We start from the raw sequence: 56,748 nt of genomic DNA on the forward strand, positions 1-56,748 counted from the left end.
AGCCGCATACATCGAGAGGAGGTGCAGCGAAGCAAACCGGAGGCGATGCCCCCGGATGGACACCGTAGCGAGGGAACACTGAGCCTCAGCGAAGTGCCGTACGCCGGGGCAAAGCCTTTTGGGTTACCTTTTCGGCGTTTGGAAAAGGTGACTCGCTGTAAGAGCGAAACCGCCAGCGGCAGCACCCGAAGCAACGGATATGCCCACAAACGCCCAAAAGCCAGTCGGCCCACAGGCCGCTGCGACCAGACAAACAAAAACGGCCTCTATATAAGAGGCCGTTCCCGATACAACTCAAAGACGTTATCGCAAGACAAGCCTTATTTGCGGTCTTCCAGCTTGGTGATATCACGCGACTCGTAGCCAGTGTACAACTGGCGCGGACGGCCAATCTTGTACGGGCTGGAGAGCATTTCTTTCCAGTGCGAGATCCAGCCCACAGTACGCGCCAGAGCGAAGATCACGGTGAACATGCTGGTCGGAATGCCGATCGCCTTGAGGATGATCCCCGAGTAGAAGTCGACGTTCGGATACAGCGAGCGCTCGATGAAGTACGGGTCGGTCAGCGCGATCTCTTCCAGGCGCATGGCCAGTTCGAGTTGCGGATCGTTGTTGATGCCCAGTTCCTTCAGTACTTCGTCGCAGGTCTGCTTCATGACAGTCGCGCGCGGATCGCGGTTCTTGTAAACGCGGTGACCGAAGCCCATCAGTTTGAACGGATCGTTCTTGTCCTTGGCCTTGGCGATGAACTTGTCGATGTTGGACACATCGCCAATCTCGTCAAGCATGGTCAGAACGGCTTCGTTCGCACCGCCGTGGGCAGGGCCCCACAGTGCGGCGATACCGGCGGCGATACAGGCGAACGGGTTGGCACCCGAGGAACCTGCCAGGCGCACGGTGGACGTCGATGCGTTCTGCTCGTGGTCGGCGTGGAGGATGAAGATCCGGTCCATGGCCTTGGCGAGTACCGGGCTGATCGGTTTGATCTCGCACGGGGTGTTGAACATCATGTGCAGGAAGTTTTCCGCGTACGTCAGGTCGTTGCGCGGGTACATCATGGGTTGGCCCATGGAGTACTTGTAAACCATCGCTGCCAGGGTTGGCATCTTGGCGACCAGACGGATCGCGGAGATTTCGCGATGCTGCGGGTTATTGATGTCCAGGGAGTCGTGGTAGAAGGCCGAGAGGGCGCCGACTACGCCGCACATGACGGCCATCGGGTGGGCGTCGCGACGGAAGCCGTTGAAGAAGGTTTTCAGCTGCTCGTGAACCATGGTGTGGTTTTTCACGGTGCTGACGAACTGGGCCTTCTGTTCTGCAGTCGGCAATTCGCCGTTGAGCAGCAGGTAGCAGGTTTCCAGGTAGTCCGACTTTTCAGCCAGCTGTTCGATCGGGTAGCCGCGGTGCAACAGAATGCCGTTGTCGCCGTCGATATAGGTGATCTTCGATTCGCACGAGGCGGTCGACATGAAACCCGGGTCGAAAGTGAAGCGGCCCGTGGCCGTCAGGCCCCGAACATCGATTACATCGGGACCAACGGTGCCGGTTAAAATGGGCAGCTCGACGGGGGCTGCGCCCTCGATGATCAACTGCGCTTTTTTGTCAGCCATGTGGCCTCCTATTTATGCTTGAACCATCAGACAGACCCCCCACGCAGGGCCCGCACCACTATAGTGAGATAAATTCGAATGTCAATTTGCCTAAAGTCTTGCTCCAGAAGGCTTTAAGCGCACTTTTTCCTCGAAATTGACTGCCATTTACGCCTTTTATGCGACTTGTGCAATCAGCTATTGGGGGTAGGTGATTGCGTTGTCATTAGTAGCCTAACTGTCTATACTCGGCCACCGACCGCCAAGGGCTTTTGGGCTTGCTTTCATTGGGGGTCGCATCCCTGGGTGGTGGTTACCTGACCAGTGCACTCCCCAACAACTTTGCCCTGATTGTTAGGGGCTCTTCAGTGTGAAAAAAAAGCCGTGAAAAGCCAACGACCTGTAAACCTAGACCTAAGGACCATCAAACTCCCAGTCACTGCTTACACGTCCATTCTTCACCGTATCTCCGGTGTCATCCTCTTCGTGTGCCTTGCCATCATGCTTTACGCATTGGACAAGTCGCTGAGCTCCGAGGAAGGCTTCGGTCAGGTGAAAGCGTGTCTGACCAGTCCGCTAGCCAAGCTAGTGATTTGGGGCATCCTGTCCGCTCTGCTGTATCACCTGGTTGCCGGTGTGCGCCATTTGATCATGGACATGGGCATCGGTGAGACGCTGGAAGGCGGCAAGCTGGGCTCGAAAATCGTTATCGCCGTTTCCGTGGTGGTAATCGTTCTGGCAGGAGTCTGGATATGGTAACTAACGTCACGAACCTCTCGCGTTCGGGCCTCTATGACTGGATGGCGCAACGTGTGTCGGCGGTCGTTCTCGCGGCTTACTTCATTTTTCTGATCGGATACGTCGTGGCCCACCCAGGCCTCGAGTACGCCCAGTGGCATGAACTGTTCGCCCACAACGGGATGCGTATTTTCAGCCTCCTGGCCCTTGTTGCTCTCGGCGCTCACGCCTGGGTCGGCATGTGGACCATCGCGACTGACTACCTGACGCCAATGGCGTTCGGCAAGTCCGCGACGGCTATACGTTTCCTTTTCCAGGCAGTATGCGGCGTTGCGATGTTCGCTTACTTCGTCTGGGGTGTGCAGATTCTCTGGGGTATCTGAGTCATGGCTAACATTCCAACGATTTCTTTCGACGCCATCATTATTGGTGGTGGCGGTGCCGGCATGCGCGCTGCGCTGCAGCTGGCGCAGGGCGGTCACAAGACTGCGGTGATCACCAAGGTTTTCCCGACCCGTTCGCACACTGTATCCGCCCAGGGCGGCATCACCTGCGCGATCGCGTCCGCTGACCCGAACGATGACTGGCGCTGGCACATGTACGATACCGTCAAGGGTTCCGACTACATCGGTGACCAGGACGCTATCGAATACATGTGTCAGGAAGGCCCAGCGGCCGTTTTCGAGCTGGACCACATGGGTCTGCCGTTCTCGCGTACCGAGCAAGGCCGTATCTACCAGCGTCCGTTCGGTGGTCAGTCCAAGGACTACGGTAAAGGTGGTCAGGCTGCCCGTACCTGCGCAGCGTCCGACCGTACCGGTCACGCACTGCTGCACACCCTTTATCAGGGCAACCTGAAAGCCGGCACCACGTTCCTGAACGAGTACTACGCTGTCGACCTGGTGAAAAACCAGGAAGGCGAGTTTGTCGGTGTGATCGCGATCTGCATCGAAACCGGCGAAACTTCGTACATTCGCGCCAAGGCCACCGTACTGGCTACTGGCGGTGCTGGCCGTATCTACGCCTCCACCACCAACGCCCTGATCAACACCGGTGACGGCGTTGGCATGGCGCTGCGTGCTGGCGTGCCGGTACAAGACATCGAAATGTGGCAGTTCCACCCGACCGGCATCGCCGGCGCCGGCGTACTGGTGACCGAAGGTTGCCGTGGTGAAGGTGGTTACCTGATCAACAAGCACGGCGAGCGTTTCATGGAGCGTTATGCTCCGAACGCGAAAGACCTCGCGGGTCGTGACGTGGTTGCCCGCTCGATGGTTAAAGAAATCATCGCCGGCAACGGTTGCGGTCCGAATGGCGACCACGTAATGCTCAAACTCGACCACTTGGGCGAGGAAGTGCTGCACAGCCGTCTGCCAGGTATCTGCGAACTGTCGAAGACTTTCGCACACGTTGACCCGGTGGTTGCTCCGGTTCCGGTTGTTCCGACCTGCCACTACATGATGGGCGGCGTTGCCACCAACATTCATGGTCAGGCGATCACCCAGAACGCCGAAGGCGTGGATCAGATCATTCCTGGTCTGTTCGCGGTAGGTGAAGTGGCTTGCGTATCGGTACACGGTGCCAACCGTCTGGGCGGCAACTCGCTGCTCGACCTGGTGGTATTCGGCCGCGCTGCCGGCCTGCACCTGGAAAAGGCGCTGACCGACGGCATCGAATACGACGACGCTACCGAAGCCGACATCGAAGCTGCCCTGTCGCGTTTGAACGCGCTGAACGGCCGTACCGATGGCGAAGACGTGGCTACCCTGCGTCGCGAGCTGCAAAGCTGCATGCAGAACTACTTCGGTGTATTCCGCACTGGCGAATACATGCAGAAGGGTATCGCTCAGCTGGCCGATCTGCGCAAGCGCATCGCCAACGTGAAGATCAACGATAAGTCGCAAGCGTTCAACACAGCGCGTATCGAAGCTCTGGAACTGCAAAACCTGCTGGAAGTGGCTGAAGCTACCGCCATCGCGGCCGAAGTACGTAAAGAGTCCCGCGGCGCTCACGCCCGTGAAGACTTCGAAGACCGTGACGACGAAAACTGGCTGTGCCACACCCTGTACTTCCCGGGTGAGAAACGCGTCGCCAAGCGTGCCGTAAACTTCTCGCCGAAGACTGTTCCGACTTTCGAACCTAAAGTCCGGACTTATTAAGGGTGATCGCCATGTTGCAAGTCAGTGTTTATCGCTACAACCCTGATCAGGACGCTGCGCCGTTCATGCAGGAATTCCAGGTCGATACCGGTGGTAAAGACCTGATGGTGCTGGACGTGCTGGCCCTGATCAAAGAGCAGGACGAGGGTTTCTCCTATCGTCGCTCTTGCCGTGAAGGCGTCTGCGGCTCCGACGGCATGAACATCAACGGCAAGAACGGCCTGGCGTGCATCACGCCGCTGTCCGCTGTCGTAAAAGGCAACAAGTTGATCGTTCGTCCGCTGCCAGGTTTGCCGGTCATCCGTGACCTGGTTGTCGATATGAGCATCTTCTACAAGCAATACGAGAAGGTTAAGCCTTACCTGCAGAACGACACGCCGGCTCCGGCCATCGAGCGTCTGCAGTCCCCTGAAGAGCGTGAAAAGCTCGACGGTCTGTACGAGTGCATCCTGTGCGCCTGCTGCTCGACCTCGTGCCCGTCCTTCTGGTGGAACCCGGACAAGTTCCTGGGCCCGGCTGCCCTGCTGCAAGCGTACCGCTTCCTGGCAGACAGCCGTGACACCAAGACGTCCGAGCGTCTGGCTTCGCTCGATGACCCGTTCAGCGTCTTCCGCTGCCGGGGCATCATGAACTGCGTCAACGTATGTCCGAAAGGCCTGAACCCGACTAAGGCCATCGGTCACATCCGTAACATGCTGCTTTCAAGCGGCGTGTGATTCAGCTGCTGTAACCGTAGAACCGCTGTAACGAAGAGGCTGTGGCGCGGGCTTCAACCCGCGTCATGGCTATAACCAGAGCAGTAGCCACAAGCTGCAGCTCTTATTTTGAAGAAATGAGACAAGCAGGGGCATCCGGGCTGGTACCCGGACTGTCAGCGTGATCCTAAGTGGCTTGTTTTGGTCGCTGCATTCGGACTTCTGCAAGTTTGCTCGGTATTGACGCCGATGGTGTTCCCCTAACCGAGGGTGACCAAGCATGCAAGAAAGCGTGATGCAGCGCATGTGGAACAGCGCCTACCTTTCAGGTGGAAACGCTGCCTATGTGGAAGAGCTTTATGAGCTCTACCTGCACGACCCTAACGCTGTGCCAGAAGAGTGGCGCACCTACTTTCAGAAGCTGCCTGCCGACGGCAGCTCTGCCACTGATGTTTCGCACTCCACAATTCGCGATCATTTCGTGCTGCTGGCAAAGAACCAGCGCCGCGCCCAACCGGTTTCCGCCGGGAGCGTGAGCAGTGAGCACGAGAAGAAGCAAGTTGAAGTGCTGCGATTGATCCAGGCCTACCGTATGCGTGGCCACCAAGCAGCCCAGCTTGACCCGCTGGGGCTGTGGCAGCGTCCTGCACCTGCAGACCTGTCGATCAATCATTACGGCTTGACCAATGCCGATCTTGATACGACCTTCCGTGCCGGCGACCTGTTCATCGGCAAAGAGGAAGCGAGCCTACGCGAAATTCATGAAGCGTTGCAGCAGACATATTGCCGCACCATCGGCGCTGAATTTACGCACATCACCGATTCCGAGCAGCGCCAGTGGTTCCAGCAGCGTCTGGAAAGCGTGCGTGGTCGTCCGACGTACTCCGCCGACATCAAGAGCCACCTGCTTGAGCGCGTGACTGCCGGTGAAGGCCTGGAAAAATACCTGGGCACCAAATACCCGGGCACCAAGCGTTTCGGTCTGGAAGGCGGCGAAAGCCTGATTCCGATGCTCGATGAGCTGATCCAGCGTTCCGGTTCCTACGGCACCAAGGAAGTCGTCATCGGCATGGCCCACCGTGGCCGTCTGAACGTGCTGGTCAACACCTTCGGCAAGAACCCGCGCGAGCTGTTCGACGAGTTCGAAGGCAAGAAGAAGGTCGAGCTGGGTTCCGGTGACGTCAAATACCACCAGGGCTTCTCGTCCAACGTGATGACCACCGGCGGTGAAGTTCACCTGGCCATGGCGTTCAACCCGTCCCACCTGGAAATCGTTTCCCCGGTGGTAGAAGGTTCGGTTCGCGCCCGTCAGGATCGTCGTAACGACCCGACCGGTGAGAAGGTGCTGCCGATCTCCATCCACGGTGACGCTGCATTCGCAGGTCAGGGCGTGGTCATGGAAACCTTCCAGATGTCGCAGACCCGCGGTTTCAAGACCGGCGGTACCGTGCACATCGTGATCAACAACCAGGTGGGTTTCACCATCAGCAATCCGTTGGACTCGCGTTCCACCGAGTACGCCACCGACGTTGCGAAGATGATCCAGGCGCCGATCCTCCATGTGAATGGTGATGATCCGGAAGCCGTGCTGTTCGTGACCCAGCTGGCCATCGATTACCGCATGCAGTTCAAGCGTGACGTGGTGATCGACCTGGTCTGCTACCGTCGTCGCGGCCACAACGAGGCCGACGAGCCAAGCGGCACCCAGCCGCTGATGTATCAGCAGATCACCAAGCAGCGCACCACCCGTGAGCTGTACGCTGATCGCCTGACTCAGGCCGGTGTACTGGACGCTGAACGTGTTCAGGCCAAGGTCGACGAGTACCGCAACGCGCTGGACAACGGTCTGCACGTAGTGAAATCGCTGGTCAAAGAGCCGAACAAAGAGTTGTTCGTGGACTGGCGTCCGTATCTGGGCCACGCCTGGACTGCGCGTCACGACACCCGTTTCGATCTGAAGACCCTGCAGGAACTGTCCGCCAAGCTGCTGGAAATTCCGGAAGGCTTCGTGGTTCAGCGTCAAGTCGCGAAGATCTACGAAGACCGTCAGAAGATGCAAGCCGGCGGCCTGCCGATCAACTGGGGTTACGCCGAAACCATGGCGTACGCGACCCTGGCGTTCGAAGGTCACCCGATCCGCATGACCGGTCAGGACATCGGCCGCGGTACGTTCTCGCACCGTCACGCTGTGCTGCACAACCAGAAAGACGCGGGCACCTACATTCCGCTGCAGAACCTGTACGACGGTCAGCCACGCTTTGACCTGTACGACTCGTTCCTCTCGGAAGAAGCGGTATTGGCCTTCGAATATGGTTACTCGACCACCACGCCAAACGCGCTGGTGATCTGGGAAGCCCAGTTCGGCGACTTCGCCAACGGTGCACAGGTTGTTATCGACCAGTTCATCACCAGCGGCGAACACAAGTGGGGCCGTCTCTGCGGTCTGACCATGCTGTTGCCACACGGCTACGAAGGTCAGGGCCCTGAGCACAGCTCGGCTCGTCTTGAGCGTTACCTGCAGCTGTGCGCCGAGCACAACATTCAGGTGTGCATGCCGACCACCCCGGCCCAGATCTACCACTTGCTGCGTCGTCAGGTGATTCGCCCGCTGCGCAAACCTCTGGTAGTGCTGACGCCGAAGTCGCTGCTGCGCCACAAGCTGGCCGTCTCGACCCTGGAAGATCTGGCTGAAGGTTCGTTCCAGACCGTGATCCCGGAAATCGATGCCCTGGACCCGAAAAAGGTCGAGCGCGTTGTTCTGTGTAGCGGCAAGGTCTACTACGACCTGCTGGAAAAACGTCGTGCCGAAGGCCGTGACGATATCGCCATCGTGCGTATCGAGCAGCTGTATCCATTCCCTGAGGACGACTTGAAAGAAGTCCTGGCGCCTTACACCAACGTCAAGCATGCCGTCTGGTGTCAGGAAGAGCCGATGAACCAGGGCGCCTGGTACTGCAGCCAGCACCACCTGCGTCGCAGCATCGGTAACCTCGACAAGTCTCTCGTACTCGAGTACGCGGGCCGTGAGGCTTCTGCTGCCCCAGCTTGTGGTTACGCATCGATGCACGCCGAGCAGCAGGAAAAACTGCTGCAAGACGCGTTTACCGTTTAACGCCTTCGCGCACCTGAAACCGAATTTAAGGAACCACAGATAATGGCTATCGAGATCAAAGCCCCCACTTTCCCGGAATCGGTTGCCGATGGCACCGTTGCCACCTGGCACAAAAAACCGGGCGACGCCGTCAAGCGTGACGACCTGATCGTCGACATCGAAACCGACAAAGTCGTACTGGAAGTGCTGGCGACCGCCGACGGCGTGCTGGGCGCAATCGTCAAGAACGAAGGCGACACCGTTCTGTCCGACGAAGTCCTGGGCTCCATCGAAGCGGGTGGCGCTGCTGCCGCTGCTCCAGCCGCCGCTGCTGCTCCGGCCGCTGCTGCCGCTGCCCCGGCTGCTGCCGAAGGCGAAGACGATCCTGTTGCTGCTCCGGCTGCGCGCAAGCTGGCTGAAGAGAACGGCATCAACATCGCTTCCGTTGCCGGTACCGGCAAAGGCGGTCGTGTGACCAAGGAAGACGTGGTGGCTGCTGTTGCCGCGAAGAAAGCCGCTCCGGCTGCTGCTCCTGCAAAAGCCGCTGCTCCAGCCGCTGCTGCTCCGGTATTCGCTGCCGGTGATCGCGTTGAGAAGCGCGTACCGATGACCCGTCTGCGTGCCAAGGTTGCCGAGCGTCTGGTTGAAGCCCAGTCGAACATGGCAATGCTGACCACGTTCAACGAAGTCGACATGACCGAAGTCATGGCGCTGCGTTCGAAGTACAAGGACCTGTTCGAGAAGTCCCACAACGGCGTACGCCTGGGCTTCATGTCGTTCTTCGTCAAGGCTGCCACCGAAGCGCTGAAACGCTTCCCGGCGGTCAACGCTTCGATCGACGGTGCAGACATCGTTTACCACGGCTACGCCGACATCGGTGTTGCCGTTTCCAGCGACCGTGGTCTGGTCGTTCCGGTTCTGCGTAACGCCGAGCTGATGAGCCTGGCTGAAATCGAAGGCGGCATCGCCACGTTCGGCAAGAAAGCCCGTGACGGCAAACTGTCGATGGAAGAGATGACCGGCGGTACCTTCACCATCACCAACGGTGGTACCTTCGGTTCGATGATGTCGACTCCGATCGTCAACCCGCCGCAGGCAGCGATTCTGGGCATGCACAACATCATCCAGCGTCCTATGGCCATCAACGGTCAGGTCGTGATCCGTCCGATGATGTACCTGGCACTGTCCTACGATCACCGTCTGATCGATGGCAAAGAAGCTGTAACCTTCCTGGTGACCATCAAGAACCTGCTGGAAGATCCGGCTCGTCTGTTGCTGGATATCTGATAGAAGCAGCCATGCGCTGCGGGTGGCGTACCGTCGGCAACGGCGGTACGGCCCGCAGCGCGCGGCTTGAAGCTTTTCGCTAAAGAGGATTTTTTGAATGTCGCAGAAATTTGACGTAGTAGTGATCGGTGCCGGCCCTGGCGGCTATGTAGCTGCCATCAAGGCCGCGCAGCTGGGTCTCACCACTGCCTGCATCGAGAAGTACACCGACGCTGAAGGCAAACAGGCCCTCGGCGGTACTTGCCTGAACGTCGGCTGCATTCCGTCCAAGGCGCTGCTGGACAGCTCCTGGAAGTACAAGGAAGCCAAAGAGAGCTTCAACGTTCACGGTATCTCGACCGGCGAAGTCAAAATGGACGTCGCTGCGATGGTTGGCCGCAAGGCTGGCATCGTCAAGAACCTGACTGGCGGCGTTGCCACCCTGTTCAAGGCTAACGGCGTTACCTCGATCCAGGGCCACGGCAAGCTGCTGGCTGGCAAGAAAGTCGAAGTCACCAAGCCGGACGGTTCGGTTGAAATCATCGAAGCCGAAAACGTCATCCTGGCACCAGGTTCGCGTCCGATCGACATTCCACCGGCTCCGGTCGATCAGAAAGTCATCGTCGATTCGACTGGTGCTCTGGAATTCCAATCCGTACCTAAGCGTCTGGGCGTGATCGGCGCTGGCGTGATCGGTCTGGAACTGGGTTCGGTGTGGTCGCGTCTGGGTTCCGAAGTGGTTGTCCTCGAAGCACTGGACACCTTCCTGATGGCAGCGGACACCGCTGTTTCCAAGGAAGCGCTGAAAACCCTGACCAAACAAGGTCTGGACATCAAACTGGGCGCTCGCGTAACCGGTTCGAAAGTGAACGGCGACGAAGTCGTTGTTAACTACACCGATGCCAACGGCGAACAGTCCATCACTTTCGACAAGCTGATCGTAGCCGTTGGTCGCCGTCCGGTGACCACTGATCTGCTGGCTGCCGACAGCGGCGTGACCCTGGACGAGCGCGGTTTCGTGCACGTTGACGATCACTGCGCCACCACCGTACCGGGCGTTTACGCCATCGGTGACGTGGTTCGCGGCATGATGCTGGCGCACAAGGCCTCGGAAGAGGGCATCATGGTTGTCGAGCGCATCAAGGGCCACAAAGCCCAGATGAACTATGACCTGATCCCTTCGGTTATTTATACTCACCCGGAAATCGCGTGGGTTGGCAAAACCGAGCAGGCCTTGAAAGCCGAAGGCGTTGAAGTTAACGTCGGCACCTTCCCGTTCGCCGCTTCCGGCCGTGCCATGGCCGCCAACGATACCGGTGGTTTCGTCAAGGTCATCGCTGATGCCAAGACTGACCGCGTATTGGGCGTGCACGTGATTGGCCCGAGCGCTGCAGAACTGGTTCAGCAGGGCGCGATCGGTATGGAATTCGGCACCAGCGCTGAAGACCTGGGCATGATGGTTTTCTCCCATCCGACCCTGTCTGAAGCCTTGCACGAAGCTGCTCTGGCTGTGAATGGCGGCGCCATCCACATTGCCAACCGCAAGAAGCGTTAAGACACACAATAAGAAACCACGGCGGTTGCGGCCCGTCGTGAGCCTTGCGAGCAAGTCTCACCGCGGAATGTCCGCTGGACGCAGTCTTGCGTAGCTGCACCGGGTATCCGGAAAGGCTACGCAAGCAGCAGTCACAGGTGGCGCGGCACTCATCAAGAGCGCAGCGCCGAATGCGCAGTACCTAACGAAGACGGTAAAAAGCATGAATCTTCACGAGTATCAGGGTAAGCAGCTGTTCGCTGAATACGGCCTGCCAGTTTCCACTGGTTACGCAGTAGACACCCCGGAAGCAGCAGCAGAAGCTTGCGACAAAATCGGCGGCAGCGAGTGGGTTGTCAAAGCCCAGGTCCACGCCGGTGGTCGCGGTAAAGCGGGCGGCGTCAAGCTGGTTCGCAACAAAGAAGACGCCAAGGCCTTCGCACAGCAGTGGCTGGGCAAGCGTCTGGTGACTTACCAGACTGACGCCAATGGTCAGCCAGTCACCAAGATCCTGGTTGAATCGTGCACTGATATCGCTAAAGAGCTGTACCTGGGCGCTGTCGTTGACCGTTCGAGCCGTCGCATCGTGTTCATGGCTTCCACCGAAGGTGGCGTGGACATCGAGAAAATCGCTCACGACACTCCAGAAAAAATTCTCAAAGCCACTATCGATCCACTGGTTGGCGCTCAGCCATTCCAGGGTCGCGAGCTGGCGTTCCAACTGGGTCTGGAAGGCAAGCAAGTTGCCCAGTTCGCCAAGATCTTCGTTGGTCTGGCCAAACTGTTCCAGGATCACGATCTGGCCCTGCTGGAAGTGAACCCGCTGGTGATCAAGGCTGACGGCGATCTGCACTGCCTGGACGCCAAGATCAACATCGACGCCAACGCCATGTACCGTCAGCCTAAGCTGAAGACTTTCCACGATCCGTCGCAAGACGATCCGCGCGAAGCGCACGCTGCCAAGTTCGAACTGAACTACGTAGCCCTGGAAGGCAACATCGGCTGCATGGTCAACGGTGCCGGCCTGGCCATGGGTACCATGGACATCGTCAACCTGCACGGCGGCAAGCCAGCCAACTTCCTCGACGTAGGTGGTGGTGCTACCAAAGAGCGCGTGACCGAAGCATTCAAAATCATTCTGTCCGACACCAACGTCGCTGCAGTACTGGTTAACATCTTCGGCGGCATCGTTCGTTGCGACATGATTGCCGAAGGCATCATCGGTGCAGTGAAAGAAGTCGGCGTGAAAATCCCGGTTGTTGTTCGCCTTGAAGGCAACAACGCTGAGCTGGGCGCTAAAGTACTGGCAGAAAGCGGTTTGAACATCATCGCTGCTACCAGCCTGACCGACGCTGCTCAACAAGTTGTCAAAGCTGCGGAGGGCAAATAATGAGCGTCCTGATCAATAAAGACACCAAAGTTATCTGCCAGGGTATTACCGGTTCGCAAGGTAGTTTCCACACCCAGCAAGCCATCGAATACGGCACCAAGATGGTTGGTGGCGTAACTCCGGGCAAAGGCGGCACCGAGCACCTGGGTCTGCCAGTGTTCAACACCGTTAAAGACGCAGTAGCTGCCACTGGCGCTACCGCCAGCGTGATCTACGTTCCGGCTCCTTTCTGCAAGGACTCGATCCTGGAAGCTGCTTTCGGCGGCATCAAGCTGATCGTCTGCATCACCGAAGGCATTCCTACCCTGGACATGCTGGACGCCAAAGTTAAGTGCGACGAGCTGGGTGTTACCCTGATCGGCCCTAACTGCCCAGGCGTGATCACCCCAGGCGAATGCAAGATCGGCATCATGCCAGGTCACATTCACTTGCCAGGCAAGGTCGGTATCGTTTCGCGTTCCGGCACCCTGACCTACGAAGCTGTGAAGCAGACCACTGACGCCGGTTTCGGTCAGTCGACTTGCGTCGGCATCGGTGGTGACCCGATCCCGGGTTCGAACTTCATCGACATCCTGAAGCTGTTCCAGGAAGACCCGAAGACCGAAGCGATCGTGATGATCGGCGAGATCGGCGGTTCGGCTGAAGAAGAAGCGGCTGCCTACATCAAGGCACACGTGACCAAGCCGGTTGTTTCCTACATCGCTGGTGTGACTGCTCCTCCGGGCAAGCGCATGGGCCATGCTGGCGCAATCATCTCTGGCGGCAAAGGCACTGCAGACGAGAAATTCGCTGCGCTGCAAGACGCAGGCGTAAAAACCGTGCGTTCGCTGGCAGACATCGGCAAGGCCCTGGCCGAGCTGACCGGTTGGGCTGTCAAGTAAGCCTCGTGCTTGACTGACGCTTCACCAGACAAAGGCCACCTTCGGGTGGCCTTTGTTGTTTCTGGCATCTGCGTTTTAGCGGGTATATGTGGTGAGGGGATTTAGCGAAACGTCGCACCGCCCCGATGGGCTGCGAAGCGGCCCCCTAAGCCGGTGAGTGCGCTCAGTCTGAAAAAACCATACGGTCTCAATCGGGGCCGCTGCGCGCCCCATCGGGGATAAATCCCCTCGCTACATGTCCTGGGTCTTCCTGCAGAGTGCTCCGCAGGAAAAATAGATGCGTAAACGCGACACAGACACGTCGTGTATCGGATAGTTCGCCCTCAAACAGTGCGTTTGTCAGACAAATTCGTTAGGCTAGCAGCCATTTTTGCGTCTGCCGCCCACAAGGTATGCAACGCGCTAAACGGGTCAGTCTTATACGGACTGACAGCATTTCCCTAACCCCACAGGGAAATCCCCCTCTAAATTCCGATTCAGTAGTGTGGTATTTCCTTAATGAAAGTTTTGAAAGGTCAGGACATCCTGGCACTGGGCTTTATGACATTTGCCCTGTTCGTCGGGGCCGGCAACATCATTTTCCCGCCTATCGTCGGCCTGCAGTCCGGACCTAATGTCTGGATGGCGGCGCTGGGCTTCCTGATCACGGCCGTCGGTCTGCCGGTGGTCACCGTCGTCGCCCTGGCCAAGGTCGGTGGTGCGATGGATGCGCTGAGCAGCCCGATCGGCAAGATCGCCGGTGGTGTGCTCGCCGCGGCATGCTACCTGGCGGTCGGCCCGCTGTTCGCCACCCCGCGGACCGCGACCGTGTCGTTCGAAGTGGGTCTGGCGCCGCTGACCGGCGAAAGCCCGCTGGCGCTGTTCCTCTACAGCTCGGTGTACTTCCTGCTGGTGTTCTTCATCTCGCTGTATCCGGGCCGTCTGCTCGATACCGTGGGGCGTTTCCTCGCGCCGCTGAAAATCATCGCCCTGGCGGTACTCGGCATCGCCGCGTTCGCCCTGCCGGCCGGGGATATCGGTCAGGCCACGCCGGAATACGTCGCGGCACCGTTCTCCCAGGGCTTCATCAACGGTTACCTGACCATGGATACCCTCGGCGCGCTGGTGTTCGGCATCGTCATCGTCAACGCGATCCGCTCCCGTGGCGTCGAGTCGCCTGCGCTGATCACTCGTTACGCGATCATTGCCGGCCTTATCGCCGGTGTCGGTCTGGCGCTGGTGTACATCAGCTTGTTCCGCCTCGGTTCCGGCAGCCATGAAGTCGCGGTTGGTGCCACCAACGGTGCGGCGGTGCTGCATGCTTACGTGCAACACACCTTCGGTTCGCTGGGCAGCGGTTTCCTCGCGGTGCTGATCTCGCTGGCGTGCCTGGTGACGGCGGTCGGTCTGACCTGCGCCTGCGCCGAATACTTCAGCCGCGTGCTGCCACTGTCCTACAAGACCCTGGTGATCATCCTGGCCGCGTTTTCGCTGCTGGTGTCCAACCTGGGCCTGACCAAGCTGATCGCGTTCTCGATCCCGGTGCTGACCGCGATCTACCCGCCATGCATCGTTCTGGTAGCTCTGAGCTTCTGCAAGGACTTCTGGCATGAACACGGGCGGATCCTCGGCCCGGTCATGCTGGTATCGTTCCTGTTCGGCACCATCGACGCGCTCAAGGGCGCCGGTCTGGCTGACTGGATGCCGTCGCAGCTGTCGCACCTGCCGCTGAGCGAGCAGGGTCTGGCGTGGCTGGTGCCATGCGTGATGACCCTGGTGGTCGCCGTGGTCTGCGATCGCCTGCTGGGCAAGCGCAGCGAAGCCGTTGCCTGACGTTGTCTGACCCGCCACAAGCGGGTCTTCAGCGCTTAAACAGAAATGCCCCGTATCAATCGATACGGGGCATTTTTTATGGGCGTCTGGCAGTGTCTTTTTCCGCGAGCTAACGTCGAAGCACTGCCGAGGTCTTAATGTGGGAGCGAGCCTGCTCGCGAAAGCGTTGTGTCAGCCGTCATCAATGTTGTGTGATACGCCGCTTTCGCGAGCAGGCTCGCTCCTACAGGTAGCATCCATACTCCACAGGGAATTGCATGTCGTTCATCCAAGCCAATCTGATCCACCTGCTGGCCGCGCTCTGGTTTGTCATTTGCTGGGGCGGCTACACCCGTTATGCGTCGTGGAAGGCCCGCGATACCGCGTGTCTGGCCAGTGTGCTGCACCTGTACCGCGAAGACTGGATGCGCCGCATGCTCCTGCGTGACAACCGTATCGCCGACGCCAGCGTGATCGGCAATCTTGAGCGCAACGCCTCGTTCTTCGCCTCCAGCACCCTGATCATCCTCGCCGGCATTCTCACCGTGCTCGGTGCATCCGAGCGCGCCGTGTCGTTGCTGGCGGATATCCCGATGGTGCAGCAGGCATCGCAGGGCATGTCGGAGATCAAGTTGCTCTGTCTGGCGCTGGTGTTCGTCTATGCGTTCTTCACGTTCAGCTGGTGCATGCGTCAGTACAACTTTGCTGCGGTGCTGGTCGGTTCCGCGCCGATGATCGGTGAGCGTCAGGTCTCGGAGCAGGAGCGCAAGGCGTTCGCACTGCGGGCGGCGCGAGTGATTTCGATGGCGGCGAACCAGTTCAACTTCGGTCTGCGTTCTTATTACTTCGGCATGAGCATGCTGGCGTGGTTTGTCAGCCCGTGGCTGTTCATGTTGATGAGTGCCGGGGTGGTCATCGTGTTGTACCGCCGCGAGTTTCATTCCGACGTGCTCGATGTGATGGTCTATACCCCTACAGAGGCGCCATTGCCCGAAACCAATAAAGAGGCCGCTTGATGAATATTCCGTTCTGGTGTGTGTTTATCAGTGCATTGTTGATCTACATCGCGCGCATGCCGGTGGGTAAAGCCATGAAAGAGCAGGGTGGTTACAACAACTATCTACCGCGCCAACAGCAGGCGCAACTCACTGGCTATGGCGCGCGGGCGCTGGCGGCACACCAGAACTGCATCGAAGCGTTCATCCTGTTCGCCGTGGGTGTGCTGATGGCGCACACCACGCAAACCCAAGGCTGGTTGATCGATGCGCTGGCGATCATCTTTGTGATCGCGCGAATTCTTTACGTGTGGTTATACCTGGCGGATAAGCCATCCCTGCGCAGCCTGGTGTGGCTGGTCGGCCTGATCTGCAGTTTGTTGCTGATGATTAGTCCGACTTTTAGAACCGTATTGCTCTAAGAAAGCTTCTAAGCCAAGACTGACAAAAAATCACAGGCAAAAGAAAACCCGCACTTGGCGGGTTTCCTTTTTTCTGCATCAAGTCGCAATTATTGCTTCTTGGCAGCTTCTTCCTGAGCAGCTTGATTCGATTCAGCCTGAGCTTTGGCAGCTTCGGCGTTTTCTTTTGCTGCGTCGTTCACTTTATCCTGAGCTTTGTTCATGTCTTGCTGAGCTTGCTCAGCATGTTGGTTTGCATCTTGAGCTTTGTCCTCGGATTTTTTATCGCAGGCAGCGAGACCGAGGGAAGCGGTCAACATCAAGGCAATAGCTAAAGTCTTACGCATGGGGTGTTTCTCCTTATGGAAAATAACTACTGGCCTTAAGAGCGCAGCGCCAAAGGTTAAGTTCCTCATTTCGTTCAGATATATAAGTTTGTTTTTTAGTGGAACTTTTGCGGCATTTCCTACTACTGGCAAAAGGCTCTAACGAGAGTAATTATCAAATGGCTGAAAACCCCGTTTTTGAGCGCGCGACACGATTTCTTTCGGCTCTGCGCCATTGTCAGGTGCTCGGTTTGACGGTACACAGCGCCAGCAGCGAAGGGCTGACGGTGAGGTTGCCGTACAACGCGCAAATCGTCGGCAATCCACAGACCGGGGTCATCCACGGCGGCGCCATTACCTCGCTGATGGACACCGCGTGCGGCATGTCCACGTTGTGCGTGCTGGCGGAGTTCGAAGTCTGCCCGACCCTGGACCTGCGTATCGACTACATGCACGCCGCCGAGCCGAACAAGGACGTCTATGGCTTTGCCCAGTGTTACCGGGTCACCACCGATGTGATCTTCGCTCGCGGCTTTGCTTATCAGGATGACCCGAATCAGCCGATCGCCCATGTCGTCGGCACTTTCATGCGCATGGGCAAAAACCTGAAAGGCACCCAGGGATTTGGCGGCAAGGTCAAAGGAGAGAATCGATGAGCGATGACTGGAAGCAACAGCTGCTGCAGGCTCACGCTCAGGGCGATTACGCGCCGTTGTTGCGGATAATTCCTTACGCCGGGCTGATCGGCGTCGAATGTTCCCGGGTCGGCGATGAATTGCTGTTCAAGCTGCCAGCGAACAAGGACAACATTGGTAACCCTTTATTGCCGGCGATCCATGGCGGGGTGATTGCCGGGTTTATGGAGCTGGCGGCCGCGTTACATTTGCTGATCTTCACCGGTTCGCCCGGGGTGCCGAAGATCATCGACTTTTCTCTGGATTATCTGCGCGCCGGGCAGTTTCGCGACACTTGGGCCAAATGTCAGGTCTGTCGCCAGGGGCGGCGCGTGGCCAACGTCGCCATCACGGCCTGGCAAAGCACCGAGAGCGAACCGATTGCCACCGCACGTGCACATTTCAAAATTGATGAGCCCTTGAAATCCTGAACGCTGCCCCCAACTCAGTGAACAACCCGCCGCCGACCCTCAAGGTCGCGGCCACTGCCATCTGATTGGAGTTTGATGACCATGAGTGTGGAAACTCAAAAGGAAACCCTGGGCTTCCAGACCGAGGTAAAGCAGCTGCTGCACCTCATGATCCATTCGCTGTATTCCAACAAGGAAATCTTCCTTCGCGAATTGATCTCGAACGCCTCTGACGCTGTCGACAAGCTGCGCTTCGAAGCCCTGGCCAAGCCTGAGTTGCTCGAAGGTGGCGCTGAACTGAAAATCCGTGTGAGCTTCGACAAGGACGCCAAGACCGTCACCCTCGAAGACAACGGTATCGGCATGAACCGTGACGATGTGATCACCCACCTGGGGACCATCGCCAAGTCGGGCACCGCCGATTTCATGAAGAATCTCTCGGGCGATCAGAAGAAAGATTCGCACCTGATCGGCCAGTTCGGTGTCGGCTTCTACTCGGCGTTCATCGTTGCCGACCAGGTTGATGTGTATTCCCGTCGCGCCGGCACTCCTGCCAGCGAAGGCGTGCACTGGTCGTCGAAAGGCGAGGGCGAGTTCGAAGTCGCCACCATCGACAAGCCAGAGCGCGGCACCCGTATCGTCCTGCACCTGAAGTCCGCTGAAGACGAGTTCGCCGACGGCTGGCGTCTGCGCAACATCATCAAGAAATACTCCGACCATATCGCGCTGCCGATCGAGCTGCCGAAAGAAGTCACTGCCGCTGAAGGCGAAGAGCAGCCTGCCGTTGAATGGGAAACCGTCAACCGCGCCAGCGCCCTGTGGACCCGTCCGCGCACTGAAGTGAAGGACGAGGAATATCAGGAGTTCTACAAGCACATCGCTCACGACTTCGAAAACCCGCTGGCCTGGAGCCACAACAAGGTCGAAGGCAAGCTCGAATACAGCTCGCTGCTGTACGTGCCGGCCCGCGCGCCGTTCGACCTGTACCAGCGTGAAGCGCCGAAAGGCTTGAAGCTGTACGTGCAGCGCGTGTTCGTGATGGATCAGGCCGAGTCGTTCCTGCCGCTGTACCTGCGCTTCATCAAGGGCGTGGTCGATTCCAACGACCTGTCGCTGAACGTGTCGCGGGAAATCCTGCAGAAAGATCCGATCATCGACTCGATGAAGTCGGCGCTGACCAAGCGCGTGCTGGACATGCTGGAAAAACTGGCGAAGAACGAGCCTGAGCAATACAAGGGCTTCTGGAAAAACTTCGGTCAGGTCATGAAAGAAGGCCCGGCAGAAGATTTCGCCAACAAGGAAAAAATTGCCGGTCTGCTGCGTTTCGCATCGACCCAAGGCGACGACGGCGAGCAAGTTGTCGGTCTGGCTGACTACCTGGCGCGCGCCAAGGAAGGTCAGGACAAGATCTACTACCTCACCGGCGAAACCTACGCGCAGGTCAAGAACAGCCCGCACCTGGAAGTCTTCCGCAAGAAAGGCATCGAAGTGCTGCTGCTGACCGATCGCATCGACGAGTGGCTGATGAGCTACCTCAGCGAATTCGACGGCAAGACCTTTGTCGACGTGGCACGCGGTGATCTTGATCTGGGCAACCTGGACTCGGAAGAGGACAAGAAAGCTGCAGAAGAAGTCGCCAAGTCCAAAGAAGGTCTGGTCGAGCGCCTGAAAACCGCGCTGGGCGACTCCGTTGCCGAGGTTCGCGTCTCTCACCGTCTGACCGATTCGCCAGCCATTCTGGCCATCGGCGAACAGGACCTGGGCCTGCAAATGCGCCAGATCCTCGAAGCCAGCGGGCAGAAAGTGCCGGAGTCGAAGCCGATTTTCGAATTCAACCCGAGCCACCCGCTGATCGAGAAACTCGACGGCGAGCAGAACGAAGGGCGTTTTGGCGACCTGTCGCACATCCTCTTCGATCAGGCCGCTCTGGCGGCTGGCGAAAGCTTGAAAGACCCGGCCGCGTACGTGACCCGTCTGAACAAGCTGCTGGTTGAGCTGTCAGCCTAATCACGATGTAGAAAAACCCGCTTCGGCGGGTTTTTTCATTCTGGTGTTTAACTAATCAGGAGTCAGAAATGAGCCAAGTTACTGTACGTTCCGTGGTCTATCAGCTGGATGGCCAGCCCTATGAAGGTCGTCTGGCGTTCGACGCCGAGCACAAGGGCGCGCGCCCGGGCCTGCTGATGGCGCCGAACTGGATGGGCGTCAGCGCCGGGGCGGAAGAGATCGCCAAATCGGTCGCGGCCAAGGGCTACGTGGTGTTGATTGCTGACGTGTATGGCCAGGCAGTACGTCCGCAGAACGCTGACGAGGCCGGCGCGGCGATGATGCCGCTGAAGAACGACCGCGCACTGCTGCGCAAGCGCATGCAGGCAGCGTTCGAGCAGTTGCAGCAGCAGGGTGAGGCGGCAGTCGATACATCGAAGCTTGCGGTGTTCGGTTTCTGCTTTGGTGGTTGCTGTGCGCTGGATCTGGCCCGTACCGGTGCGCCAGTGAAGGCTGCGGTGTCGTTCCATGGCACGCTGGATTCGCCGAACCCGGCGGATGCCAAGAACATCAAGGGTTCAGTGTTGGTGTTGCACGGTGCTTCCGATCCATTGGTGCCGAAAGAGCAATTGCCGGCGTTCGAAGAAGAAATGAACGCGGCGAAGGTCGATTGGCAGTTGCTCAGCTATGGCGGTGCGGTGCATTCGTTCACCGATCCACATGCCAATGTGCCGGGCAAGATGATGTACGACGCGAAGACTGCCAAGCGCGCGTTCAAGTCGATGCATGATTTGCTGGAAGAAGTGTTCAAAGACTGATTGTGCAGTCAGGTATTGACTCGGTCGGTGCCTGATCTGGCTTCATCGCTGGCAAGCCAGCTCCCACAGTGTTCGATTCGTTTTCTGGATATTTGTCCGGCACTAAACCTGTGGGAGCTGGCTTGCCAGCGATGGCTGACTAACAGGCGACACAGAGCTAAGGCAGTTCGATCCGCTCGACTTCCCCCGGCACCGTCGGCCAATCCCCGGCCGCCCACTTACGCCGCGCCTCATCGATCGCCGCCGGATCGCTCGCGACGAAGTTCCAGTTGATCCGCCGTGGCCCGTCCAGCGCTGCGCCGCCAAACACCACCGCGTGTACATCGCTTTCGGCAAACAGGCTCATCTGTTCCCCGGCCGGCAACACCGCCAGCGCATGGGGTTCGAGGGGCTCGCCATTCAACTGCGCATCGCCACTCAGCACATAAATCGCGCGCTCTGCGTGCTCGGTCGGGATCAGCAAAGTGGTCGCGGTCTGCATCTTTACTTCGGCGTACAGCGTAGGAGAAAGCACCGGCACCGGCGATTCCAGGCAAAAGCCTGACCCGGCGATCATCCGGATCTGCACACCAAGGTTATCGCTGACCGGCAAGGTTGCCGCCGGGTGATGGCTGTAATGTCCCGGACCTTGCTCGTGATCCTTGGGCGAAGCCAGCCAGATCTGCAAACCGTGCATCGTGAAGCTTTGCGCCCACAACGGCTCGGGCGTGCGCTCGACATGGGCAATCGCACTGCCGGCGGTCATCCAGCTGACATCGCCGGCGCTGACCACTTGATCGGAGCCAAGGCTGTCCTTGTGCTGGATCTGCCCTTCGAAGAGGTAGGTCAGGGTCGACAGACCAATGTGCGGATGCTGTCGGATGTTCATGCCTTTGCCCGTCGGATAAACCGTTTCGAGCATGTGGTCGAAAAACACGAAAGGCCCGACGCTACGGCATTTGGCTGACGGCAGCGGGCGCAGGATCGGCTGGCCTTCGACGTCTTCGGCGCGCGGGCGGATGATCAGTGGTTGCGTATCCATGGTGCATTCCAGGCTGAGCGGGTGATGCCAGAAGCATAACCCGCCGCTGGCAAGAGGGTGATTACTGGCTGTCGAAGCCTTGTGGGGCGTGGGTTTCGATGCTGACGTCGGTGGTGGTCATCAGTTTGTGGATCGGGCAGCGATCGGCGACGCGCAGCAGTTCTTCACGCTGGGCATCGGTGAGGACGCCCTTGAGGGTAAGCGTCACGTGCAGGGCGTATTTGCCTTTTTGCTCTTCGCTGTTGTCGCGTTTGACCTCGACACCCACGCCGGTCAGCGGGATGTCTTTCTTCTTTGCGTACATCTTCAGGGTCAGTGCCTTGCAGGCACCGAGCGCGGCGTCGAAGTAGTCGTGTGGCTCGGGGGCCGAGCCCTCGCCGCCGGCAGACTTCGGCACGTCGGCAAACAATTCGTGGTCATCGATCTGTACGGTGTGACGAAAACCTTCGGCGGAGACGGTATTGACGGTAACAGTCATGGCAACCTCACTGGCAGTAGGAAAAAGTCGTGCGATCAAAAAAGGACCTTGCAGTTATAGAGCATTCCTACAGAGCCGCGTTCCACTTTCCTGCAGGATGAACCCTTGTCATCGGCTCAGGGTCTAGGCTATGCCTACCTGCCGGAGATTACTTGTGTCCTTGTTTCGTTTGAGTCTTGCCTGCCTGCTGGCATTTGCCGGTAGCGCCAGCGCCCGCGATTACACCTACAGCGATGCGCACTTGCACTACGTGGATTTTTTCCAGGAAACCGCCGGCATGGCGAAATTGCTCACGGCCATGCAGGACAATTCCATCGACCATGTGATGATTTCCGGTATTCCCGTGGCGAAGAAATGGCATGAGGACGAACCCAAGCGTCCGCGTTATTACGCCGGCGATGATGCCGATGCCTACTGGTACAGCGCCACGGACGTGATCGTTGCCGATGCCGTGCAAAAGCTGACTCCGGAGCAGCGTCAGCACTTTCATCCGTTCCTGTCGGGCTTCAACCCCAATGACAAGAACTCCGCCGCGCACATCCAGCGCATGCTCGATCTGTATCCGGGGCTGTGGCAGGGCATTGGTGAAGTGTTCACCCGCCATGATGACTTGACGGCGTTGACCGCCGGCGACACGCCACGGGCCAATAACGAGGCGATGAAGCGGATTTATCACCTGGCTGCCGAAAACGATCTGCCAGTGATGCTGCATTCCAACATCACCTCCAAGCGTGAGAAAAATCCGCTGTACTTGAAGGAAATCGAAGAACCCCTGCGTAATCACCCGCACACCCGGTTCATCTGGGCGCACGCCGGCACCAGCGCGGAAATTCATCGGCACCAGACGCAACTGAAATTCCTCCTGCCGACGGTGAGTCGGATGCTTGAGGCTTATCCGAATCTGTTCATTGATCTGTCGTGGAGCATGCTCACGCCGTATCTGTTGGACGAGCAGGGCAAGCCGCGTGCGGAATGGCTGTCCTTGGTCGAGAAATACCCTGATCGGTTCATGATCGGCTCGGATGTTGTAGGCCGTTTCACCAAGCTCGGTCAGGAAATGCGCAGCTTCACGCCGTTCCTTGATGCCTTGCCTGAAGAAATTGCGCGTAAGGTCGCCCGGGATAACTTCTTGGCGATATTGCCGCGAACAGCGGCAAAGTCCGGGAAACCGCGCTGAATCGTTAATGCCGAGGGTTCGAAGTATCAAGGCCTTTTGATATCACCTTTTGGTCTTACGCAAATTTTCGCCGGGCCGATACCTTCTAAAGCAACCAGCTGCAGGGTTGATGCAGCGCTTTTGGAAGGAACCAGAGTCATGAGCATCCGTAGTCTCAATATCGCGCCGCGAGCCGGCCTGGGTTTTGGTGTGTTGGCGCTGATGGTGTTTGCCCTGGGGGCGTTCGCCCTGCTGCAAATGTCGAACATGCGCGCCCAGTCTGATGAGGTCGACAACAACTGGCTGCCGAGCGTGATGGCGGTCGGCGAGATGAGTCAGGACATGTTGCGCCTGCGTGCGCTGACCATGCGCCTGCTGCTCAATCGCGACCCGCAGGCGCTGGCGCAGAATGTCGCCAAGCTCAATGACCTGCGCGGTGTCTTGAGCGAAGCGCAACAACGCTATGACGTGTTGATCGTGCTGCCCGAAGAGCGCAAGTTGTTCGACCGCTTCAAGGTCGCCGAGCACAAGTACCTGGAGTTTCAGGCGCAGGTCATGCAGTTGTCCGCACAGAATCGGGTGGAGGAGGCGGCGGCGATTCTCAACGGTGAAATGAGCCCGTTGGCCGACGACATGGCGGTCACCCTGAAGGAGCTGGTCGAGCTGAACAAGCACAACGCCAATCTTGCCACCGAAGCCGCGCGCCTGGTTTTCATCAATTCGCGGGTGTGGGTCGGGGTGATGATCGGCATTACCGCGCTGATCACCATCGGTCTGGCGCTGCTGCTGACCCGCAGCATCGTCCTGCCGCTGGCGCAATCACTCGGCGTGGCGGAAGTGGTGGCCGGCGGTGACCTGACGGGCGATATCAGTATCTCCGGCAAGGACGAACCGGCGCGGCTGCTGCAGGCGCTGAAAAGCATGCAGCACAATCTGCGCGACACCATCCGGCAGATTTCCGAGTCGTCCAGCCAGTTGGCGTCCGCCTCGGAGGAACTGAGTTGCGTCACCGAGGACGCCACGCGCGGGCTGCACCAGCAAAGCCTGGAGATCGAGCAGGCCGCCACGGCGGTCAATCAGATGACCGCTGCCGTGGAAGAGGTCGCGAGCAACGCCGTGGCGACTTCCGAGGCGTCGCGCGAGTCTGACCGGATTGCCCAGCATGGGCGCGAGCAGGTCAACCAGACGGTGACTTCGATCCAGTCCCTGGCTGACGACGTCACGTCCAATGCAACGCAGGTCGAGGATCTGGCGCAGAAGGTTCACGGCATCAGCAAAGTGCTCGACGTGATCCGCTCAATTGCCGAGCAGACCAATCTGCTGGCACTGAACGCAGCGATTGAGGCGGCGCGGGCCGGGGATGCCGGGCGTGGCTTCGCGGTGGTGGCCGATGAGGTGCGGGCGCTGGCCCATCGCACCCAGCAATCGACCCAGGAAATCGAGCAGATGATCGGTGGCATCCAGCAGGGCACCGATTCGGCGGTCAGTTCGATGCAACAGAGCAGCGTCCGCGCCAATTCGACTCTGGAACTGGCCAAGGCTGCGGGTTTGGCGCTGGAGGAAATTGCCTCGGCGTTCACCTTGATCGACGAGCGCAACCTGGTGATCGCCAGCGCCTCGGAGGAGCAGGCAGCGGTGGCGCGGGAGGTGGACCGCAACCTGATGAACATCCGCGATCTGGCGATGCAGACGTCGGCGGGGGCAAATCAGACCAGTGCGGCGAGCCAGGAGCTGTCGCGGCTGGCGGTGGATTTGAACAATATGGTGGCCAGATTTTCGGTCTGATCTGACCCTCGAAGATCGAGCTGAACCCTGTGGGAGCGAGCCTGCTCGCGAAAGCCGTGTATCAGCCATAAACAAGTCGGCTGAACTGACGCCTTCGCGAGCAGGCTCGCTCCCACAGGGGATATGTGTCGTCGCGAAAACTGCAGGCATAAAAAAGCCCCGCAATTGCGGGGCTTTTCGGTGCAGCGGCGGATCAGCTGCCTTTAACGGTTTTGCCGTTGACCGTGCCGTCCTGGAGCATGATGTTGTACTCCTTGCCGTCGGTTTCAACCTGTTGCAGGCGGACCAGCAGGTAATCCCAATCCTTGGCGAACCACAGCACAGTGATGCGCTTGCTTTGTGTCGGGTCACGCACGCGCTCGACCTTGATTGCATCGATCTTGCCGGCCTTGGTGTCGACTTTCTCGGCACCCAATACACGGAAGTCATAGGTGTCGACTTCACCGTCGTCGACCACCTGATAGCTCATGGTCTTTTTGCCGGAGGCGACGTCGTGCTGCAGCGCCAGTTGATAGGTCGACTTGTCGACCATGCCACGGTTCAGCGGGATCTTCACCGCGTCGCCCCGGTCAGTGCCGGTGACCATCTTGCTGTTCCAGTCGAAGTCCAGATCAGCCTTTTTTGCTTTGCCCAGACCACCACGTTCGAAGTGGTAGGACTGTGGCAGCAGGGTGTCCTTGTCCAGGGTCAGCGTGCTTTCTTCGGTCAGGCTGGCGATCATCATCGACGCTTTGAAGCTGAGTTTCCAGACGCCGTTGGCTTCCTTGGTCAGGCTGCGTTCGGCGGTGCCGCTCATGGGCAACTGTTTCCAGTCGGCGGTGTAGCTGGCGGAGAACGGTTGAAGGTCTGCCGCCTGCGCGAAAGGCAGGGCGAGCAGAGCGCAAGCGAAGAGCAGGGCGCGACGCATAAAATCTCCTAGTGTCGAATCAAGTGGCCGCTGGCCGCGAGTAACTGGCCATCCAGTAAAGCACCTTGCTTACCGAGTGCCAGTCGGCCTTCGGCAAACCAGCGTACAGCCATCGGGTAGATCAGGTGTTCCTGGACATGCACTCGCTGCGCAAGTGTCTGCGGCGTGTCGTGCAACTCTACCGGTATTACTGCCTGTACGACCAGTGGTCCACCATCGAGTTCCTCGGTGACGAAGTGCACGGAGCAGCCGTGCTCGGCATCGCCGGCCTCGAGCGCGCGCTGATGAGTGTGTAACCCTTTGTATTTGGGCAGCAGCGACGGGTGGATATTGAGCAGACGACCCTGGTAGTGACGCACGAAATCAGCGCTGAGAATGCGCATGAAGCCGGCCAGTACCACGAGTTTCGGTTTGAATTCGTCGATCAGTTCGATCAGGGCAGCATCGAAGGCCTCGCGACCTTCGAAAGCCTTGTGATCCAGCGAGCGGGTGGCGATACCCGCGTCACTGGCGCGTTGCAGGCCGTAGGCGTCGGCGCGGTTGGAAATCACCGCAGCGATGCGGACCGGGCTGTCGCCGGTCCGCGTGCTGTCGATCAGAGCCTGCAAGTTACTGCCGGTGCCGGACAACAGCACCACGACATCACAGGTTGCGGACATTAATGAGCCTTAAGGTTCTGCAGATCAACCTGGGCAGCGCCTTCGGCAGCGGCAGCGATCTGGCCGATGACCCAAGGCTGTTCGCCGGCGTCACGCAGGGTGTTCAGGGCCACTTCAACGTGCTCCTGAGCCACGCAGATCACCATGCCCACGCCGCAGTTCAGTACGCGGTGCATTTCGGTCTCGTCGACGTTGCCTTTCTCTTGCAGCCAGTCGAAGACCGCCGGGCGAGTCCAGCTGGCCACGTCAACCACGGCCTGAGCGCCTTTTGGCAGAACGCGCGGAATGTTGTCCAGCAGGCCGCCACCAGTGATGTGGGCCATGGCTTTGACCGCGCCGGTGTCTTTGATCAGCTTGAGCAGCGGCTTCACGTAGATGCGGGTTGGGGCCATCAGCAGTTCGGTCAGTGGCTTGCCGTCGAGCTGAACGGTTTCAATGTCGGCACCCGACACTTCGATGATCTTGCGGATCAGCGAGTAGCCGTTGGAGTGCGGGCCGGACGATGGCAGGGCGATCAGTGCGTCACCGGTGGCGACTTTCGAGCCGTCGATGATTTCGGCTTTTTCCACGACGCCGACGCAGAAGCCGGCCAGGTCGTAGTCTTCGCCTTCGTACATGCCAGGCATTTCAGCGGTTTCGCCGCCGACCAGGGAGCAGCCAGCCAGTTCGCAGCCTGCACCGATACCGGTGACCACGGTGGCAGCTACGTCGACGTTCAGCTTGCCGGTGGCGTAGTAGTCGAGGAAGAACAGCGGTTCTGCGCCGCACACCACCAGATCGTTGACGCACATGGCGACCAGGTCCTGGCCGATGCTGTCGTGCTTGTTCAGGTTCAGCGCCAGGCGCAGCTTGGTGCCGACGCCATCAGTACCGGAAACCAGCACCGGCTGTTTGTAGCCGGCCGGGATCTCGCAGAGGGCGCCGAAACCGCCCAGGCCGCCCATGACTTCCGGGCGCGCAGTGCGCTTGGCGACGCTCTTGATGCGTTCGACCAATGCTTCACCGGCGTCGATGTCTACACCGGCGTCCTTGTAGCTCAGGGAGGGTTGCTTGCTCATGATCCAGGCCTTTAGGGGAGGGGATTCAGGGGTAACGACCGAGTTCAGCGGGAACATCGAAATCGAGAGGGCGATGGCCTTACGCGAATTTCGGGGTGCCCGGCTGTTGCCGGTCTGCGAAGGCGCGCGATTTTATCAGGCTTGAGGGGCAGCGGCCATCCTCGCGCCGACGGGCAGGGGCATAATCGACTGAAATTTTTTGCAATTGTGCCGGGCGGCTGCCTGTATAAGGTGTGCCGATTAACCGTCTATCGTTATCACTGTGCAAAAACTTACCGCTAGCGTGTGAATGTTTTGCGATGGCAGATTGTCACAGCCTTGCTTAACCGGTTCACGCGGCCTGTTCCAGCCGCTCCTGTCGACGGGAATTTTCCATGCGTTTTTGTAAATTGTTGGTTGTGGGTTGTTTGTCGTTGGTCAGCCTGGCGAGTCATGCCGAAAACCTCAAAGGTCTCTATCAAGTGCGCCAGCCAGTCAGCAGCCAGGCGCCGGAAGAGCGTGATCGCGCCACGCAGGCGGCGCTCGATACGCTGGTGTTGCGCCTGACCGGTGACCCCAAGGCGCCGCAAAATCCCGGGCTGGCAGCGATTCGCAAGGATCCGCAGCAGATCATCAGTCAGTTCGGTTTTGATGCCGGGCCGCCGGAGGTGCTCAAGGTCGATTTCGATCCGGCCACCACTGAGCAGGCGCTGCGCCGGGCCGGGCTGTCGTTGTGGGGGGCGAGTCGGCCGTCGATTCTGAGCTGGTGGCTGAACGATTCGACTGAAGGTTCGAGCCTGGTCGGCGACGGTCAGGCAGCGGCTGCACCATTGCGTTCTGCGGCTCAGCATCGCGGCTTGCCGCTGCGTCTGCCGCTAGCGGATCTGAGTGAGCAACTGGTGGCTACCGCGCCAGTGCTGGATGGCACCGATCCCGCGCCATTGCGCGGCGCTTCGGAGCGTTACGGCGCGGATGCGTTGCTGGCGGTGCATGCGCACGAAGAGGGCGGGCAGTGGCAGGCCAAGTGGCATCTGTGGCTGGGCGATCAGAAAGAGGCCGGCAGCGTACAGGGCGCCGATCAGGCTGCCGTGGCCGATGCGGTGATGCTGGCGGTGGCCGAGCGTCTGGCGCCGCGATTTGTCGCCAAGCCTGGTGCTTCGGGTCAACAGACCCTGGAAGTGCAGGGTATGAATCTTGAGCATTACGCCACACTGCTGCGGTTACTCGAACCGTTTGGTGTGCGTCTGCAAAGTGTCGATGGTGATCGCATCGTGTATCGGGTCAACGGCAGTGCCGATCAGTTGCGCGCGCAGTTGTCGTTGGCGAAGTTGCAGGAGTTGCCGGCCGAAGCACCGACGCCAGTGGCAGCGCCGCAGCCAGCGGTGGCAGGTGCAGCGCCTGTTGCGGCTCCAGCGCCTGCACCGGTAGCACCTTCGTTGCGGTTTCGCTGGTAAGTCTTTCCTTATATAGAAGCAGTGGGAGTGGTAAATGGCCGATACGCGGCGTTGGTTCTGGCTCGGTGGGGTAGTCCTGCTTTGCGCGTTTGTCTGGTTGCTGCATCCGATCCTCACGCCGTTTCTGGTGGCGTTGCTGCTGGCGTATCTGTTCGATCCGCTGGTGGATCGGTTGGAGAAACTCGGTTTGTCGCGAACCTGGGGTGTGATCGCGGTGTTCGCCTTGTTCACTCTGATCGTCACCACGTTGCTGTTGGTGCTGGTGCCCATGCTTGCCAAGCAGTTGGTGCGTTTGTATGAGTTGGCGCCGCAAATGCTTGACTGGCTGCAGCATACGGCGCTGCCGTGGGCGCAATCGAAGCTGGGCCTGTCTGACGGCTTCTGGAAGTTCGACAAGGTCAAGGCGGCGATCAGCGAACACATGGGGCAGACCACTGACATCGTCGGTGTGGTGCTGAGTCAGGCGACGGCCTCGAGTCTGGCGCTGATCGGCTGGCTGGCGAATCTGGTGCTGATTCCAGTGGTGAGTTTTTATCTGCTGCGCGACTGGGACGTGATGATGGCCAAGATCCGCAGCCTGTTGCCGCGTGATCGTGAAGAAACCATCGTCTCGCTCGCCGGTGAGTGCCACGAGGTACTCGGTGCGTTCGTGCGCGGGCAGTTGCTGGTAATGCTGGCGCTGGGGGTGATCTACGCAGCGGGTCTGATGATTGTTGGTCTGGAACTGGGGCTGTTGATCGGCCTGATCGCAGGCCTGGCGGCGATCGTGCCGTACATGGGCTTTGTGATCGGTATTGGCGCGGCGCTGATTGCCGGGCTGTTCCAGTTCGGTGGCGACCTGTACCCGATGATCGGCATCGTTGCGGTGTTCATGGTCGGGCAGGCGCTGGAAGGCATGGTGCTGACGCCGCTGCTGGTCGGCGACCGGATCGGCCTGCATCCGGTGGCGGTGATCTTCGCGATCCTGGCCGGCGGCGAGCTGTTCGGCTTTACCGGAGTGCTGCTGGCATTGCCGGTGGCGGCGGTGATCATGGTGCTGGTGCGTCACGTGCACGATTTGTACAAGGACTCGGATATTTACAGCGGGGCAGATGAGCCCGAGTTGTAATCCGATCACGGGCGGCCCGGCATTGTGCCGGGTTGGCCCGGGTTTTGCGGCGGGTTCGTTCGATACCGCGTCAGAGAAACTGTCATAAAACCAGCGTGTTAACGCAAACCTTTGATTTTGCTTGGGGTCTGTCGCATTGTGCGCTCAGCTTCACGGGTATAAACTTCGCAAACTTTACACAGAGGCCACTAACGGTTCCTTGAGAACTGTTCAGTCAGCATGAAACCGATTCAGCTGCCCCTAGGTGTGCGTCTGCGTGACGACGCCACCTTCATCAACTACTACCCAGGCGCCAATGCCGCTGCACTCGGCTATGTCGAGCGCCTATGCGAAGCCGACGCCGGCTGGACCGAAAGCCTCATCTACCTGTGGGGCAAGCATGGGGTAGGGCGTACGCATCTGTTGCAGGCGGCGTGTCTGCGTTTCGAGCAGATGGGTGAACCGGCGGTGTATCTGCCGCTGGCCGAGCTGATGGATCGTGGTATCGAAATCCTCGACAACCTTGAGCAGTACGAACTGGTCTGCCTGGACGACTTGCAGGTGATTGCCGGCAAGCCGGACTGGGAAGAGGCGATGTTTCATCTGTTCAACCGCCTGCGTGACAGCGGTCGACGTTTGCTGATTGCCGCTTCAACCTCGCCGCGCGAGCTGCCGGTGAAACTGGCTGACCTCAAATCGCGCCTGACCCTGGCGCTGATCTTCCAGATGCGGCCGCTCTCCGATGAAGACAAATTGCGTGCCCTGCAATTGCGCGCGTCGCGTCGCGGTCTGCATCTGACCGATGAAGTCGGACACTTTATTCTGACTCGCGGCACCCGCAGCATGAGTGCATTGTTCGACCTGCTCGAACAGCTGGATCAGGCCTCGTTGCAGGCGCAACGCAAGCTGACGATTCCGTTCCTGAAAGAGACCCTCGGTTGGTAGTCAGCCCTTGAAATACGAGGCTTTCAGCACGTTTCGACATATTTCAGGCGCCAGAAAATCCGCGTTTCCGCAACGTATGCAGACCGCGTATCGAGTCAAATGGGCTTAAGCGCTTAGATGTAAACGAGAAACCGGGAAGTCACAAAAAGATCGATTGAATTTGCAAATGAGGCCGATAGCGGGCATAGTCTCGGCTTCTTTACAACTTCAGCCACGGTCGTGCCCATGCTAAATCGCTTCGCACCCCTCGTGCCTCTCGCACTCGTCACCCTGTTGTTCGGTTGCGCTGCTCATTCTCCAGTTCAAGAGCAGCCTCAGCAGGTTAAAAATTCTGCCACTGCCCAGTCTTCTGTTATTTACCAGGAAGAGCTGGACACCGAAAAAGAACTCTCGGACTTCAACAAGAAGCCGTACGAGCTCCCGGTTCTGGCCGACAGTATCCTTGAACGCGGCATGTCCCTGATCGGTACACGTTACCGTTTCGGCGGTACCTCTGAAGCCGGCTTCGACTGCAGCGGTTTCATCGGTTATCTGTTCCGCGAAGAAGCCGGCATGAATCTGCCGCGCTCCACCCGTGAAATGATCAACGTCGATGCGCCTCTGGTCTCGCGCGGCAACCTTGAGCCGGGCGATCTGCTGTTCTTCGCCACCAATGGTCGTCGCGGTCGTGTAAGCCACGCCGGGATCTACCTGGGTGACAATCAGTTCATCCACTCCAGCAGTCGTCGCAGCGGCGGTGTTCGCATCGACAGCCTGGGTGACAGCTACTGGAGCAAGACCTTCATCGAAGCCAAGCGCGCCCTCGCGATGGCTCCGACCGTGGTCACCGCTCGCAAGTAATTCCCCCGTTGTCGCCACGTCCGTGGCGACAAAAACGGTGCCCGGCAAGGGAGTAGACCTAGACTTTACAAGGTGAAGTTAAAGTCTTACTTGAAGTTTGCCGCGTAGCCGCTAGAATCCTGTATCTATATTGATGGCAAACCGCCTGCGTGCTCCGCAGACGGTTTTGTTTCTGTCCATTCGGCAGAGAAAGCCGCAGCCAGATCAGGATGTTCTGCTTATGACGATGTCGGCCCGCCTCACAGTGATTTTCTTCGCAGCGCTGCTCAGCGCCTGCGCCAGCCGCACTCCGCCGCCTGCGCCAGTGGTACGCGCTCCGGTGGTATTCGGGCCTTCCCAAGCTTTTTCGCCTGCTGCTGAAGACGTGCTGTTTCGCGCGCTGGGCCTGGTTGGCACGCCTTATCGCTGGGGCGGCAACACACCGGATTCCGGGTTTGATTGCAGTGGTCTGATCGGTTTCGTCTACCGCGATGCCGCCGGTATCTCCTTGCCGCGCTCCACCCGCGAGATGATCGTGATGCAGGCGCCAAATGTCGGCAAAGAGGGTTTGCAGACTGGCGACCTGATCTTCTTTGCCACCAATGGCGGCTCGCAGGTCAGCCATGCGGGAATCTACGTCGGCGAAGGGCGCTTCGTGCACGCGCCAGCCACCGGCGGCACGGTGAAGCTGGACAGTCTGTCGAAGGCGTACTGGCAGAAGGCGTACCTGAGTGCCAAGCGGGTGTTGCAGCCGGAGCATCTGGCGCATAACCCGTAGTAAAAATCGCAGCAATCCTAATGTGGGAGCGAGCCTGCTCGCGAAAGCGGTGTATCAGTCAACCCAATGGAGACTGACACTACGCATTCGCGAGCAGGTTCGCTCCCACAGTTGTTTCAGGTCAGGCAAAAGTTACTTGGCAGACGAAACCCGCCAAACCTTGTTCCCCACATCATCCGCCACCAGCAAACCACCTTGCTGGTCGATCACCACGCCTACCGGGCGACCCAAAGCGTTCTCGTCCTTGTCGAGGAAACCGGTCAGCACATCCACCGGTGCTCCGTTCGGCTTGCCGACCGCGAACGGTACGAAAATCACTTTATAACCACTGTGCGGTTTGCGGTTCCACGAGCCGTGTTGACCGATGAACGCGCCTTCCTTGAACTGCGCCGGCAGGCTGTTGCCTTCGGCGAAGGTCAGGCCCAGCGAGGCAGTGTGCGGGCCGACGGCGTAGTCCGGGGCGATAGCTTTGGCCACCAGATCCAGATTTTGCGGCTTCACCCGCACATCCACGTGCTGACCGTAATAGCTGAAGGGCCAGCCATAGAAGCCACCGTCCTTGACCGAGGTGATGTAGTCCGGCACCAAGTCGCTGCCGATCTCGTCACGCTCATTGACCGCTGTCCACAGCGCACCCGTGGTCGGTTCCCACGCGAGGCCGTTGGGGTTGCGGATGCCCGAGGCGAAGATCCGGTGGTTGCCGGTGGCGCGATCGACTTCCCAGATCGCCGCGCGACCTTCTTCTTTATCCAGACCATTCTCGCCGACGTTGCTGTTCGAGCCGACAGTGACGTACAGCTTGCTGCCGTCCTTGCTGGCGATGACGTTTTTGGTCCAGTGATGGTTCAGCGTGCCGCCCGGCAGATCCGTGACTTTGATCGGCTGGGTCTTGATCTCGGTCGCGCCGGATTCGTAGTGGAAGCGCAGCAGCCGATCGGTGTCGGCGACGTACAAGTCGTTACCGACCAGGGTCATGCCAAACGGCGAATTGAGATTTTGCAGAAACACCGTGCGGGTCTCGGCCACGCCGTCGTGGTCGGCGTCGCGCAGCAGGGTGATGCGGTTCGGGCTCGGCACACCAGCGCCGGCCTTGCCCATGACTTTCTTCATCACCCAGCCACGAATGCCGCTGCTGTCGTCAGGCTTGGGCGGGGCGTTGGTTTCCGCCACCAGCACGTCACCGTTGGGCAGCACGTAGAGCCAGCGCGGATGATCGAGGCCTTCGGCGAATGCTGCGACTTGCGTACCGGCTACGGCGGTCGGTTTACCGCCTGCAGGCCAGCCGACCGCCGGGGCGATGTTCACCGTCGGGATCAGGGTTTTGTTTGGTTCAGGCAGCTTCGGTGACGGACCGGTGCCGTCAGAAACTTGCAGGCTGGAGGATTCACCGCAGGCGGCGAGCCCTCCGGCGAGGGCGATGACGAGAGCGAGTTGGGTTTTGCGCATTACTGATCTTCCCTATGAATGCATGCCTAATCATAGAGGAGTGCGCGCACCCGATGGTTCAACCGCTCAACCACGGGCCTCTTTGAACAGCACGGCGATGCCCGGGTGATAGTTGCCCGCTTCGCTGCGCAACTTGCGGTAGGCATAGGGGAAATACCAGGCTACTGCGCAGCAGTGTTCCTTTTGCAGGTCGTCGACCATGTCCTGCAACTCTTCGGGGCTGGCGCTGTGTTGGGCTTTTTGCGGGGCGACGAACAGGCAGCCGAGCTTGAGGTCGCTGGCGAAGCTGATGCGTTTGGCGTCGCTGGTGATGTCCAGCAGGGCCTGGGTCAGATTGAGGTTGTTGACCCGTGGCCAGCGCTGGGTGGCCTGAAGGTAGGCGCGGTCTTCGGCGCCGGCGATGAACAGATCGGCGCGGGCATTGCGCTCGCCATCCTCGTTCTGCTTTCGGGTCGAGGTATCACAAAGGGTCACCAGCTCGGCCATCCAGGCTGCCGCGGAGAGCAAGCCGAGATTGGCTTTCTCGTCATGCCAGTAAGGGGTGTCGTTGTCGCCGCGAATGGCGTTGTAGCGGTCGATACAGTCAAACCAGCGTTCCAGCATCGGGCGCAGGAATTCCAGGCGCGGGTTGCTGATGATCATGCCTTGCATCGTCATCATCCTTATTGTTGTGATGTGCTTTTCAATCAAAAGCATGGCTCTTTGATATCACTTGTCTCAGTGTGGCACAAGATTGGCGTCAGATAATTGATCGACGGCAGTTATTCGCCCGACGGCCCCCTCTTTAATTGACGCTCCACCCCCAACCCTCTAACCTTCGCGGCTTGTTTCAGGTGCTCTGTGACGCATGTCGACAGAGTGAAACAGGGAAGCCGGTGAGGGTTGTCTTCAGGCGAAGCACGATCACGATCCCGGCGCTGCCCCCGCAACGGTAAATGAGTGAAAACTGCGCATTGAGCCACTGGGTCGACAGACACGGGAAGGCGCGCAGTCAGGCGATTCGCCGCTCATGAGCCCGGAGACCGGCCTGATCCATCCAGCGGCATCACGGTGGGCGATGCCAGGCTTTTTGCCGTCTATTCTTGTGCCTGCCCGCCGTTATCCAGCCTCAACGGAGAGCTCCCCCATGACCGATTCCCCCGAGCGTGACGAACGCCATCTGGCGCGTATGCAGCGCAAAAAAGCCGTGATCGACGAGCGCATCGCCAATTCGCCTGACGAGTGCGGCCTGGTGCTGGTGCTGACCGGCAATGGCAAAGGCAAAAGCAGCTCGGCGTTTGGCATGCTCGCTCGCGCCATGGGCCATGGCATGCAGTGCGGCGTGGTGCAGTTCATCAAGGGCCGCAACAGCACTGGCGAGGAGCTGTTCTTCCGCCGCTTCCCTGAACAAGTGCGTTTTCACGTGATGGGCGAGGGCTTCACCTGGGAAACCCAGGATCGCCAGCGTGACATCGCCGCCGCCGAAGCCGCGTGGGAAGTGTCCCGCGAGCTGCTGCGCGATCCGTCGATTGGCCTGGTGGTGCTGGACGAACTGAACATCGCCCTCAAGCACGGCTACCTCGATCTGGATCGAGTGCTCAGCGACTTGCAGGCGCGTCCGCCGATGCAGCACGTAATCGTCACCGGTCGCGCGGCCAAGCCGGAAATGATCGAGATGGGCGATACCGTCACCGAAATGGGCATGCTCAAACACGCCTTCCAGGCTGGCATCAAAGCGCAGAAAGGCGTCGAACTTTGAATCAACCACGTCACTGCCCGGCGGTACTGATCGCCGCGCCGGCCTCCGGTCAGGGCAAGACCACCGTCACTGCCGCGCTCGCTCGCTTGCATCGCAACCGGGGGCGCAAGGTGCGCGTGTTCAAGTGCGGCCCGGATTTCCTCGACCCGATGATTCTCGAGCGCGCCAGCGGTGCGCCGGTGTATCAACTGGACATGTGGATGGTCGGCGAGCAGGAAAGCCGCCGCCTGTTGTGGGAAGCCGCCGCCGAAGCCGATCTGATCCTGATCGAAGGCGTGATGGGCCTGTTCGACGGCACGCCGTCCAGCGCCGATCTGGCGCGGCATTTCGGCGTGCCGGTACTCGGCGTGATCGACGGCACCGCCATGGCCCAGACCTTCGGCGCATTGGCGTTGGGGCTGGCGCGTTACCAGCCGGACCTGCCGTTTGCCGGCGTGCTGGCCAACCGTGTCGGCACCTTGCGTCATGCGCAATTGCTCGAAGGCAGCCTCACCGAAGGTTTGCGCTGGTACGGCGCATTGTCCCGCGAGACCGGGATCGAGTTGCCGAGCCGCCATCTCGGTCTGGTGCAGGCCAGTGAACTGAATGATCTGGATCTGCGTCTCGACGCGGCGGCTGAAGCACTGGCCAGCAGTTGCGAGGTAGCGCTGCCACCGGCCGTGGAATTCGCCGCGCCTGAAATGATCAGCGCTGAACCGCTGCTCGACGGCGTGCGCATTGCTGTCGCTCGCGATGAGGCCTTTGCCTTCACCTACGGCGCCAGTCTCGACCTGTTACGGGCGATGGGCGCCGAGTTGAGTTTCTTCTCGCCGATCCGCGATACCCAACTGCCCGAGGCCGACAGTCTGTATCTGCCCGGCGGTTATCCGGAATTGCACCATGTCGCGCTATCGCAAAACGTGGCAATGCTTGATGCAATCCGTGCGCACCACGCCGCCGGCAAACCACTGCTCGCCGAGTGCGGCGGCATGCTCTATCTGCTCGACGCGTTGACCGACGTTGACGGCACCCGCGCCGAACTGGTGGGGCTGCTGCGCGGTGAGGCGGTGATGCAAAAACGTCTGGCGGCACTGGCACTGCAAGCGGTGGATCTGCCGGAGGGCTCGCTGCGTGGGCACACCTATCACCATTCCCTGACCAGCACCGAACTGACGCCGATTGCCCGGGGCATCAGCCCGAATGGCGGGCGCGGGGCCGAGGCGGTTTATCGGGAAGGGCGGATGACGGCGTCGTACGTGCATTTCTACTTTCCGTCGAATCCGAAGGCGATGGCCGCATTGTTTGCGCCAGAATGTCAGGCCGCCTTCGCGAGCAGGCTCGCTCCCACAGGGGATCGCGTTTCTTGAGCAAGCACCCCGTCCAATGTGGGAGCGAGCCTGCTCGCGAAGAGTCCATGACCGACAACACATTCTCCGAAGCCGAGCGCCAAGCCGTCTACCGAGCCATCGCCGAACGCCGCGACATGCGCCACTTCACCGGCGGCACGGTCGAACCGGAGCTGCTGCGCCGTCTGCTGGAAGCCGCGCATCAAGCGCCCAGCGTCGGCCTGATGCAGCCATGGCGCTTCATCCGCATCAGCGATCGCGCCCTGCGCGGGCAGATCCAGAACCTCGTCGAAGAAGAACGCATCCGCACCGCCGAAGCCCTCGGCGAGCGCAGTGACGAGTTCATGAAGCTCAAGGTCGAAGGCATCAACGACTGCGCCGAAGTCCTGGTCGCGGCGCTGATGGACGATCGCGAAAAACATATTTTCGGCCGTCGTACGCTGCCGGAAATGGACATGGCCTCGCTGTCCTGCGCGATTCAGAATCTGTGGCTGGCGTCCCGAGCCGAGGGGCTGGGCATGGGCTGGGTGTCGCTGTTCGAACCGCAGGCACTGGCCGATCTGCTGCAGTTGCCGGCCGGGGCCAAGCCGTTGGCGGTGTTGTGTCTGGGGCCGGTCAAGGAATTCTATCCGGCGCCGATGCTGGTACTCGAAGGGTGGGCGCAGGCGCGGCCGCTCAATGAGTTGCTGTACGAAAATTATTGGGGAGTGAGTCAATGAGTGTGGCGTTGTTGAGTGTCGCCGCGGTCGCGCTGGATGCGCTGCTGGGTGAACCGAAACGCTGGCATCCGCTGGTGGCGTTCGGCAATTTTGCCGGGCGCATCGAGCGCCGTTTCAATGCGGGCGGGCGTGGCTGGCGCAGTCACGGGGTCACCGCCTGGGTGATCGCGGTGCTGCCGCTGACCTTGCTCGCCACCGCGTTTTCCTGGGCACCGTATGTAGGCTGGATCGTCGAGATTCTTGCGCTGTATTGCGCCCTCGGCATGCGCAGCCTCGGTGAGCATGTCGCGCCGGTAGCCGCCGCCTTGCGCGCTGATGATCTGGAAGAGGCGCGCAAACGCGTCGGCTATCTGGTCAGTCGCCAGACCAGCGAACTGGACAGCACCGCCGTCGCTCTCGCCGCGACTGAATCGGTGCTGGAAAACGGCAGTGACGCGGTGTTCGCCGCGCTGTTCTGGTTTGTCGTGGCCGGCGCGCCGGGCGTAGTGCTCTATCGCCTGAGCAATACGCTCGACGCTATGTGGGGCTATCGCAACGAACGCTTCGAACGCTTCGGCTGGTGCGCGGCAAAAATCGACGACGTGCTCAACTATATTCCGGCCCGGCTGGTGGCGCTGACCTACGCGCTGCTGGGCAACACCCGGCTCGCCTGGAAATGTTGGCGCAGCCAGGGCCCGCAATGGGACAGCCCGAATGCCGGTCCGGTGATGGCGGCCGGTGCCGGTGCATTGAATGTCGAACTGGGCGGCCCGGCGATCTATCACGGCGAACTGCATGAGCGTCCGCAACTGGGCGAAGGTTCGCCGGCCGATGCCGATTCGATTGATCGCGGCTGGCAATTGGTCCAGCGCGGGGTATGGTTATGGCTGCTGATTCTCTGCGTGGGGGCTGAATTCTATGCTTGAGCACGGTGGCCGGCTGCGCAAGGCTGCACTCGATTACGGGATTGCCGAGGCTGACTGGCTCGACCTCTCCAGCGGCCTCGCGCCGTGGCCGTTTGCGGTGCCGGAAATTCCGCTGCGCGCCTGGGCACGCTTGCCGGAAACCGATGACGGGCTGGAACAGGCCGCGTGTGATTACTACGGCGCTTCGCAGGTGCTGCCGGTGGCCGGTTCGCAGATGGCGATTCAGTTGCTGCCGCGTTTGCGCCGCGCCGGCAAGGTCGGTGTGTTGTCGCCGTGTTATGCCGAGCACGCCGAAGCCTGGCGCCGCAGCGGTTACATCGTGCGCGAAGTGCTGGAGCAGGAAGTCGAATTCTTCCTCGACAGCCTCGACGTGCTGGTGGTGGTCAATCCGAACAACCCCACCGGCCTGAGCCTGACCCCGGCGCGACTGCTCGACTGGCACGCGCGGCTGGCCCAGCGTGGCGGCTGGCTGGTGGTCGATGAAGCGTTCATGGATAACACACCGCAGCTGAGTCTGGCGCCGCATACCCACCAGATCGGTTTGATTGTGCTGCGTTCCTTCGGCAAGTTTTTCGGTCTGGCCGGTGTGCGTCTGGGCTTTGTGCTGGCCGAGCGCAAGTTGCTCAGATTGCTCGCGGAACAGGTCGGACCCTGGGCGGTCAGCGGGCCGACGCGGGTGCTCGGTCAGGCTTGCCTGCAAGACACCGAAGCGCACACCCGGCAACGCATTCGCAGCGATGAAGCCAGTGAACGCCTCGCGTTGTTGCTGGAGCGCTATGGCTTCAAACCTCAGGGCGGTTGCGCGTTGTTTCAGTGGCTGATCACCGAGCACGCGCCTGCGCTGCACGAGTTCATGGCCCGACGCGGCATCCTCCTGCGCATCTTCACCCACAACAGCAGCCTGCGTTTCGGCCTGCCTGCCAACGCCGCTGAAGAAGCGCGTCTCGAACAGGCGCTGCAAGCTTTCGCCAAGGAAACCCAATGACAACCTTGATGGTTCAGGGCACCACGTCCGATGCCGGTAAAAGTACGCTGGTGACGGCGCTGTGCCGCTGGGCCACCCGTCAGGGTGTGGCGGTGGTGCCGTTCAAACCGCAGAACATGGCGCTCAACAGCGCGGTGACCGCCGACGGCGGCGAGATCGGCCGGGCGCAAGCGGTGCAGGCACAAGCCGCGCATCTCGAACCGCACACCGACATGAACCCGGTGCTGCTCAAGCCCAACAGCGATACCGGCGCGCAGGTGATCATCCATGGCCGCGCGGTCACCAGCATGAACGCGGTGGCGTATCACGACTACAAAGCCATCGCCATGCAGGCGGTGCTCGCGTCGCATCAACGGCTCAGCGCGGCGTATCCGCTGGTGATGGTCGAAGGCGCTGGCTCGCCGGCCGAGATCAATCTGCGTGCCGGGGACATCGCCAACATGGGCTTTGCCGAAGCGGTGGATTGCCCGGTGCTGCTGATCGCCGACATCAATCGCGGCGGCGTTTTTGCGCATCTGGTCGGCACGCTGGAGCTGCTGTCGCCGAGCGAGCAGGCGCGGGTCAAGGGCTTCATCATCAACCGTTTTCGCGGTGACATCGCCTTGCTCCAACCGGGCCTCGACTGGCTGGAACAGCGCACCGGCAAACCGGTTATCGGTGTGCTGCCGTACGTGATGGACCTGCATCTGGAGGCCGAGGACGGCATCGACCAGCGCCAGACCGACAAGGCCGAGCAAGTGCTGAAAGTGGTGGTACCGGTGCTGCCGCGCATCAGCAACCACACGGACTTCGATCCGCTGCGTCTGCATCCGCAGGTCGATCTGCAATTCATCGGCCCGGGGCAGGCTATCCCTGCCGCCGACCTGATCATCCTGCCCGGCTCGAAAAGCGTGCGCAGCGACCTCGCGTATTTGCGTGCTAATGGCTGGGACACGGCGATCAATCGGCACCTGCGTTATGGCGGCAAGTTGCTGGGGATCTGCGGCGGTCTGCAAATGCTCGGAGAGCAAGTGCACGATCCGCTGGGGCTGGAAGGCGCGTCGGGTTCGAGTGCCGGCCTGGGTTTGCTGGCGTTCGACACCACGCTGGAAGCCGAGAAGCAGTTGCGCAATGTCCGTGGGCATCTGGCGCTGGAAAACGCCGAGGTCAGTGGCTATGAAATCCATGCGGGCGTGACGGTGGGGCCGGCGCTGGAGAATGCGGCGGTGCATCTGGATGACGGTCGTTGCGACGGCGCGCAGAGTCTGGACGGGCAGGTGTTCGGCACTTATCTGCACGGCTTGTTCGAGTCGCCGCAAGCCAGTGCCGCGTTGCTGCGCTGGGCCGGGTTGAGCGAAGTGCAGGAGGTGGATTACCACGGCTTGCGCGAGCGCGATATCGAGCGGCTGGCGGATCTGGTGGAGCAGCATCTGGATACCGGGCTGCTGCGTCAGCTCTGCGGGATTTAGGCTGGCTGTTACGGCCTCTTCGCGAGCAGGCTCGCTCCCACGTTGGAACGCATTCCCATGTGGGAGCGGGCTTGCTCGCGAAGGGGCCGGTTGCCTCAATACATAAATGACAGAACATCTCCATCCACCACAGGGGAGTGAGGTGTTTCAGCCACTGCGGTCACTGTGGGAGCGGGCTTGCCCGCGAAGAGGGCGATTGCCTCAACACATAATTTTCAGGATGTCCCCATGCTCCAACTGATCCTCGGCGGCGCCCGCTCCGGCAAAAGTCGCCTGGCGGAAAAACTCGCCAGCGACAGCCATCTGGCGGTCACTTACATCGCCACCAGCCAGCCGCTGGACGGTGAAATGAACGAACGCGTCGCCCATCACCGCGCCCGGCGTCCGGCCGAATGGGCGCTGATCGAAGAACCACTGGAGCTGGCCCGCGTCCTGCGCGAGAACGCCAGTGCCGAGCGTTGCTTGCTGGTCGACTGCCTGACCCTGTGGCTGACCAATCTACTGATGCTTGATGACGCCGCGCGTCTCGCCGCCGAGCGCGACGCCCTGCTGGACTGCCTGGCGTCATTGCCGGGGGAAATCATTTTTGTCAGCAACGAGACCGGAATGGGTGTCGTGCCGCTGGGCGAATTGACTCGCCGCTACGTCGATGAAGCCGGTTGGCTGCATCAAGCTCTGGCCGAGCGTTGTCAGCGAGTCGTCCTGACCGTCGCCGGCCTGCCCCTGACCCTGAAAGGACCTGCGTTATGACTCAAGCGTGGTGGTTGAACCCGTGCCAATCCGTGAATGCCGAGATCGTTGAACAGGCGGCGGCGCGCCAACAGCAACTGACCAAACCGGCCGGCTCCCTCGGTCGCCTCGAAAGCGTGGCGGTGCAATTGGCCGGATTGCAGGGGCAGATCAAACCGACGATTGAACAGGTGTGGATCGCGATTTTTGCCGGTGATCACGGGGTGGTCGCGGAAGGCGTTTCCGCGTTCCCGCAGGAAGTCACCGGGCAGATGTTGCTCAACTTCGTCAGCGGCGGTGCGGCAATCAGCGTGCTGGCGCGGCAGCTCGATGCGCAGCTGGAAGTGGTCGATCTGGGCACCGTGACACCGACGTTGAATCTGCCGGGCGTGCGTCATCTGAACATCGGCTCGGGCACTGCGAATTTCGCCAAGGGCGCGGCGATGACCCAGGCACAGGGCGAACTCGCCTTGCAGGCCGGTCGCGACAGCGTGCTGCGCGCCAAAGCGGCCGGCACACAGTTGTTCATCGGCGGCGAAATGGGCATCGGCAACACCACTGCCGCCAGTGCGCTGGCGTGTGCCTTGCTCGACTGTCCGGTGGAGCACTTGACCGGTCCCGGCACGGGGTTGAATGCCGAGGGCGTCAGCCATAAAGCACAAGTGATCGAGCGCGCACTGGCGCTGCACGCGGCGCAACGTGGCGATGCGCTGCAAACCCTGTTCAACCTCGGCGGTTTTGAAATCGCCGCACTGGTCGGCGCGTACCTGGCGTGTGCGCAGGAAGGCGTCGCGGTGCTGGTCGACGGCTTTATCTGTACGGTCGCCGCGTTGGTCGCGGTGCGGCTGAACCCGGCCTGCCGCGAGTGGCTGCTGTTCGGTCATCGTGGGGCCGAGCCGGGCCATCGCCATGTGCTGGAAACCCTTAACGCCGAACCGTTGCTGGAGCTCGGCCTGCGTTTAGGCGAGGGCAGCGGGGCGGCGTTGGCCGTGCCGCTGTTGCGTCTGGCCTGTGACCTTCACGGGCAGATGGCGACGTTCGCCGAAGCTGCGGTGGCGGATCGTCCGGCATGACGTTGCGACTGGACCTGTTGCGCCACGGTGAAACTGAACTGGGCGGCGGTTTGCGCGGCAGTCTCGATGATGCGCTCACCGAAAAGGGGTGGGCACAGATGCGTGCCGCGGTGCTGGCGGGCGGGCCGTGGGATCGGTTGATCAGTTCGCCGTTGCAGCGTTGTGCGCGGTTCGCTGCAGAGCTGGGCGAGCAACTGAATCTGCCGGTGCAGCTGGAAAAGGATCTGCAGGAGCTGCATTTTGGTGCCTGGGAGGGCCAGAGCGCAGCGGCGTTGATGGAGACTGATGCCGAAGCGCTGGGGTTGTTCTGGGCCGATCCGTATTCGTTCACGCCGCCGCAGGGTGAGCCGGTCAGCAATTTTGCTGAACGTGTGCTGGGCGCGGTTGCGCGGTTGCATCAGGCCTATGCCGGTGAACGTGTTTTGTTGATCAGTCATGGCGGCGTGATGCGTCTGTTGCTGGCGCAAGCGCGAGGTTTGCCGCGTGAACAGTTGCTCAATGTCGAAGTCGCGCATGCTTCGCTGTTTGCGCTCAGCGTCGAAGCAGATGGCGTGCTCAAGGAAGGTCACTGAGATGCTGCCACTGTGGATCGCCCTGCAATTTCTCAGCAGTTTGCCGATTCGTCTGCCGGGTATGCCGGAGCCGCAACAGCTCGGGCGTTCGCTGGTGTTTTATCCGCTGGTGGGGTTGCTGTTCGGAGGGATCCTCTGGGCATTCAACCTGGCGTTGGCCGGCGCGCCGTTGTTGCTGCATGCGGCGCTGTTGCTGACGGTGTGGGTGCTGCTCAGTGGCGCGCTGCACCTCGATGGTCTGGCTGACAGTGCCGATGCCTGGCTTGGCGGTTTCGGTGATCGCGAGCGCACGCTGACGATCATGAAGGATCCGCGCAGCGGGCCGAGTGCCGTGGTGACGCTGGTGTTGGTGTTGCTGCTGAAGTTCTGCGCGTTGCTGGCGCTGATCGAGCAAGGGTACGCAGTGATGTTGATCATCGTTCCGTTGTTGGGGCGGGCGGCGCTGCTAGGGCTGTTTCTGACCACGCCGTATGTGCGCGCGGGTGGGTTGGGGCAGGCGTTGGCTGATCATTTGCCGCGTAGAGCTGGTTGGTGGGTGCTTGGGGCGAGTGCGCTGGGTTGTTTGTTGATCGGCGGGGTGAAAGCGATTGTTGCGCTGGTTTTCGCGTTGGTCGGGTTTGTCTGGCTGCGGCGGGTGATGATGCGGCGGTTGGGCGGGACTACGGGCGATACGGCGGGGGCGTTGCTGGAATTGCTGGAGATGGTGGTGTTGGTTGGGGTGGTGTTGGTCTGACATATTGCCAAGACACCGCCGGCCTCTTCGCGAGCAGGCTCGCTCCCACATTTGGAATGCATTCCCCTGTGGGAGCGAGCCTGCTCGCGAAAGCGGCCTGTCAGGCGCTACAAATGTAGTGGTAAAACTCATGTGTAACTTGATTTAACACAGTCGCGGGTATATACACGCATCATGCTTCCTTCTCAGTGTTTGTGCACCAACCTGCGTCGCGCCGCTCGTGGCGTCAGCAGGCATTACGACGGCGCTCTCGACGGCTTCGGGATCAACGTTGCCCAGTATTCTTTGCTGTGCAACCTGCAGCGTCTGGATCAACCGAGCATCTCGGAACTGGCCGAAGCCATGGGTCTGGATCGCAGCACCCTGGGGCGCAACCTGCGGGTGCTCGAAGGCGAGGGCCTGGTGGCGCTGGCCGAGGGCGAGGACATGCGTAACCGCATCGTCCGTCTCACCGAAACCGGTGCACAACGCCTCGCGGCGGCGCTGCCGGCCTGGGAAGCGGCGCAACAGCGATTGATCGATCGCCTGGGCGCCGAGAAGCGTGAAACCTTGCTGCGACTGTTGGATGAACTGGCCTGAGGGCCGGTTTTTCCGGATTTAAGCGGGTATATACCCGCGAACGGAGAATAACAATGACATCGATGTGGCGTACGTGCGGTTGGGTGTTGCTGGGAAGTGCGCTGATTCTGGCGTTGTCATTGGGCGTGCGGCACGGCTTCGGTCTGTTCCTGTCGCCGATGAGTGCGCAGTTCGGCTGGGGGCGCGAAGTGTTTGCCTTCGCGATCGCCTTGCAGAACCTGATCTGGGGTCTGGCGCAGCCGTTCACTGGCGCGCTGGCTGACCGTTTCGGGGCGGCGAAAGTGGTGCTGGTCGGCGGCGTGCTTTATGCCGCGGGCCTGGTGTGCATGGGGCTGTCCGATTCGGCACTGACCCTGTCGCTGAGTGCCGGTCTGTTGATCGGTATCGGTCTGTCCGGTACGTCGTTCTCGGTGATTCTCGGCGTGGTCGGTCGTGCGGTGCCGCCGGAAAAACGCAGCATGGGCATGGGCATCGCCAGTGCTGCCGGTTCGTTCGGCCAGTTTGCGATGTTGCCGGGCACGCTGGGTTTGATCGGCTGGCTCGGCTGGTCGGCGGCGCTGTTGGTACTCGGTTTGCTGGTGGCGATGATTGTGCCGTTGGTGAGCATGCTCAAGGACAAACCGCTGCCGGTGCTCGGCCATGAACAGACCCTGTCTGAAGCGCTGCGCGAAGCCTGCTCCCACTCGGGGTTCTGGCTGTTGGCGTTCGGCTTTTTCGTTTGCGGCTTCCAGGTGGTGTTCATCGGTGTGCACCTGCCGGCCTATCTGGTCGATCAGCATCTGCCGGCGACGGTCGGTACCACGGTGCTGGCGCTGATCGGGCTGTTCAATATCTTCGGCACTTATACTGCCGGCTGGCTCGGTGGGCGCATGTCCAAGCCGCGTCTGCTGACGGCGTTGTACCTGCTGCGTGCGGTGGTGATCGTGCTGTTCCTGTGGCTGCCGGTGACGACGACCTCGGCGTACCTGTTCGGCATGGCCATGGGCTTCCTCTGGCTGTCGACGGTGCCATTGACCAACGGCACGGTGGCGACCTTGTTTGGCGTGCGCAATCTGTCCATGCTCGGCGGTATCGTGTTCCTCTTTCATCAGCTCGGCTCGTTCCTCGGCGGCTGGCTGGGTGGGGTGGTGTATGACCGTACCGGGAGTTATGACTTGATCTGGCAAGTGGCGATTCTCTTGAGTCTGCTGGCAGCCGCGCTGAACTGGCCGGTACGCGAGCGTCCTGTGGCACGTCTGCAGCCGGCTGTCGGCGCCGTATGAAACGCTCCTGGCCTCAAATCGCCTTCACCGCACTCGGCGCGCTGTTGCTGGCGCTGGTGTGGTGGGGCTGGCATCAGGGCGGCCTGGCGTTAATGCAGTTGGGCCTGGGCGCTTGCTTGTAGGCTTGGATGGCGAGTAACGTCGGGAGTCTGATGACTGCTCAAAGGATGCCCCGACATGCTCATGCGCTGGTGTGCTGTACCCGCGTTGCTGATGGCGTTGACCGGACTGGCCCAGGCCGCTGACTGTCCGGAGGCGCTGCAAGGTTCGTTGCCCAAGTTGCGCGCCAAGGAATCCGTCGATCTGTGCCAGCGCTACGCCGGCAAGCCGCTGGTGGTGGTCAATACCGCCAGTTTCTGCGGCTTCGCCCCGCAGTTCGAGGGCCTCGAAGCGCTCAATCAGCATTACAAGGCGCAAGGCCTGGAAATGCTCGGCGTGCCGTCCAATGACTTCAAGCAGGAGTCCAGGGACAGCGCCGAAACCGCCAAGGTCTGCTACGCCAACTACGGCGTGACGTTCACCATGACCGAACCGCAGAAGGTCCGTGGCGACGATGCTACTCACCTGTTCAAGGTGCTGGCCGAACAGAGCAGTGCGCCGAAGTGGAATTTCTACAAGTACGTGATTGATCGTCAGGGCAAGGTGATCGCGAATTTCTCCAGTCTGACCAAACCCGATGATCCGGAGTTTATTGCGGCGGTTGAAAAGGCTATCGCCTCAAAACCTCTCAATTGATAACACACGCTTTTTGTGGGAGCGGGCTTGCTCGCGAGGGCTGCGGATCATTCAGCACTTGTTCTGGATGTCAGACCGCATTCGCGAGCAAGCCCGCTCCCACATTTGATCTGGGGTGTTTGAACAGGTATTAAAAAGCCCCGCTTTCTGTAAAGAGAGCGGGGCTTTTCTGTGGGCGAGGGGTTAGCCTCGCCGTGCAGCATCAGAAGCGGTAAGTTGCGCCAACACCGAAACCGTTTGCCGAGTTTTCATACTTGGCATCGTAGGTCTGGCCACGATCGTTCTGGTTGTGGATCTTGACCGACTCTTCCTTCAGGTACGAGTAAGCGACGTCGATGGTCAGGTCTTCGGTCGGGCTCCAGCCGGCACCGATGCTGAAGATCGTGCGGTCGCCGGTCGGGATGCGTGGCGAACGGTCGACGTTGTTGGTCGGCGACTGGTCGAAGGTCAGACCGGTACGCAGTACCCATTCCTTGTTCAACTGATACGAAGTACCCACGGCGTAAGCCCAGGAGTCGTGCCAGTTCTGCTCTTCGGTAATCTCGCCGAACTGACCGGCCAGCAGCGGCTGTACGCCCGAGTTTTCAACGGTGATCTTCTTCAACTGGCTCCAGCGGGTCCAGGTCGAACCGGCGTAAACGTTCCAGCGATCGTTGATCGCCTGAGTAACCGAGAAGTCCACGGATTCAGGGGTGGTGATCTTCAGCGAAGCGTCGTACTTCTGCTGGGCGCTTAGGCCGACGGCGCCCAATACGCCGTAGTTGACCTTGGTGTTGCCTTCGAGCTTGTAATCGACTTTCGAGTGGTAGGTCAGACCCAGACGAGTGGTGTCGGTGGCCTGTACCAGCACGCCGATGTTGTAGCCCAGCGCGGTGTCGTCACCCTTGATCTTGACCTTGCCGTCCGGCGCAGCCTGAGTGATCGACAGGTTGGATTCCAGCGTGCCGTCGATGCGGTTGATGGTCGGACCGAAACCGATCGACACCACGTCGTTGAACTTGTAGCTGACAGTTGGCTGGAAAGTGATGACTTGTACTTCGGACTTGCTGCCGAAGTAACGGCCGCCAAAGCCTTTTTCGTAGTCGGTAATCAGACCGAACGGCACGTACACGCCGAGGCCGAATGCCCAATGCTCATCGATCGGTTTGACGTAGAAGCCCATAGGTACGGAGGTGAAGGGCACCATGTCGCCTTTGTTGCTGCCGCCGTTAGGGCTGGAGCTGGCGTCGCTGATATCGGTCTTGGCATCGAGGAATGCAACACCGCCGGTGACTTGTTCGCGCGTGAGGCGCGACATGCCGGCAGGGTTGCCATAAACAGTGCTTGCGTCGTCGGCAGAAGAGGATCGCCCAGCGTAACCAGTGCCCATCCCGCTGATGCTGTGTTCGTTGATGGCAAAGCCAGCTGCGAAGATCTGGGTGGATGCCATGGTAACGGCGAGGCTAAGGGTGGTTTTGAGCATGACTTTTTTCATTATTAGAACTCCTGGTGATCACCGGGGCGAAAATTACCAACATTTTCGTCCCAGCGCTATAGTCCGTATGGCTTGAGTTAGAGCGGTTTTGTAGGACAATCCGACCAGATTCGCGACCTGTTGAGCGATCTTCTGAAACTCGCCAGTCAACACGCGACCTGATTCACCGGTGAAACACAGGTTTGCCAGGCGTAGGTGAAGTCGCGCAGACGACCTTGCGGCTGGAAGGTCTGACGCCAGATTCGCGCCATGCCCAGCAGATCGTCCGGGGCGGGGAGGGGGGTGTGTTGTTCTTCTACCAGCAGCCAGGCGATGGCGGTGGCGTAACGCAGGTTGACGGTCAATTCTAGGTGCGGGCCGCTCAAAAAGGCATGTTGGCTGGCGAGGCCGCGAACCAGGCTCGCACGCTCCGGATCGAGTGCCAGATAGTGATCCCAAAGGGCCTGGTGGCGGTGCTCGGCAATCCGGTAGAGGCCGTGGCCACGGCGGTCATGCAGGGCGGAACCGAGGGCGGACTGGCTGGCGGCAATGCCCAGTAGCAGGGATTCGGCAGTTGCGCAGTGGCGTCCCAGATAGATCAGTGTGGGACGGATCACATAGCGGCACAGTTCGCTGGCAGCGATACCCATAAAACCCTCGGATCTTGTAATTGGCCGGCGATACCTGAAAGGGCCTTGGCAGCAGTGGATCGACTCAGGCTCGCCGAAAGCGGATCAAGCCGCTTGAGTTGAAGTGTAGTGTCATATTCGCGACGTAAAGGCCTGTTTTTAAAATATTTCCGGCAGCGAGCCACAGGCGTTATATCCGAAGGTGCTTAGGCGTGAATGGCTAAAAGCGAAATATCGGGCAATAAAAAACCCCGCATTTTGTGCGGGGCTTTTGCTTTTGCAGCCTTTTCGGCTCTCAGGCAATCAATGCCTGACGCGTACGATCAATAATGGCCTGCAGCGGTTCGGCGCTGGAGTACTGATCTGGGTACAGACGCTCGCTGTGGCGAGCGATCCCGTGTTCATTGACCACGGTGAAGCTGAAGCAGCCTTTGCGAGCGGCCATGATCAGGCAGTTCATTGGGGCAAAAGCGTTGGTTAGGGTGCGAATGGCATCCTGAGTCTGGATTTGAGTAGACATAGTTATTAGGTGTTCCTACAAATGACACGGATAAGAACCGTGCAACGTTAAAACGTTCCAGTAATGTCGACCACCATTGGTCGAACAAAGAACCCGACTGGAACAAAGCAGCCAGTTTGAAGCGCTATTAAGTTGGCGCGCTTGGGCTGGCAGGTAGGTACTTAGGAGGACAGGCAACACATCGAGGGCAAAGGTTCTGGGCCCGGGGTGAAGATCCTGATCAATTTGCAGGCTGGTTCGGTCAGAGTAAGTGGTCTTCGCAACACCCTTTGCATTCATTCAAAGGCAGTGTCGGCGGAAGATTTACCTGGAAACCATCGAGGGGTCGTTCCCGCTTTTTTCGGTGAAGGGCTTCTGGGAAGAAGGTTGACCGTGGGGATGTGTTCGACCGGAATTGACTTTCAGCTTGGTACTAACGCCGCGAATAGTAACGGAACGTCCTGGGCAATGCAAACCCGGCGGCAAAAAAAGATTTCGGTCGGTGGCGCGGATCACCGGGGACAGGGCTGGCCCCTTCGCGAGCAGGCTCGCTCCCACAGGAGAACGGGGCCGATTGCAGGAGCGAGCCTGCTCGCGAAGAAACCATCCGTCGCCACAAAAGCGTGCAGCCATGTCCATCGTCAGCCCGCTTATCCCCAGTCCGAGGCGCCAAAAGGGCCAAAAAAGCGCATCGATATAACCGGGTAACAGGTACTTGTGCACATTAGTTGCGCAGACGGTAACCTTGCTGTCATATCAATCCTGACCCCGATGGCTGCCTGTATCAAAAGTTTAAGTCAATGAAAAATATCGTCTTTTTTTGTTGGTGAAAAAATCGTCAGTTTGACTGCGAGCCCCATTCCACAAGGCTTTGCGGAGGTTCGGGAGCGGTTGTCCACTGAGTTATCCACAGCTTCTGTGGATTGTCCCTAGCGCTTGCTCTAGGACGGGCGTGCCGGGTTTTTTTCGACTTTACCTGTACGAAAAAGAGAGTAGAGTGGCGCGCCTTCCGATCTGTCCCACAGTGTTTTATGAAGTTTCGCTCAGTATCAGACTCTGTTACCTCCGAACACCCTCGTGTTACCCCTCCCAAGCGATTTTCCGTGCGTGTGGCCGAATGGCTGCTCGACAGCCCGCGCCTGGGCGATAGCCGTAATGCCAAGCATCTGGCGGGGCGCCTGCTCAAGCAACCGGCGCGCGAAGGCGTGGTCGCCGCGCAAAGTCGTCTCGGCCAATTGATGTGCCGCGAGTGCGGCAATGCCCGTGATCGGCGCATCGGGCAGGATCTGCTGCGCCAGGCCGCCCGCGCCGGCGACCGGCGTGCACAACGGGAACTCGGACTGCTCGAAGACTGAGCTGTCCAACGCCCCACGGCTTGGTTAACCTTCAGGCTTTATCGAATCGGCAGGAGTGGCTATGGCTATGGACTTGACCAGCGTGTTGCTGGGTCTGGCGGGCGCGGGATTGCCGCTGCTGGCGCTGGCCTGGCAACTGCAACGGCGGGCCAGTGATCGGCAAGCCGAGGTCGCCTTGCTCGAAGAGCGTCTGGCCATGGCGCAACTGGCGCAGGACGGGCTCAACGCCCAACTTGAAGCCAGCCGCGATGAAATCGTCGACCTCGGCCAGGCCAATGCCGCCAAACAGGCGGAGCTGGCGGCCCTGCGCCGCGAAGTCGAGCTGCTGCAGATCGAGCGCGATGATGCCCGTGACGCTTCCCACGCGTGGAACATCGAGCGCGCCAACAAAGAAGCCGAATTGCGGCGTCTCGACGCTCAGGCCGCGTCGCTCAACGCCGAACTGCGCGAGCAACAGGAAAGCCATCAACAACGCCTCAACGACCTGCAAGGCTCGCGCGATGAGCTGCGCGCGCAATTCGCCGAGCTGGCAGGGAAGATCTTCGATGAACGTGAACAGCGTTTTGCCGAGACCAGTCAACAGCGCCTCGGGCAGTTGCTCGATCCGCTGAAAGAACGCATCCAATCCTTCGAAAAACGCGTGGAAGAAAGCTATCAGGCCGAAGCCCGCGAACGCTTCTCGCTGGCCAAGGAGCTGGAGCGTCTGCAAGCGCTGAATCTGCGCCTGAGCGACGAAGCGACCAACCTGACCCGCGCCCTCAAGGGCCAGAAGACCCAAGGCAACTGGGGGGAACTGATTCTTGAACGGGTGCTGGAACACGCGGGTCTGGAGAAGGGCCGCGAGTACCAGACCCAAGTCAATCTCAAGGGGCCGGACGGCGAGCGCTTCCAGCCGGATGTGATCATTTACCTGCCGGGCGACAAGCAGGTGGTGGTCGACTCCAAGGTCAGCCTCACTGCCTATCAGCAGTACGTTGCCGCCGAAGATGACACCCTCGGGCAGGTCGCGATCAAGCAGCACGTGCTGTCTCTGCGCAGCCACGTCAAGGGCCTCGCCGGCAAGGATTACAAGCGTCTGGAAGGCCTGCACAGCCTCGATTTCGTCTTGCTGTTCGTGCCGATCGAAGCGGCGTTTTCGGCCGCATTGCAGGCCGAGCCGGCGTTGTTCCAGGAAGCGTTCGACCGCAACATCGTGATCGTCAGTCCGACCACGTTGCTGGCGACGTTACGGGTGATCGACAGCCTGTGGAAGCAGGAGCGGCAGAGCCAGAACGCCCGGGAAATCGCTGAGCGTGCCGGCTGGCTGTACGACAAGTTCGTACTGTTCATTCAGGATCTGGACGAAGTCGGCAATCGCCTGCAACAGCTGGACAAGGCCTACAGCTCGGCGCGCAACAAACTCACGGAAGGGCGCGGCAACCTGGTCAGCCGCAGTGAGCAGCTCAAATTGCTCGGCGCGCGGGCCAGCAAGAGTTTGCCGGCGGATCTGCTGGAGCGGGCGATGACCGATGTCGATGGGCTGGTCGAGCTCCCGGAATAACCCGAAGAGCTTCGCGAGCAGCCTCGCTCCCACAGTGAATGCATTCCAAAAGTGGGAGCGGGCTTGCTCGCGAAGGCGTCAGTGGTAGCGCTGCAACACTCAAGTCGAACGGTTACAACGGCACATACCGACTCAACAACGCCCGCAACGCCGCCGGTTTCACCGGTTTGGCCAGATAATCCAGCCCCGCCGCATGCACCTGCGCCACCGTCTCCGGACGACCATCGGCGCTGATCACCACCCCTGGTACCGGCTCACCCAGCGTGGTGCGCAACCACGCCATCAGCTCGGTTCCAGTGTCGCCGTGGTCCAGGTGATAGTCGACCAGTGCCAGTTGCGGTCGCACACCCTCGTTCAGCAACGCCGCGCATTCTTCGCGATTGCGCGCCGTCCACACCTGACAGCCCCAGCGGGTCAGCAGGCTGTTCATGCCAATCAGAATGCTGTCTTCATTGTCGATGCACAGCACCTGCGCGCCGCTGAGCAGCTTGCCGTTCAACTCCACCGCAGTTTTCTGTGGCAGAGATTGCGCCCGGGCCAGCGGCACACTGACACTGAACACGCTGCCGCGCCCCGGCCACGAACGTACGCGCAGGGTATGGCCGAGCACGCGACATAAACCGTCGGCAATCGCCAGGCCCAGCCCAAGACCTTTTTCGGCGCGGGTCTGATGGCTGTCGAGGCGCTTGAACTCCTCGAAAATCACTTGTTGTTTGTCTTCCGGAATTCCCGGCCCGCGATCCCACACTTCCAGGCTCAACTCGCCATCGCGCCGACGTACGCCCAGCAGCACCGGGCCCTTGGCATAGCGGAAAGCGTTGGTCAGGAAGTTCTGCAGAATCCGCCGCAGCAATTTGATGTCGCTGTCGATGCGCAACTGGCTGCCGCGCACACGGAACTTCAGGCCTTGTTCCTGGGCCAGCGCCTTGAATTCGGCGCCGAGCGTATCGAACAGCTCATTGAGCGCGAACGGTTTGCGATCGGGGTTGATCTTGCCGTTTTCCAGGCGGGAAATATCCAGCAGGTCGCTGATCAGGTCTTCTGCCGAACGCAGCGAACTGTCGAGGTGTTGCACCAGTTTCTGCGCCTCGCTGCTCAAGCCGTCGTCCTGATGGGACAGGGCGGCAGAGAACAGGCGCGCGGCGTTCAACGGCTGCATCAAGTCATGGCTGACGGCGGCGAGGAAACGGGTTTTCGATTGGTTCGCCGCCTCGGCATGGCCCTTGGCTTCGGTCAGTGCGACGTTGAGCTGCGACAGCTCCTGCGTACGCTCGCTGACCCGTTGCTCCAGGCCTTCGTTGGCCTCAGTCAGCGCCTGCTCGGCTTCGCGGAACGCGGTGATGTCGGTGAAACTCATGACGAAACCGCCGCCGGGCATCGGGTTGCCGATCAGCTCGATCACCCGGCCGTTGGGGAACAAGCGTTCGGAGGTGTGCGCACGGCCCTGACGCATCCAGTGCAGGCGCCGGGCGACGTGGACTTCCGCCTCGCCGGGGCCGCACAGGCCACGTTCGGCGTTGTAGCGAATGATGTCGGCAATCGGCCGGCCGACGCTGATCAAACCGTCCGGGTAGTTGAACAACTCCAGATAGCGGCGGTTCCAGGCCACCAGCTTCAGCGACTGGTCGACCACGCTGATGCCCTGGGTAATGTTTTCGATCGCGCCTTGCAGCAAGGCGCGGTTGAACTGCAGGACTTCCGAGGCTTCGTCGGCGATGCGCACCACGTCCTCCAGCTGCATTTCCCGACCTTCAATCGCCGCTTTTACCACCGCCCGTGTCGAAGACGCGCCGAGCACGCCGGCCAGCAAGCGTTCGGTGTGGGCGATCCATTCGCCGTCGGCGTTCTGGTTCGGGTTGAAGCCCTTGCCCTGCCGGTAGGCGAAACGAATGAAGCTCTGCCGCGCACGTTCTTCACCGACAAAGCGTGCCGCTAGTTGCAGCAAATCATCGATCTGCACTGCGAGCATCGAACGCGCACTCGGCCGCGCGCTGATTTCCTGACCGATGAAGCGCCCGGCCTGCCAGTGCTCCGAAACCCGTGTACGCGACAGCACCGAGACCCAGGCGAACAACGTGAAGTTGCCCGCCAGTGACAGCACCACGCCTTGGGTCAGCGGGGTGATCGGCAGGTTCAGCGGGTTGCTGTGCAGCCACGAAAGGCCCGGGAACGTGCTCAGCGACCAGCCGAGACTGTGGGCGGCAATCGGCAGGATCAGCGTGTAGAACCAGAGGAACGTACCGGCGGCCAGACCGGCGAACACCCCGCGACGGTTGGCCTGTTTCCAGTACAGCGCGCCGAGCATCGCCGGGGCCAGTTGGGTGACGGCGGCGAAGGCGATCTGGCCGATGGTCGCCAGACTCGCGGTAGAGCCGAGCAAGCGGTAGCTGACGTAGGCCAGCAGCAGAATCAGCACGATGCTCACGCGGCGCACCGAGAGCATCCACTGGCGGAACACTTCGAACGGGCGCTCGGCGTTGTTACGTCGCAGTAACCACGGCAAGAGCATGTCGTTGGAAACCATGGTCGACAGTGCCACGCTGGCCACAATCACCATGCCGGTGGCCGCCGACGCACCGCCGATGAACGCCAGCAACGCCAATGCCGGATGGGCCTGGGCCAACGGCAGGCTGATCACGAACGAGTCGGGCAACACGTGACTCGGCAGCATCATCTGCCCGGCGAGGGCGATCGGCACCACGAACAGCGCGGCCAGCGCCAGATACGCCGGGAACACCCACTTGGCCAGACGCAGGTCCTGCGGGTCGATGTTCTCCACCACCGTGACGTGAAACTGCCGTGGCAGGCAGATGATCGCCATCATCGCCACCCCGGTCTGCACTACCATCGACGGCCAGTTGATGGTTTCCTTCCAGTATTCCTCGAGGCGTGGCGCGAGCATCGCCTGATTGAACAGGTCGTCAAAACCGTCGTACAGGCCATAGGTCACGAACGCGCCAACGGCGAGAAAGGCGAACAGCTTGACCAGCGATTCAAACGCAATCGCCAGCACCATGCCGCGGTGGTGCTCGGTGGCATCGAGGTTGCGCGTACCGAAGACGATGGTGAACAGCGCCAGTACCAGCGACACGATCAGCGCGGTGTCCTGGGCGCGGGTGCCCATGGCGTCGGCCCCGGCGCCGATCAGCAGGTTCACGCCAAGGACGATGCCTTTGAGTTGCAGAGCGATATAGGGCAGGACGCCGACCAGACAGATCAGCGCCACCACCACCGCCAGCGATTGCGATTTGCCGTAGCGCGCGGCGATGAAGTCGGCAATCGAGGTGATGTTCTCCTGCTTGCTGATCATCACCATTTTCTGCAGGACCCACGGCGCGCCCAGCAGCAACAGGATCGGTCCGAGGTAGATCGGCAGGAATGACCACAGCTGTTCCGCCGCCTGACCAACCGCGCCAAAGAACGTCCAACTGGTGCAATAAACCGCCAGCGACAGGCTGTACACCCACGCGCGCATCCGCGGCGGCAACGGTGTGCTGCGACGGTCGCCGTAGAAGGCGATGGCGAACATGATGGCCATATAGGCCAGGGCGACGGCGGCGATCAGCCCGGTGGACAGCGACATGCAACACTCCCGACAAAAGACTCCCCGGCAGTCCTGCCCGGGCGGACAGTCTCGCATGAGTATGGCGGTTAGTCAGTGTCGACCAAGGTCGTGGCGTGGCGGGGTGTCGCAGGTTTGAAACCGGGTGGTTCTGAGGTGACTGGTCAGGCCTCTTCGCGAGCAGGCTCGCTCCCACATTTGGAATGCAATCCCCTGTGGGAGCGAGCCTGCTCGCGAAAGCGTCAGTCCTGTCGCAGTGCGATATCGATCAACCGATGCAGCTCATCCACCTCCAGCGCCGCCGCCGAAAACAGAATCCGGAACACCACCGGCGCCACCACCAGATTGATCAACCGATCAACGCTCGGCGCTGCTTCATCGGGGTGGCGGTCAATGATGGTCTGCAACTGCCCACCAAGAATCGTCACGCAGTACCCCGGCGTGGCGCTGGCCTGCACATCGCGCATCATGTTGCGCCCCGGCTCTGAGCTCATCTCGTCGAGATACTGTTCAGCCCAGGCGCGAATGTCACCACGCAGGTCACCGGTCACCGCCGGTTCGCTGTCCGGGCGCATGCGAGCGAGGGCTACG

General features: G+C 60.2%; 53 protein-coding genes and 1 riboswitch (1 of these 54 only partly in view). Of the genes, 39 read left to right on the forward strand and 14 right to left on the reverse strand.

Annotation, left to right across the window (positions count from 1 at the left end; all coding sequences use genetic code 11):
- Positions 1 to 320 precede the first annotated feature (320 nt).
- Positions 321 to 1,610 carry a citrate synthase gene (gltA, locus tag H043_RS0124255; protein ID WP_003222994.1) on the reverse strand — a complete coding sequence of 430 codons (1,290 nt, stop codon included), beginning with the start codon at positions 1,608 to 1,610 and terminating at the stop codon, positions 321 to 323.
- A 363-nt stretch (positions 1,611 to 1,973) separates the two neighbouring features.
- Between gltA and sdhC the strand changes: the two genes are divergently transcribed.
- The 12 genes from sdhC to H043_RS0124315 all read left to right on the forward strand — a co-directional run bounded on the left by sdhC (position 1,974) and on the right by H043_RS0124315 (position 16,551).
- Positions 1,974 to 2,348 carry a succinate dehydrogenase, cytochrome b556 subunit gene (gene sdhC / locus H043_RS0124260; protein WP_016773673.1) on the forward strand — a complete coding sequence of 125 codons (375 nt, stop codon included), beginning with the start codon at positions 1,974 to 1,976 and terminating at the stop codon, positions 2,346 to 2,348.
- A complete protein-coding gene (sdhD, locus tag H043_RS0124265) occupies positions 2,342 to 2,710 on the forward strand; it encodes a succinate dehydrogenase, hydrophobic membrane anchor protein (RefSeq protein WP_003222999.1) in 369 nt (122 codons plus the stop codon). Before sdhC ends, sdhD begins: the two co-directional genes overlap by 7 nt.
- Before the next feature lie 3 nt (positions 2,711 to 2,713).
- On the forward strand, positions 2,714 to 4,486 hold the full coding sequence (gene sdhA / locus H043_RS0124270) for a succinate dehydrogenase flavoprotein subunit (protein ID WP_007962857.1): 1,773 nt from the start codon (positions 2,714 to 2,716) through the stop codon (positions 4,484 to 4,486).
- 11 nt (positions 4,487 to 4,497) lie between these two features.
- Positions 4,498 to 5,202: a succinate dehydrogenase iron-sulfur subunit gene (locus H043_RS0124275; protein WP_003223007.1), complete on the forward strand. Its 705-nt coding sequence runs from the start codon at positions 4,498 to 4,500 to the stop codon at positions 5,200 to 5,202.
- A 259-nt stretch (positions 5,203 to 5,461) separates the two neighbouring features.
- Complete coding sequence (locus H043_RS0124280; RefSeq protein ID WP_027614036.1) at positions 5,462 to 8,293, forward strand: 2-oxoglutarate dehydrogenase E1 component; 2,832 nt, start codon at positions 5,462 to 5,464, stop codon at positions 8,291 to 8,293.
- 42 nt (positions 8,294 to 8,335) lie between these two features.
- Positions 8,336 to 9,559 (forward strand): 2-oxoglutarate dehydrogenase complex dihydrolipoyllysine-residue succinyltransferase, encoded by a 1,224-nt coding sequence (odhB, locus tag H043_RS0124285; protein ID WP_003223011.1) that lies wholly within the window; start codon positions 8,336 to 8,338, stop codon positions 9,557 to 9,559.
- 97 nt (positions 9,560 to 9,656) lie between these two features.
- A complete protein-coding gene (gene lpdA, locus H043_RS0124290; RefSeq protein WP_027614037.1) occupies positions 9,657 to 11,093 on the forward strand; it encodes a dihydrolipoyl dehydrogenase in 1,437 nt (478 codons plus the stop codon).
- Between the two features lie 202 nt (positions 11,094 to 11,295).
- Positions 11,296 to 12,462, forward strand: a complete 1,167-nt coding sequence (gene sucC, locus H043_RS0124295; RefSeq protein ID WP_003223015.1) for an ADP-forming succinate--CoA ligase subunit beta — start codon at positions 11,296 to 11,298, stop codon at positions 12,460 to 12,462.
- Positions 12,462 to 13,343 (forward strand): succinate--CoA ligase subunit alpha, encoded by an 882-nt coding sequence (sucD, locus tag H043_RS0124300; protein WP_003223019.1) that lies wholly within the window; start codon positions 12,462 to 12,464, stop codon positions 13,341 to 13,343. The genes sucC and sucD overlap by 1 nt, the downstream gene beginning before the upstream one ends.
- Positions 13,344 to 13,841: 498 nt before the next feature.
- Positions 13,842 to 15,155 (forward strand): branched-chain amino acid transport system II carrier protein, encoded by a 1,314-nt coding sequence (gene brnQ / locus H043_RS0124305; protein ID WP_027614038.1) that lies wholly within the window; start codon positions 13,842 to 13,844, stop codon positions 15,153 to 15,155.
- Positions 15,156 to 15,412: 257 nt separating this feature from the next.
- Positions 15,413 to 16,150: a DUF599 domain-containing protein gene (locus tag H043_RS0124310; protein ID WP_027614039.1), complete on the forward strand. Its 738-nt coding sequence runs from the start codon at positions 15,413 to 15,415 to the stop codon at positions 16,148 to 16,150.
- On the forward strand, positions 16,150 to 16,551 hold the full coding sequence (locus tag H043_RS0124315) for an MAPEG family protein (protein WP_027614040.1): 402 nt from the start codon (positions 16,150 to 16,152) through the stop codon (positions 16,549 to 16,551). Before H043_RS0124310 ends, H043_RS0124315 begins: the two co-directional genes overlap by 1 nt.
- An 89-nt stretch (positions 16,552 to 16,640) precedes the next feature.
- On the opposite strand, the gene H043_RS0124320 is transcribed toward H043_RS0124315, so the two are convergent.
- Entirely contained in the window at positions 16,641 to 16,877 is a 237-nt protein-coding gene (locus H043_RS0124320; protein WP_007962865.1) for a hypothetical protein, read from the reverse strand.
- 158 nt (positions 16,878 to 17,035) lie between these two features.
- Here H043_RS0124320 and H043_RS0124325 point away from each other — a divergent pair, with 158 nt between their 5' ends.
- The 4 genes from H043_RS0124325 to H043_RS0124340 all read left to right on the forward strand — a co-directional run bounded on the left by H043_RS0124325 (position 17,036) and on the right by H043_RS0124340 (position 20,744).
- Complete coding sequence (locus H043_RS0124325; RefSeq protein WP_027614041.1) at positions 17,036 to 17,512, forward strand: PaaI family thioesterase; 477 nt, start codon at positions 17,036 to 17,038, stop codon at positions 17,510 to 17,512.
- The gene (locus tag H043_RS0124330) at positions 17,509 to 17,961 is read left to right on the forward strand and encodes a PaaI family thioesterase (RefSeq protein WP_027614042.1); all 453 of its coding nucleotides are present in this window, start codon (positions 17,509 to 17,511) and stop codon (positions 17,959 to 17,961) included. Before H043_RS0124325 ends, H043_RS0124330 begins: the two co-directional genes overlap by 4 nt.
- Positions 17,962 to 18,042: 81 nt before the next feature.
- Positions 18,043 to 19,947 carry a molecular chaperone HtpG gene (htpG, locus tag H043_RS0124335; protein WP_027614043.1) on the forward strand — a complete coding sequence of 635 codons (1,905 nt, stop codon included), beginning with the start codon at positions 18,043 to 18,045 and terminating at the stop codon, positions 19,945 to 19,947.
- Between the two features lie 68 nt (positions 19,948 to 20,015).
- Positions 20,016 to 20,744 (forward strand): dienelactone hydrolase family protein, encoded by a 729-nt coding sequence (locus tag H043_RS0124340; protein WP_027614044.1) that lies wholly within the window; start codon positions 20,016 to 20,018, stop codon positions 20,742 to 20,744.
- A gap of 157 nt (positions 20,745 to 20,901) precedes the next feature.
- Here H043_RS0124340 and H043_RS0124345 read toward each other — a convergent pair whose 3' ends face one another.
- Positions 20,902 to 21,765, reverse strand: a complete 864-nt coding sequence (locus H043_RS0124345; protein ID WP_027614045.1) for a pirin family protein — start codon at positions 21,763 to 21,765, stop codon at positions 20,902 to 20,904.
- 61 nt (positions 21,766 to 21,826) lie between these two features.
- Entirely contained in the window at positions 21,827 to 22,243 is a 417-nt protein-coding gene (locus H043_RS0124350) for an OsmC family protein (protein WP_027614046.1), read from the reverse strand.
- 154 nt (positions 22,244 to 22,397) lie between these two features.
- On the opposite strand from H043_RS0124350, the gene H043_RS0124355 reads away from it, so the two are divergent.
- Entirely contained in the window at positions 22,398 to 23,420 is a 1,023-nt protein-coding gene (locus H043_RS0124355) for an amidohydrolase family protein (RefSeq protein ID WP_027614047.1), read from the forward strand.
- 138 nt (positions 23,421 to 23,558) lie between these two features.
- On the forward strand, positions 23,559 to 25,184 hold the full coding sequence (locus tag H043_RS0124360; RefSeq protein WP_027614048.1) for a methyl-accepting chemotaxis protein: 1,626 nt from the start codon (positions 23,559 to 23,561) through the stop codon (positions 25,182 to 25,184).
- Between the two features lie 193 nt (positions 25,185 to 25,377).
- On the opposite strand, the gene H043_RS0124365 is transcribed toward H043_RS0124360, so the two are convergent.
- The 3 genes from H043_RS0124365 to purM are packed head-to-tail and all read right to left on the reverse strand — an operon-like array spanning position 25,378 to position 27,808.
- Complete coding sequence (locus H043_RS0124365) at positions 25,378 to 26,091, reverse strand: DUF3108 domain-containing protein (protein WP_027614049.1); 714 nt, start codon at positions 26,089 to 26,091, stop codon at positions 25,378 to 25,380.
- Between the two features lie 8 nt (positions 26,092 to 26,099).
- Positions 26,100 to 26,750, reverse strand: a complete 651-nt coding sequence (gene purN / locus H043_RS0124370) for a phosphoribosylglycinamide formyltransferase (RefSeq protein WP_027614050.1) — start codon at positions 26,748 to 26,750, stop codon at positions 26,100 to 26,102.
- Complete coding sequence (gene purM / locus H043_RS0124375; protein WP_027614051.1) at positions 26,750 to 27,808, reverse strand: phosphoribosylformylglycinamidine cyclo-ligase; 1,059 nt, start codon at positions 27,806 to 27,808, stop codon at positions 26,750 to 26,752. The genes purN and purM overlap by 1 nt, the downstream gene beginning before the upstream one ends.
- Positions 27,809 to 28,182: 374 nt before the next feature.
- On the opposite strand from purM, the gene H043_RS0124385 reads away from it, so the two are divergent.
- From H043_RS0124385 to H043_RS0124405, 5 genes are all read left to right on the forward strand, one after another.
- Positions 28,183 to 29,241 carry a DUF2066 domain-containing protein gene (locus H043_RS0124385; protein WP_027614052.1) on the forward strand — a complete coding sequence of 353 codons (1,059 nt, stop codon included), beginning with the start codon at positions 28,183 to 28,185 and terminating at the stop codon, positions 29,239 to 29,241.
- Between the two features lie 34 nt (positions 29,242 to 29,275).
- Positions 29,276 to 30,349 (forward strand): AI-2E family transporter, encoded by a 1,074-nt coding sequence (locus tag H043_RS0124390; RefSeq protein WP_027614053.1) that lies wholly within the window; start codon positions 29,276 to 29,278, stop codon positions 30,347 to 30,349.
- Positions 30,350 to 30,568: 219 nt separating this feature from the next.
- Complete coding sequence (gene hda / locus H043_RS0124395) at positions 30,569 to 31,273, forward strand: DnaA regulatory inactivator Hda (RefSeq protein WP_025111852.1); 705 nt, start codon at positions 30,569 to 30,571, stop codon at positions 31,271 to 31,273.
- A 225-nt stretch (positions 31,274 to 31,498) separates the two neighbouring features.
- A complete protein-coding gene (locus H043_RS0124400) occupies positions 31,499 to 32,113 on the forward strand; it encodes a C40 family peptidase (RefSeq protein WP_007962885.1) in 615 nt (204 codons plus the stop codon).
- Positions 32,114 to 32,333: 220 nt separating this feature from the next.
- Positions 32,334 to 32,870, forward strand: coding sequence for a C40 family peptidase (locus H043_RS0124405; protein ID WP_027614054.1), 537 nt, complete (start codon positions 32,334 to 32,336; stop codon positions 32,868 to 32,870).
- A 132-nt stretch (positions 32,871 to 33,002) separates the two neighbouring features.
- Here H043_RS0124405 and H043_RS0124410 read toward each other — a convergent pair whose 3' ends face one another.
- Both H043_RS0124410 and H043_RS0124415 read right to left on the reverse strand, forming a co-directional pair.
- Entirely contained in the window at positions 33,003 to 34,316 is a 1,314-nt protein-coding gene (locus H043_RS0124410) for a sorbosone dehydrogenase family protein (RefSeq protein ID WP_027614055.1), read from the reverse strand.
- A 66-nt stretch (positions 34,317 to 34,382) separates the two neighbouring features.
- Positions 34,383 to 34,967, reverse strand: coding sequence for a hypothetical protein (locus H043_RS0124415; protein WP_027614056.1), 585 nt, complete (start codon positions 34,965 to 34,967; stop codon positions 34,383 to 34,385).
- 163 nt (positions 34,968 to 35,130) lie between these two features.
- Positions 35,131 to 35,362: riboswitch (cobalamin riboswitch) on the forward strand.
- A gap of 80 nt (positions 35,363 to 35,442) precedes the next feature.
- Between H043_RS0124415 and cobO the strand changes: the two genes are divergently transcribed.
- The 14 genes from cobO (at position 35,443) to H043_RS0124485 (ending at position 47,119) form a co-directional block, all read left to right on the forward strand.
- The gene (gene cobO / locus H043_RS0124420; protein ID WP_027614057.1) at positions 35,443 to 36,054 is read left to right on the forward strand and encodes a cob(I)yrinic acid a,c-diamide adenosyltransferase; all 612 of its coding nucleotides are present in this window, start codon (positions 35,443 to 35,445) and stop codon (positions 36,052 to 36,054) included.
- Positions 36,051 to 37,400, forward strand: coding sequence for a cobyrinate a,c-diamide synthase (locus tag H043_RS0124425; protein WP_027614058.1), 1,350 nt, complete (start codon positions 36,051 to 36,053; stop codon positions 37,398 to 37,400). Before cobO ends, H043_RS0124425 begins: the two co-directional genes overlap by 4 nt.
- Positions 37,401 to 37,447: 47 nt before the next feature.
- Positions 37,448 to 38,098 (forward strand): 5,6-dimethylbenzimidazole synthase, encoded by a 651-nt coding sequence (bluB, locus tag H043_RS0124430; RefSeq protein ID WP_027614059.1) that lies wholly within the window; start codon positions 37,448 to 37,450, stop codon positions 38,096 to 38,098.
- A complete protein-coding gene (cbiB, locus tag H043_RS0124435; RefSeq protein WP_027614060.1) occupies positions 38,095 to 39,003 on the forward strand; it encodes an adenosylcobinamide-phosphate synthase CbiB in 909 nt (302 codons plus the stop codon). The genes bluB and cbiB overlap by 4 nt, the downstream gene beginning before the upstream one ends.
- A complete protein-coding gene (cobD, locus tag H043_RS0124440) occupies positions 38,996 to 39,988 on the forward strand; it encodes a threonine-phosphate decarboxylase CobD (RefSeq protein WP_027614061.1) in 993 nt (330 codons plus the stop codon). The genes cbiB and cobD overlap by 8 nt, the downstream gene beginning before the upstream one ends.
- Entirely contained in the window at positions 39,985 to 41,436 is a 1,452-nt protein-coding gene (locus H043_RS0124445) for a cobyric acid synthase (RefSeq protein WP_027614062.1), read from the forward strand. Before cobD ends, H043_RS0124445 begins: the two co-directional genes overlap by 4 nt.
- Positions 41,437 to 41,664: 228 nt before the next feature.
- Entirely contained in the window at positions 41,665 to 42,186 is a 522-nt protein-coding gene (gene cobU / locus H043_RS0124450; RefSeq protein ID WP_027614063.1) for a bifunctional adenosylcobinamide kinase/adenosylcobinamide-phosphate guanylyltransferase, read from the forward strand.
- A complete protein-coding gene (cobT, locus tag H043_RS0124455) occupies positions 42,183 to 43,238 on the forward strand; it encodes a nicotinate-nucleotide--dimethylbenzimidazole phosphoribosyltransferase (protein ID WP_027614064.1) in 1,056 nt (351 codons plus the stop codon). The genes cobU and cobT overlap by 4 nt, the downstream gene beginning before the upstream one ends.
- The gene (gene cobC / locus H043_RS0124460; RefSeq protein WP_027614065.1) at positions 43,235 to 43,810 is read left to right on the forward strand and encodes an alpha-ribazole phosphatase family protein; all 576 of its coding nucleotides are present in this window, start codon (positions 43,235 to 43,237) and stop codon (positions 43,808 to 43,810) included. The genes cobT and cobC overlap by 4 nt, the downstream gene beginning before the upstream one ends.
- A gap of 1 nt (position 43,811) precedes the next feature.
- Complete coding sequence (locus tag H043_RS0124465) at positions 43,812 to 44,543, forward strand: adenosylcobinamide-GDP ribazoletransferase (protein WP_027614066.1); 732 nt, start codon at positions 43,812 to 43,814, stop codon at positions 44,541 to 44,543.
- Between the two features lie 174 nt (positions 44,544 to 44,717).
- Complete coding sequence (locus tag H043_RS0124470; RefSeq protein ID WP_007950413.1) at positions 44,718 to 45,122, forward strand: MarR family winged helix-turn-helix transcriptional regulator; 405 nt, start codon at positions 44,718 to 44,720, stop codon at positions 45,120 to 45,122.
- A 53-nt stretch (positions 45,123 to 45,175) separates the two neighbouring features.
- Entirely contained in the window at positions 45,176 to 46,384 is a 1,209-nt protein-coding gene (locus tag H043_RS0124475; protein WP_027614067.1) for an MFS transporter, read from the forward strand.
- Positions 46,381 to 46,506 carry a hypothetical protein gene (locus tag H043_RS30845; protein ID WP_256214479.1) on the forward strand — a complete coding sequence of 42 codons (126 nt, stop codon included), beginning with the start codon at positions 46,381 to 46,383 and terminating at the stop codon, positions 46,504 to 46,506. Before H043_RS0124475 ends, H043_RS30845 begins: the two co-directional genes overlap by 4 nt.
- 55 nt (positions 46,507 to 46,561) lie before the next feature.
- On the forward strand, positions 46,562 to 47,119 hold the full coding sequence (locus tag H043_RS0124485; protein WP_027614068.1) for a glutathione peroxidase: 558 nt from the start codon (positions 46,562 to 46,564) through the stop codon (positions 47,117 to 47,119).
- Positions 47,120 to 47,321: 202 nt separating this feature from the next.
- On the opposite strand, the gene H043_RS0124490 is transcribed toward H043_RS0124485, so the two are convergent.
- From H043_RS0124490 to H043_RS0124500, 3 genes are all read right to left on the reverse strand, one after another.
- Entirely contained in the window at positions 47,322 to 48,593 is a 1,272-nt protein-coding gene (locus H043_RS0124490) for an OmpP1/FadL family transporter (RefSeq protein WP_027614069.1), read from the reverse strand.
- A 146-nt stretch (positions 48,594 to 48,739) separates the two neighbouring features.
- Entirely contained in the window at positions 48,740 to 49,222 is a 483-nt protein-coding gene (locus H043_RS0124495) for a hypothetical protein (protein WP_007962906.1), read from the reverse strand.
- 274 nt (positions 49,223 to 49,496) lie between these two features.
- Positions 49,497 to 49,721 (reverse strand): hypothetical protein, encoded by a 225-nt coding sequence (locus H043_RS0124500; protein WP_007962908.1) that lies wholly within the window; start codon positions 49,719 to 49,721, stop codon positions 49,497 to 49,499.
- A gap of 1,010 nt (positions 49,722 to 50,731) precedes the next feature.
- Between H043_RS0124500 and H043_RS0124505 the strand changes: the two genes are divergently transcribed.
- Both H043_RS0124505 and rmuC read left to right on the forward strand, forming a co-directional pair.
- Positions 50,732 to 51,055, forward strand: a complete 324-nt coding sequence (locus H043_RS0124505; protein ID WP_081730279.1) for a sel1 repeat family protein — start codon at positions 50,732 to 50,734, stop codon at positions 51,053 to 51,055.
- A 175-nt stretch (positions 51,056 to 51,230) separates the two neighbouring features.
- Positions 51,231 to 52,595, forward strand: coding sequence for a DNA recombination protein RmuC (gene rmuC / locus H043_RS0124510; protein WP_177325662.1), 1,365 nt, complete (start codon positions 51,231 to 51,233; stop codon positions 52,593 to 52,595).
- A 112-nt stretch (positions 52,596 to 52,707) separates the two neighbouring features.
- Here rmuC and H043_RS0124515 read toward each other — a convergent pair whose 3' ends face one another.
- Entirely contained in the window at positions 52,708 to 56,178 is a 3,471-nt protein-coding gene (locus H043_RS0124515; RefSeq protein WP_027614071.1) for a PAS domain-containing hybrid sensor histidine kinase/response regulator, read from the reverse strand.
- 221 nt (positions 56,179 to 56,399) lie between these two features.
- Positions 56,400 to 56,748, reverse strand: partial view of a TetR/AcrR family transcriptional regulator gene (locus H043_RS0124520; RefSeq protein ID WP_027614072.1) — the 3' portion only. The gene runs 194 nt beyond the window's last position; 349 of the gene's 543 nt are visible here — the last part of the coding sequence; the start codon falls outside the window, past its right edge — the gene reads right to left on this strand; it ends in the stop codon at positions 56,400 to 56,402.

It is taken from the genome of Pseudomonas sp. URIL14HWK12:I6 (assembly GCF_000514195.1).
GTDB lineage: Bacteria > Pseudomonadota > Gammaproteobacteria > Pseudomonadales > Pseudomonadaceae > Aquipseudomonas > Aquipseudomonas putida_A.

Coding starts and splice junctions, on each gene's coding strand:
- gltA (WP_003222994.1), bottom strand. CDS start 1,610: ATGGCTGACAAAAAAGCGCAGTTGATCATCGAGGGCGCAGCCCCCGTC.
- sdhD (WP_003222999.1), top strand. CDS start 2,342: ATGGTAACTAACGTCACGAACCTCTCGCGTTCGGGCCTCTATGACTGG.
- sdhA (WP_007962857.1), top strand. CDS start 2,714: ATGGCTAACATTCCAACGATTTCTTTCGACGCCATCATTATTGGTGGT.
- H043_RS0124275 (WP_003223007.1), top strand. CDS start 4,498: ATGTTGCAAGTCAGTGTTTATCGCTACAACCCTGATCAGGACGCTGCG.
- H043_RS0124280 (WP_027614036.1), top strand. CDS start 5,462: ATGCAAGAAAGCGTGATGCAGCGCATGTGGAACAGCGCCTACCTTTCA.
- odhB (WP_003223011.1), top strand. CDS start 8,336: ATGGCTATCGAGATCAAAGCCCCCACTTTCCCGGAATCGGTTGCCGAT.
- lpdA (WP_027614037.1), top strand. CDS start 9,657: ATGTCGCAGAAATTTGACGTAGTAGTGATCGGTGCCGGCCCTGGCGGC.
- sucC (WP_003223015.1), top strand. CDS start 11,296: ATGAATCTTCACGAGTATCAGGGTAAGCAGCTGTTCGCTGAATACGGC.
- sucD (WP_003223019.1), top strand. CDS start 12,462: ATGAGCGTCCTGATCAATAAAGACACCAAAGTTATCTGCCAGGGTATT.
- brnQ (WP_027614038.1), top strand. CDS start 13,842: ATGAAAGTTTTGAAAGGTCAGGACATCCTGGCACTGGGCTTTATGACA.
- H043_RS0124310 (WP_027614039.1), top strand. CDS start 15,413: ATGTCGTTCATCCAAGCCAATCTGATCCACCTGCTGGCCGCGCTCTGG.
- H043_RS0124315 (WP_027614040.1), top strand. CDS start 16,150: ATGAATATTCCGTTCTGGTGTGTGTTTATCAGTGCATTGTTGATCTAC.
- H043_RS0124320 (WP_007962865.1), bottom strand. CDS start 16,877: ATGCGTAAGACTTTAGCTATTGCCTTGATGTTGACCGCTTCCCTCGGT.
- H043_RS0124325 (WP_027614041.1), top strand. CDS start 17,036: ATGGCTGAAAACCCCGTTTTTGAGCGCGCGACACGATTTCTTTCGGCT.
- H043_RS0124330 (WP_027614042.1), top strand. CDS start 17,509: ATGAGCGATGACTGGAAGCAACAGCTGCTGCAGGCTCACGCTCAGGGC.
- htpG (WP_027614043.1), top strand. CDS start 18,043: ATGAGTGTGGAAACTCAAAAGGAAACCCTGGGCTTCCAGACCGAGGTA.
- H043_RS0124340 (WP_027614044.1), top strand. CDS start 20,016: ATGAGCCAAGTTACTGTACGTTCCGTGGTCTATCAGCTGGATGGCCAG.
- H043_RS0124345 (WP_027614045.1), bottom strand. CDS start 21,765: ATGGATACGCAACCACTGATCATCCGCCCGCGCGCCGAAGACGTCGAA.
- H043_RS0124350 (WP_027614046.1), bottom strand. CDS start 22,243: ATGACTGTTACCGTCAATACCGTCTCCGCCGAAGGTTTTCGTCACACC.
- H043_RS0124360 (WP_027614048.1), top strand. CDS start 23,559: ATGAGCATCCGTAGTCTCAATATCGCGCCGCGAGCCGGCCTGGGTTTT.
- H043_RS0124365 (WP_027614049.1), bottom strand. CDS start 26,091: ATGCGTCGCGCCCTGCTCTTCGCTTGCGCTCTGCTCGCCCTGCCTTTC.
- purN (WP_027614050.1), bottom strand. CDS start 26,750: ATGTCCGCAACCTGTGATGTCGTGGTGCTGTTGTCCGGCACCGGCAGT.
- purM (WP_027614051.1), bottom strand. CDS start 27,808: ATGAGCAAGCAACCCTCCCTGAGCTACAAGGACGCCGGTGTAGACATC.
- H043_RS0124385 (WP_027614052.1), top strand. CDS start 28,183: ATGCGTTTTTGTAAATTGTTGGTTGTGGGTTGTTTGTCGTTGGTCAGC.
- H043_RS0124390 (WP_027614053.1), top strand. CDS start 29,276: ATGGCCGATACGCGGCGTTGGTTCTGGCTCGGTGGGGTAGTCCTGCTT.
- hda (WP_025111852.1), top strand. CDS start 30,569: ATGAAACCGATTCAGCTGCCCCTAGGTGTGCGTCTGCGTGACGACGCC.
- H043_RS0124400 (WP_007962885.1), top strand. CDS start 31,499: ATGCTAAATCGCTTCGCACCCCTCGTGCCTCTCGCACTCGTCACCCTG.
- H043_RS0124405 (WP_027614054.1), top strand. CDS start 32,334: ATGACGATGTCGGCCCGCCTCACAGTGATTTTCTTCGCAGCGCTGCTC.
- H043_RS0124410 (WP_027614055.1), bottom strand. CDS start 34,316: ATGCGCAAAACCCAACTCGCTCTCGTCATCGCCCTCGCCGGAGGGCTC.
- H043_RS0124415 (WP_027614056.1), bottom strand. CDS start 34,967: ATGCAAGGCATGATCATCAGCAACCCGCGCCTGGAATTCCTGCGCCCG.
- cobO (WP_027614057.1), top strand. CDS start 35,443: ATGACCGATTCCCCCGAGCGTGACGAACGCCATCTGGCGCGTATGCAG.
- bluB (WP_027614059.1), top strand. CDS start 37,448: ATGACCGACAACACATTCTCCGAAGCCGAGCGCCAAGCCGTCTACCGA.
- cbiB (WP_027614060.1), top strand. CDS start 38,095: ATGAGTGTGGCGTTGTTGAGTGTCGCCGCGGTCGCGCTGGATGCGCTG.
- cobD (WP_027614061.1), top strand. CDS start 38,996: ATGCTTGAGCACGGTGGCCGGCTGCGCAAGGCTGCACTCGATTACGGG.
- H043_RS0124445 (WP_027614062.1), top strand. CDS start 39,985: ATGACAACCTTGATGGTTCAGGGCACCACGTCCGATGCCGGTAAAAGT.
- cobU (WP_027614063.1), top strand. CDS start 41,665: ATGCTCCAACTGATCCTCGGCGGCGCCCGCTCCGGCAAAAGTCGCCTG.
- cobT (WP_027614064.1), top strand. CDS start 42,183: ATGACTCAAGCGTGGTGGTTGAACCCGTGCCAATCCGTGAATGCCGAG.
- cobC (WP_027614065.1), top strand. CDS start 43,235: ATGACGTTGCGACTGGACCTGTTGCGCCACGGTGAAACTGAACTGGGC.
- H043_RS0124465 (WP_027614066.1), top strand. CDS start 43,812: ATGCTGCCACTGTGGATCGCCCTGCAATTTCTCAGCAGTTTGCCGATT.
- H043_RS0124470 (WP_007950413.1), top strand. CDS start 44,718: ATGCTTCCTTCTCAGTGTTTGTGCACCAACCTGCGTCGCGCCGCTCGT.
- H043_RS0124475 (WP_027614067.1), top strand. CDS start 45,176: ATGACATCGATGTGGCGTACGTGCGGTTGGGTGTTGCTGGGAAGTGCG.
- H043_RS30845 (WP_256214479.1), top strand. CDS start 46,381: ATGAAACGCTCCTGGCCTCAAATCGCCTTCACCGCACTCGGCGCGCTG.
- H043_RS0124485 (WP_027614068.1), top strand. CDS start 46,562: ATGCTCATGCGCTGGTGTGCTGTACCCGCGTTGCTGATGGCGTTGACC.
- H043_RS0124490 (WP_027614069.1), bottom strand. CDS start 48,593: ATGAAAAAAGTCATGCTCAAAACCACCCTTAGCCTCGCCGTTACCATG.
- H043_RS0124495 (WP_007962906.1), bottom strand. CDS start 49,222: ATGGGTATCGCTGCCAGCGAACTGTGCCGCTATGTGATCCGTCCCACA.
- H043_RS0124500 (WP_007962908.1), bottom strand. CDS start 49,721: ATGTCTACTCAAATCCAGACTCAGGATGCCATTCGCACCCTAACCAAC.
- H043_RS0124505 (WP_081730279.1), top strand. CDS start 50,732: ATGAAGTTTCGCTCAGTATCAGACTCTGTTACCTCCGAACACCCTCGT.
- H043_RS0124515 (WP_027614071.1), bottom strand. CDS start 56,178: ATGTCGCTGTCCACCGGGCTGATCGCCGCCGTCGCCCTGGCCTATATG.